Genomic DNA, 57322 nt, shown 5'->3' with positions numbered 1-57322 from the left:
AAACGCAGACACCAACTTGACAAAGCACACGGCGTTCAGGTTGACGGACAGCCGGTCCTCGCCCAGCGGGGCGGCATAGCAGATGCCGTTGCCCCATATCAGCCAGTCGTTTCCCTCCTCGTCCGTGTACACGGACGGGTCGATGTGGTATCCGGGAAGATCGTCCCTTGCGACCAGGGGTCGTCCCGTGGATTCGAACGGGCCGTATGGGGAGTCCGCCCATGCCGCCCCGATCTGTCCCTCGCATACGAAGTACAGGTAGTATTTGTCCCCGTGTTTGAGCATCGCGGGTGCCCAGGCGTGCTCGTCGCCCCAGGGCACGTCGTCGAGGGAGAGTATCTGCCCGCCGTCCGTCCAGTCCACGAGATCCGCGGACGTGTACACGCGGAAGGTCCGCGAACCCCAGTCGTCGAATCCGTCCTCGGTCGCGTACAGGAAGTAGCGGGGGCTCCCCGTTTTAGGGTCGTCGAAGACGATCGGGGCCGGGTCCGCCAGATACCTGTGCAATGGGGTGTGGCGCGGGGCCGGCATACTGAGCCTGTCGTTCATGGTGCTCCTCTCTGCATGATGCAGGGCGACGGGAATGCAGGAATGATATCCCCGCCGCCATGGACGGATACGCTACTGACATCGAATGCGCGACCTAAACCAGCGTAGACGGCAGGTCATATGAATACCCGATAATCGCGCCTATGCTGGATTCTCTTGTCTGACGATCAGACATCTGGTTTTGTTCAGGCGGCCGGTCGCTCGACCGTACGTACGATTCCCGATGGAATACGAGCAGCGCGGGTCGAGGAACGAATCCATCACGTCGCTGCCTTCATGCTCCGCCTCGTGTAGGAGCGCTGCGTCCACCGGCTGCTCGTCTTCGATGCGCATCCGTCCGGCGTTCAGTCGCAGGGTCAGGAAGACGGGCCCGTTGTCGTTTTCGGCGTAAACGCGGATGGTTCCGGTGTCGGAGAAGTGGAAGAGGATGCGTCTGATGTCCATGGACTTCGTATCCCCGTCGAGATTATGCCGGTCGGGGCACGCCTTGAGGCGCCCGAACCGGCGCGCACGGATGGCGAGTGGTTTGCTGTAGTCGTGGCTCCGGTCGCTCATCGGTACCAGGATGCCGATGATGGGTGGCAGGATGACAAGACCCAGAACGATGACGGTCGCGTCGATGGGGAACGGTGGGTCTCCGTGGAAAAAGACGTCGGCGAGGGAGCGTTTATTGAGTATCAGGTAGTAGATGAGCAGGAAGACCGCGTTCATAATGGCCGTCATGATAGTGCACCCGATGATGGCGGGCAGGGTGGCGGCGATGCTGTTGCCGGGCGTTTCGGGTATGCCGGAAATCCACTTGCGTTCTGCGGTCCCATCCGTCTGATTCACCATGATGCCCGCCCTCCATCCGACCTTCTGGTCGTTGTCTCCATTATCGTATGGGCGGTGGATGTGACGGAATCGACGCCATAACGCAGGCCATGCGACCCTTCGGAATCGGTCCCCTCATCTTCACTGTCATGTTCGTCCTCCCGCCGCCCGAATGCTCGCCGTGCGCCGAATCGCCGTCCGACCATTCGCCCATGAGCAACGAGATGAGTATCGCCGGGCTTCGTAAACGGTCACGCGCCGCGGAATATGTGGAGGTGCGAGGTCTCGGTCAACGCCAAGCCGAGGTACGGGCGTGGCGGTTCGGGGCCATGTCGTACGATAGGTTGGTACGAATAGGGGGTATGACAGTGGTTTCTGAACGTCATGCATCGCATCGCCGTGAGTCGAGTGGTCCGGTCATGGATCCGGCGGCGCTGGCGGAGTTCGAGCGGCTGAAGGCAGCGGCTGACAACTCGATTGCCGAACTTGATCGCCGGCTCGAGGCGCTCAAACAGGGCGACAACAAGAAACAGCAACACTGACGGATCTGGCCAACGGGCGCAAGCCCTTGGCCGAGTCCGTCGTATCATCCATACCCATCCGCCGGCAGTATCCGGCGGACTCCCCGTCATATCCGATAGGACCGTCGTGCCACCGCAACGACGTGGCTCACCGAAGAGCCTCGAAAATAACCAATCAGGATGATTGGATGCTGTGGCCGTGTGGTTCTGCGGTTCAACCCGTCCGTTTCGAAACCGCGGAACCGCAGAACCGCAGAACGTGGGGGATTGTGCGGGCCTCGCCCCCGCGGAACAGAGGGTATCGGCGCATCGGATCGGCGTATCAGGCCAATACAACGCATCGGCGAATCACGTCGGCGACTTCAGGCCTCACACCCCGGCATCCGGCATGGCGGACCAGTCGAGGTCGCCGTTCTGCTCGACCAGATAGTAGACGGTCGCGTCGCTTGGCGCGGGCTTCATCGTGACCATCTTGTTCGTGTAGCCGTTCAGTCTGGAATTGGTGGGCACGAATGGATCGACGGTCGAAAAGTCGTCGGCCGAGACCTCGGTCTTGTCGTACTGGCTCGTGTCCCGCATGAGGATGAACGGGCGGCTCGTGTCCACCGCCTTCTGTTTCCGGGCCTTCGCCAGAGCATCGGCGTCGAAGTAGCCGGAATCCTCCAACGATTGCACGTCGGCGCCTACCGGGAAGTACACCAGAAAGTCCTTCATGCGGAAGGTGGTGCCGGTGGGAGACTGGCCGGCGTCCACGCCGGCGGGCAAGTCAGGACCTTGGGTGTCCTCGTTGTAAGTGGCCTGATAGTACTCCCCGTCGACGCAGTATTCCCCGACCGAGGCTGCCATGACCGTGCCGCCGCAGTCGCGCAGATCCATACCGGCGTACAGTTCGAACATCCCCCAATCCTTGAGCAGCAGATGGTTCCTCATCGGCAGCTCATGCTCGGACATGATGCCGTACGGCTTGACCAGCACGCCGCTGATGTCCTGCGAGAAGTTCGTCAGACCGAGCACGTCGAACCGGTCCGCCGGTTCACGTCCCTTGATTTGCAGGTAGGAGTCGGCCTCGGTACCGCCGCCGAACGGGCCGTTCGCCTGCTCAAGGGTGATGCAATCCTTGGAGGTATCCACCACACGGCTCTTGCAGTACATGCCAATCATCGGGATGGCATTCATATCGGCCACGGTGTATCCGCCGGTGGTCTTGGTCAGTATGTCTATATTGCTGGACTTATCCACGCCGTAGTACAGCGTCACCTTCTCGCCGGAATCGAGCGTGGAACCGGGGCCCGGGTAGGAGCCGGAGATCTTGCCCACGTACTGCTTGGACGAGTAGTGCGGTTCCAGATCCACGTCGTAGCCCTGCGATTCCAGACTGCCCACGGCCTTGTCCTTGTCCATGCCGAGCACGTCCACGGGGATGCCCTCGCCCTTGGATGCCACGCCGATGTAGATGCCGTCGTCCTTGTCATCGTCGGTCAGTCCCGTGCCCGGCGCCGGATGGGTCACCGCGACCTGGCCCTCCGGAATCGTGCTGTCGTCCGAAATCACGACGTTCTTGTAATGGACCGGCACGCCCATGCCCGCGAACGTGTCCGTGACATCGGTGACCGGCTTGCCGATGGTGTCTTCCGGCACGCCCGGCCCGGCCGATTCACGCACCTTGACCGTGGAGCCCGCGGCCACGCGCTGACCTTGCGTCATGTCGTCGTAGCCGAGGAAGACGCCGCGTTCCTCGCCGGAGAACACCGGCACGGTTTCGGCGTTGAGTCCCTTGATTTTGAGCGCTGCGGTGACGTCCTTCGCCTGGACCTTGCCGCCCGCGCCGCCGCCGGTCCGGGAGGCGACCTGCCTGGCGATGGCGTCGGGGGAGGGCAGCGTCTTGCCGCCCCAGATCTCGAGTCGGTAGGTGGCGAATAGGGTGATGGCGGCGGCGATGAGCACCGCCAACAGCGAGGCCAGCGCGACGATGAGCCTGTTCGGACCAGGCCTGGCGGGGACCGGTATCGTCGTGTCGGAGGCGCCCGGGGCCGCGTTCATTCGCGGCCGGCCGGTCGTGGTCAGTGCCGTGCCGCATCGGGTGCAGAAGCGATTGCGGTCCGGCATCGCCGCGTGACAATTCGGACAGATCATGGTTTCCTCTTCCGCTCTTTTTCGCTTTTCCTATGCCGTCGCTGGCCAAGACATCTCTCTGTCTGACAAGCATAGTCCGTTATGCACTCCGTATAAATGATTCCTATGACCGCTGGCCGCCAGAACCCTTCCATCATGACTACGATGGGCTGATGTATGCAGTGACCCACGTAGAAAGGGAATGGACATGGCAGACGAGACGACCGCCGCGCAGCCGACCGCGCAAACCACCGAGAAGCCCGTGGTCGAAAGCTTCCAGCTCGATCACACCAAGGTCAAGGCGCCGTACGTGCGCTACATCGACACCGAGAAGGGCCCGCACGGCGACGTGATCTCCAATTACGACCTGCGACTGACGCAGCCGAACAAACAGGCCATTCCCACCGGTGGTCTGCACACCATCGAGCACACCATCGCAGTGCTGCTACGCGAACGCATCCCGGGCTACATCGACTGCTCGCCGTTCGGCTGCCGCACCGGATTCCACCTGCTCACCTGGGGCGAGCACTCCACCGAGGACGTGGCGCGCGCGCTCAAGGAGTCGCTGGAGTTCATCGCTTATAAGGCCACATGGGACGACGTGCCCGCCACCACCGAGAAGAGCTGCGGCAACTACCGCGACCACAGCCTGTTCACCGCCAAGGAATGGGCCAAGCAGATTCTCGAGGAGGGCATCAGCTCCGACCCGTTCGAGCGCAAGGTCGTCTGACCGCGGCGCCGATTCCTGCGGCGTTGATTTCCGCGGCGTTGATTTCCGAGTTGGGCGCAGCCTCGATTCCCGGGAACGACGACCCAGCTCTCACGCCCCTCTCGCGGCGCATGTCCGGCATGCAACGCGAGAGGGGTTTCTTGTGCCCGCGGCATGGTAGGTTTACCGTCGGTTGGTTGTCGGTTATCATGTCGTCAACCTGCGTATCGGAGAGGTAGGGCATGACTCAGTCGATTCAGTCGAACACGGTGGATAAGGCGGCGCGCCGGTTCCGTCACGCCACGATGCGTGATTTCGCGCAGATGCAGAAGATCTACGCTCATGCCCGCACGCTGATGGCGGCCAGCGGCAACCCCACCCAGTGGGGTACCGCGTTCCCGCGCGAATCCGTGATTCTTGACGACATCGCCAACCAGCGTGCCATGCTGTTGGTGGACGAGGTGGGCGGCCGCGAGCGCATCCTCGCCCAGTTCGCGCTGTGCCCGGGCGAGGACCCGACCTACGCCAGAATCGACGGTGCCTGGCTGGACAACGACAGCTACGTGACCATCCACCGCATCGCGGCCTCCGGACTGGTCAGGCACGCCGCCCGCGACTGCATCCGCTGGGCGCTGAAGCATTACGGCAATGTGCGCGCCGACACCCATCCCAACAACAAAATCATGCAGCATGTGCTGGAAAGCTCCGGTTTCGCCCGCTGCGGCCTCATCCAGCTGCTGGACCGTCCAACCGACACCACGCGGATCGCCTACCAGCGCCACGAGTGGTGAGGCGCGTCTATCGCAGGATGGATTTGCGTCTACCTAGAGATGCTGAGTGAATGATGGTGGACTTCCCCTATGTGGGGAATCTGTTGTGCCGCGGTGTACGGTACGGGTCGTGTCCCGCGCTCGCTATGCCCCGCTGCATACTGAAACCGGTTTCTCGATGAATGGCGGTAAATTTCGTTGTCCCCATTTCTGAAATTCATCGATATTGTCGGATGGTGGCAAGAAGGATTGTCCCCATCCGTTTTTTGAAGGTTCCAAACAAGAATTGTCCCGACAGGCTGAATCTCAGAAACGTTGAAATTCAGCCGTTTCTCCGCTGCGGGCTTCAAACTGGAGGGTGTCATCCTGCTCGGTTGGTTGTCCCCATTTGCCGGAAAGGCCTGAATGTCGAAATCGTGGTACGATTCTTCCGTAGAATCCCACGATGTGGACGAATCCATTCCACAATAATCAGTCCATCGCATCAATCCAAACAAAAAGGGGTTTCTCATGAACCAACATGAGAAACCCCTATCAGGACGATGCGTCGGGGGCTGTTCCCGAATCGGTGTCAGGCCTTGTCCGTCGTGGCCGTGACCTTGGCCTCGACGGCCTTCGCGCCGGCCGCGCCACCAAGCTTGGAGCGCTTGCGGCTGTAGGCGAAGTAGACGATCAGGCCGAGGCCGAACCACACCGCGAACCGCACCCAGGTCTCCCAGTTGAGGCCTGCGATGAGCACGAAGCAGAACACGATGGAGATGATCGGCGTGAACGGCACGAGCGGGGCCTTGAAGCCGCGGTGCGCGTCCGGCTGCGTCTTGCGCATCCACAGGATACCGGCGGAGACGATGATGAACGCGGTCAGGGTGCCGATGTTCACCAGCTCGAACAGCACGTTGATGTTGATGAAGCCGCCGGCGATCGCGGTCAGGATACCGAAGAACCACGTACCCTTGAACGGCGTGCGGTACTTCTCGTGCACATGGCCGAAGAACTCCGGGAACAGGCCGTCACGGCTCATCGCGTAGCAGATGCGGGACTGGCCGTAGAGCTGCACGAGCATCACCGTGGTCATGCCGATCAGGGCGCCGAGGTTGACGATCACGGCAAGCCAGTTGAGGCCGGTCGCCAGAATCACGCCGGCCACCGGGGCGTCGATGAACTTGGCGAACTCCTGATACGGCACCACGCCGGTCATGATGAACGTCATCACGATGTACAGCACGGTGGAGATAGCCAGCGAAAGCAGGATGCCGCGCGGCAGCGTCTTGTTCGGGTTCACGGTCTCCTCGGCCGAGGACGACACGGCGTCGAAGCCGATGAAGCTGAAGAACACGATCGAGGCGGCCGGCACGATGCCGTACGGCTGGGTGGAGCCGGGCTGGAAGGTGTAGATGCCGTACGGGGAGAACGGGTGCCAGTTCTCCGGGTTCACGAACCACACGGTGCACACGATGAACAGCACGATGATGATGAGCTTGATCATCACCATGATGTCGTTGGTGCGCTTGGTCTGGTTGATACCGATGGACAGCACCCAGGTGATGAGTAGCACGATCACGAAACCGGGCAGGTTGAAGTACGTGGTCACGCCCGGCGTGGTGCCGTACGCGGCCGTGAGCTCGACCGGCAGATGCAGGCCGAAGCCCTCAAGCAGCTTGTTGAAATAGCCCGACCATCCGGCGGACACGGTGGCCGCCTGCAGGGCGTACTCCAGAATCAAATCCCAGCCGATGATGAAGGCGATGAGTTCGCCGAACGCCAGATAGGCGTAGGAGTAGGCCGAACCGGAGACCGGGGCCATCGAAGCGAATTCGGCGTAGCACAGGCCGGCGAAACCACAGCAGATGGCGGCCAGCAGGAAGGAGACGGACAATGCCGGGCCGGCGGTCAGCGCGCCCTTGCCGGTGAGCACGAAGATACCGGTGCCGATGATCGCGCCGATGCCGAGCATCGTCAGATCGAACGTGTGCATGGTTCGTTTCAGCGGAGTGGATTCAGATACCAGCTGATCCACGCTTTTCTTACGGAAGAGATCCATGTTCTTCTCTCATGAACTTGGGTTATGGGGCTGAACCGGACGGATTTCCGGGATCCCGGCACGCCTCAACGCCGGGAATCAGAACGGTTCGCATCAGTATGCGGAGGACCGTATAGTCCGCACAGTGTACGCCGATGGCGGGGACAATGCGCGTCCCGTCCCAGAATCAAGGACATCCCTGTGTAACTTTTGCGTTACTTTTCGGCCCTCTTCCGGCGGTTATGGACGCACGTCACATTCCCGCGCAACAATAGGGACTCATGAGCATGAACGCAGCACCAGAAATCGCATTCTCGTCCGAGCAGGGCAGGGCCAACTACGCGGCCGCCCGCCGTCAATACCCCGCACAGGCCATCGTGGACCTCAAGGCCATGCGGGACAACATGGCCCATCTGGTCTCCGTGGTGGGCGGGCCGGACTCCGGCACCGCGGTCATGGGCGTGGTCAAAGCGGACGCCTACGGCCATGGACTGCTGCCCGCCGCCCTCGCCGCGCTCGCCGGCGGCGCCACCTGGCTCGGCACCGCGCAATCGCACGAGGCGCTGCTGCTGCGCAAACTCGGCATCGGCCCTGATCGCTGCCACATTCTCACTTGGGTCTACAACGGCACCGAAGTGCCGTTCGACGAACTCATCTCAGCCGATATCGACGTGTCCGTCGGCTCCCTGCCCGGCATCGACGCGGTGGCGGAGGCGGCCCGCCGGCTCGGCAAGCCCGCCCGCGTGCATGTGAAGGTCGATTCCGGCTTCGGCCGCAACGGCTTCACCCCTGCGGGATTCGACGCGGCGCTCGCCAAACTGGTGCCGCTCGCGCATGAAGGCGTGATTCAGGTGATCGGCCAGTGGAGCCATCTGGCCGTGGCCGATTCGCCGGACGTGCCGGAGTTCGTGGCCTCCACCGACCGGCAGATCGAGGCGTTCAAGGACTTCACCCGTCGCATGGAGGCAGCCGGCCTTCCGCCGCAGATCCGCCATCTGGCCAACACCGCGGCCACGCTGGACCGTCCGGAGATCCATTTCGAGCTCACGCGTCCCGGCATCGGCCTGTACGGCTACGAGCCCGATCCGGCCATGGGCACCCCGCGCGACTGGCATCTGACGCCGGCCATGCGCCTGCAGGCCCAGCTCGGCACGGTCAAGGACGTCGAGGCCGGGCACGGCATCTCCTACGGCCGCACATATCTGACGCCGGACAACACCTCCACCGCCATCGTGCCGCTCGGCTACGCGGACGGCATCCACCGCTCCGCCTCCGGTTTCGATATGGAGGGTGCCAAGCACGTCGAAAAGCCCGGCGGTCCGGTGCGTATCATGACCGCCGCCGGTCCGCGCCTCTACCGTGTGTGCGGCCGCGTGTGCATGGACCAGTTCATCGTGGACCTGCACGGTTCGGCCGCCGAACTCGGCGTGCACGAAGGCGATACGGTCGAGCTGTTCGGCCCCGGCCGCGGCGAGGAGTACGCCGAGCCGACCGCCGACGATTGGGCCCGCGCCGCCGACACCATCAGCTACGAGATCTTCACCTGCCTGAGAAACCGCATCCCGCGCCTGTACGAGCACGCCGCCGAGGTGCTGCCCGCAACCGACCTCGCCAAGCTCGACCCGGCGTCGCTGCTGTAGCGTGCGGCGCTGGCTGTGCGGTGCGGTTTGCTGAGGTTTGGTGCGGGGACGGGCGTTGGGGAACATCCGCATGTAGTGGTGCAGGTCGCGTCGGCGTGTAATCGTGCGGTGCGGCAGCCTTATCGCTGGGGTTGCCCTATGCTGGAGCCATGGAGACGACGCGGGATGGGGAACCGGTGCTGAGCGACGAGGGCTACGACGCCTTCGATGAGGAACGCTGGGCCCCCGAACCGCCCAAATCCAAATCCCGTACCGCCTTCGAGCGTGACCGGGCCCGTCTCATCCATTCCTCGGCACTGCGCAGGCTCGGCGCGAAAAGTCAGATTCTGGTGGCTGGCACCGATGATTTCGCCCGTACCCGGCTCACACATACGCTGGAGGTCGCCCAGATCGGCCGGCAGATCGGCGCGATGCTCGGCTGCGACCCGGACGTGGTGGACTGCGCCTGCCTCGCCCACGATCTGGGCCATCCGCCGTTCGGACACAACGGCGAGCGGGCGCTTGCGAACATCGCCCGCAATATCGGCGGTTTCGAGGGCAATGCGCAGACCATGCGCATCCTGACCCGCCTTGAACCCAAGATCTTCCATCCCGACGGTCGTTCGGCCGGCGTGAATCTCACCCGTGCGGCGCTTGACGCGGCCGTCAAATACCCGTGGACGCTGGCCGAGGCTGACCAGCATCCCAAGGGCGAGCGCTCCAAGAAGTTCTGCGTCTACCCGGATGACGAACCCGTGTTCCGGTGGCTCAAGATCAACGCCCCTGCGGCCACCAAGCCGATGGAATGCCAGATTATGGACCTGTCGGACGACATCGCCTACTCCGTGCACGACGTGGAGGACTCCATCGCCACCGGCGCGTTCGATCCGATTGTGCTCACCGACCCTCGCATGATGGATCGTATCGTCGAGGCCACCCGGGCATGGTACGGCGCGAAATGGGACCCGGACAAACTGCTCGCCGCCTACCGCCGGTTGCGCCGCGAACAGCTGTTCCCCTCACATTTCAACGGGTCTCGCCGGGCGCTCGCGGAACTCAAGAACATCACCTCCGACCTGATTGGACGGTTCTGCTGGTCCGTGGAGACCGCCACCCGCGACACCTATGGTCCCGGCCCGCTGACCCGGTATTCCGCGAACATCGTGATTCCCGAGGAGACGAATTACGAGATCGTGGCGTTGAAGGGCATCGCCGTGTATTTCGTGATGGCGCCGCGCGAACGCGAGCCGTTCCATCAGGAGGAGCTCAAGATCGTCGAGGACCTGATCGACGTGCTCATGGCTGACTCGCCGCGCCCGTCGGATGCTTTGGAGGATCAGTTCCTGGACGACTGGGACGAATCGACCAACGACGACGAGCGGCTGCGTGTGGCCATCGATCAGGTGGCTTCGCTCACGGACGGGTCGGCCCTGGCGTTGCACTCGATTCTGTGCTGAACTGTGGCGGGTCGCCAGTGTCTGGTTGCCTGTGCTTGGTTGCCCATGCCGGGAACGGCTTTCCGCCGTCGCTTTCGGTAAAATTTTACCGTGTCCCGGCTCTGGCGGTACTCTTGTGACCTATGGTCGGGATGATTAAGAAGGAAGACATCGAAAAGGTTCGCGCCGCGGCGGACCTGTACGACATCGTGTCCGCGACCGTGACGCTCAAGCCTTCCGGCACCGGCACGTTCGTGGGGCTGTGCCCGTTCCACGACGAGAAGACCGGCAGCTTCAACGTACGCCCCTCTCTCGGCGTATGGCACTGCTTCGGCTGCGGTCTGGGCGGCGACGTGTTCAAATACGTCGAGCAGGTCGAGAACATCGACTTCCGTGAGGCCGTGGAGCTGCTCGCCGACCGATACCACATCGAGTTGCATTACGAGAACTCCGGCACGGGGGAGGGACGTCCCGAAGGGGGCGGTTCCAAGCGGACCCGGTTGCTCGAGGCATGCGAGGAGGCCCAGCGGTTCTTCGTGTCCCAGATCCTCACCAAGGAGGCGCTGGCGGCACGCAAGCTGCTCGGCGGCCGCAACTTCTCCCAGGCCGATTGCGAGCGGTTCGGCTGCGGCTACGCGCCGCAGGGGTGGGACAATCTCGTGCGGCATCTGGCCTCGAAGGGCTTCACGCAGAAGGAGATGCTGGACGCCGGACTCGCCCGTCAGGGCCAGCGGGGCATCTACGACTACTTCCGTGGGCGCGTGACCTGGCCCATTCGCGATTCGACCGGTCGCACGCTCGGCTTCGGCGCGCGCAAGCTGTATGAGGACGACCAGATCGCCGCCAAATACATCAACACCCCGGACACCCAGCTCTACCGGAAAACCCAGGTGCTGTACGGCATCGATCTGGCCAAATCCGCCATCGTCAAGAAGCGGCAGGCGGTGATCGTCGAGGGATACACCGATGTGATGGCCATGCATCTGGCCGGCGTCGACACGGCCATCGCCACCTGCGGCACGGCGTTCGGCGCCGAACACGCCAAGATCGTGCGCCGGCTCATCGCCGACGATTCGTTGGGCGCCGTGCAGCTCATCGGACCGCTGAAGGTCAAGGACCAGCCGCTGAGTTCGCGTATCGTGTTCACGTTCGATGGCGACGCCGCCGGGCAGAAGGCCGCGCTGCACGCCTTCGGGCTGGATTCCGCGTTTCTCTCCCAGACATTCGTGGCCGTGGCGGACGACAATCTCGACCCGTGCGATTTGAGGATCGAACGCGGCAACGAGGCGGTGCGCTCGCTGATCGCCAATGCCAAGCCGCTCTATGATTTCGTGATCGACGCCGCCATCGGCCGCTTCGACCTGACCTACACGCCCGGGCAGGTGGGGGCGATGAAGGCTGTGGCGCCGCTGGTGGCGCAGATTCGCGACCGCTCGCTGTGGGATGCCTATGCGCGCAAGGCCGCCGGCCGCATCGGCGTGGACCTTGAGGTGATGCGGCGTGAGGTGCTTGCGGCGCGCAACCGGTTGCATGTGCGTGACGAGGACGCCTATGCTCCGCGTCGGCGGTTCCAGCGTGAGGAGGAGCCGTATCAGGAGCCGGGCTCCAACCCGTATGCGAATCCGGCCGCGCGCAAGGCGTTGGAACGGCATGATGCCTCGGAGCAGACGTATTTCAAGATCGACGACGCCGTGTTCATCGCCGAACAGCAGTTCATGGCCACGCTGATTCAGGTGCCGCGCGCCATCGACCGCGCCATGTTCGGCCAGCTCACGCTCGACCATTTCATGACTCCGGTGTTCCGCACGCTCTTCCAGGCCATCGTGGCGGCCGGCGGACTGCCTCCGGACGACACTCCGCAGGGCCTGTGGATGCACAATCTCACCAAGGCCGGCGGGCCCATGCTCAATCAGGTCATCAACGAGCTGGCTGTCATGCCGTTGCCGCTGCCCGGGGATGACAAGGGCACGGGGGCTCAGGTGGCGCAGCAGAACACGGCCGGGGGCGGTGCCGCTGCGGGCGGTGCCGCGGCCGTGCAGCTGCGCCAGCCCACCAAGGAGGAGCAGCGCTATGCCTCCGAACTGCTGACCAGATTGGTGGATATGGGCTTCATGCGTCAAATCGGTCTTGCTCGACGTCGCATGGCCCAGTTGCCGGACGGCGAGGAGAAAATCGCGCTGCTCGGCCGCATCGCCCGCATGGAGACCGCCCGCAAGGACCTCCAAGCCCAGGTCTACGGCAACACCGTCGGCTAGTGTCCTACACCAGCAGCTCGTTGATTATGATTTGGCTCTCCTTGTCAGGACGTTACGCGTAGAGCGCGTCCATACTTGCGGGACGAGCTGGTCCGCGAAGCGGGTCTGAGGGATAGTCAATTCACCGGCGACTGTCGACAACCGTACGGTGTGGAATACTGGCAGAGAAGGCCGATTCGCAGCCCATAATGGCTGTCAGCCGGATTGGTTGGGTCGGAAAACATCGAATTGGCCCCATCCAAATTGGACTGGTTTGGTTGCATCCCGTGTGCGTGTTTGATAATGGGCGGGTCGATAACCGCTCAACATCGAACACAAGGGGACGAACAATGACGCAGAATCGTGCGGAACTCAACCGGAATCTGGCCCAGATGCTCAAGGGCGGCGTGATCATGGATGTGACCACGCCCGAACAGGCCAAGATCGCCCAGGACGCCGGTGCCTGCGCCGTGATGGCGCTCGAGCGCATCCCCGCCGACATTCGTGCGGCCGGCGGCGTCTCCCGCATGAGCGACCCCGCCATGATCAAGGGCATCCAGGAGGCCGTCTCCATCCCGGTCATGGCCAAGGTGCGCATCGGCCACATTGCCGAGGCCCGCATCCTGCAGGCCATCGAGATCGACTACATCGACGAATCCGAAGTGCTGTCCCCGGCGGACGACGTATACCACATCGACAAGAACCAGTTCGATGTGCCGTTCGTGTGCGGCGCGAAGAACCTGGGCGAGGCCCTGCGCCGCATCGCCGAGGGTGCGGCCATGATCCGCACCAAGGGCGAGCCCGGCACCGGCGACGTGATCCAGGCCGTGCGCCACATGCGCACGATGAACAAGCAGATTCACGAGCTCGTCTCCCTGCGTGACGACGAGGTCTACGAGGCCGCCAAGCAGCTCGCCGTGCCGTACGACCTGGCCAAGTACGTCCACGACAACGGCCGTCTGCCCGTCGTCAACTTCGCCGCCGGCGGTGTGGCCACCCCGGCCGACGCGGCCCTGATGATGGAACTCGGCGCCGAAGGCGTGTTCGTCGGCTCCGGCATCTTCAAGTCCGGCGACCCGGCCAAGCGCGCCGCCGCCATCGTCAAGGCCACCGCCAACTGGCAGGACGCTGATCTGCTCGCCAAGCTGTCCGAGAACCTCGGCGAGGCCATGGTCGGCATCAACGAGGACGAGATCCAGACCATCATGGCCGCCCGCGGCGAGTGACGGTTCTCGTGCTTCCCCTGGCGGAACTTAGTCAGTGAGGCCGCCGATTATCCGGTCGGCGCGCTTCTTCGCTCAGGCCGGCCTCCCTTGGTCGGTGAGGCCGCTGAAGCCGATGATTCCGCCAATCGAAGAGAGCATCGTGCAAAGAGATGACGATGGTCTTTCCTTTCCGGCTCCCCTCGCGGAGGGGAGCTAATACGATGCGGCAGAACAGGCGGACAATCCCATTTCCGGCTCCCCTCGCCGAGGGGAGCTGTCAGCTCTGCTGACTGAGGGGAGACATCGCAAAAGAGGTAACCATGGTTGTAGCTGTTGAATACATTTCCAAAGAGGAATCGGACGGTGTCGAATCCGCCAAGCACGGCGTGACCGGCATCCTCGCCGTGCAGGGCGCCTTCGCCGAGCATGCGGCCGTGCTGGACAAGCTGGGCGCCCCGTGGAAGCTGCTGCGCGCCGCCGAGGACTTCGATGAATCCATCGATCGCGTGATTCTGCCCGGTGGCGAATCCACCACGCAGGGCAAGCTGTTGCGCTCCACGGGCCTGTTCGAGAAGATCGACGCGCACATCAAGGCCGGCAAGCCGGTGTTCGGCACTTGTGCCGGCATGATTCTGCTCGCCAAGAAGCTCGACAACGATGCGAACGTATACTTCGGTGCACTCGACGCCGTGGTGCGCCGCAACGCCTATGGCCGTCAGCTGGGCAGCTTCGCCGCCACCGCCGACTTCGGCAAGCCCGGCGATGCGGACTACATCGCGGACTTCCCGTTGGTGTTCATCCGCGGACCGTATGTAGTGTCGGTGGGGGATGCTGCTGTGGCCAAGACCGAGGTGGACGGCCATGCGGTCGCGTTGCGGCAGGGCAACATCCTCGCCACCGCGTTCCACCCCGAACTTACGGACGACACGCGCCTGCACGAGCTGTTCCTGTCGCTGTAACGGACGTCCTGTCGCTATAACGAGTGCCTTGTCGCTGTGAATGGACGCCTACGGCCCTTTCCGTGCGGTCCATCGCGTCTTGCGAACCTGTGGCTGCTCATGATGTCCCCGTGAAGGCCCCACGGTGTAGGGATTGCCCCATGATGTAGGGACTTTCCCACCATGTAGGGAAACTCCCACGGTGTAGGGATGAAAAACGGCGGAAAACCGCCATTTCCGAAAAACGGCTCCCTACACCATGGGGAAATCCCTACATGGTGGGAAAGTTCCTACGCCGTGGGGTGATGGGCGTGACAGACAGCACGGTGTGTTGCATTGGCGTCGCGGCGCGCATATGCGGGGTGCCGATATGCTGTACGTGGAAACCGATACGTCCTGCAATGTGCAGGCGTATGGGAAGCATGATACGGAAAACGTCCGATCTGTGGATGCGCCCTGCAATATGCGGCATTCGACGCGAGGAAAGGCGGTGAACATGCAGCTACGGTTGAATCGGCACAGCAGCGTGCCGTTGTATCGGCAGCTGGCCGCCGAGTTGCGTGAGCGAATCGTCTCCGGAGCGCTTGCCGAAGGCTACCGGCTGCCACCCGAGCGCGAACTGGCCGGTCAGCTCGAGGTCAATCGGACCACAGTGCTCCAGGCCTATCAGCAGTTGAAGGATGAAGGGCTCATTGCCTCCAAGGTCGGCAAAGGCACCTTCGTATTACCAGTATTACCCGTAAAACCGGCTGTGGTACCGGCGCGAAGCGATACGCCGACGTCGCCGTCGGAGGTCCGGCATACTGAACTCCATACGATTCGCCAGCAGCATCGCCCATCGGACGCACCTGAGCCGACCATCGTTCGCCCACCATGGTCCGTGCTGTTCAGCGACTATTCCAATCGGTTCACTTATCACGACATCGCCTCCGCCGAACGCGCCCAGCGCGGCGACATGACGATCGACTTCGCCACCGGCTCTCCCAATCCCGCCGACATTCCCGATGACCTGCTGCGCGCGGTCAGCCTTGAAGCGTTCTCCTCGCACGAATTCGATGGCCAGCCCGAGTCACCCATCGAAGGATTCGATGAACTACGCGAACTGCTCGCCCGTCATATGCAAACCCGTGGCGTGCGCTGTGATGTGCGCAATGTGATGGTGCTTTCCGGCTCCGAACAGGGCATCGATCTCATCGTGCGCGCGTTCGTCAATCCCGGGGACTGCGTGCTGGTCGAACAGTCCACGTTCTTCCCGGCCCTGCAGACGTTCCGCTCGGCGGACGCGCGTATCGTCGGCGTGCCCATGGACGAGCACGGCATGCGCACCGATCTGCTTGAGGGGTATTGTGCGCGGTTCCGGCCGAAGCTCATCTACACCGTCCCCACCTTCCAGAACCCCACCGGCACCACCATGCCGCTTGACCGTCGTCGCCGGCTTATCAACGTGGCCCGGCGATACCAGTGCCTCATCGTCGAGGATGATGCCTACGGCGAACTGTGGTACGGACCGGCGCGGAAACCCGAGTCGGGCGACGTGCCGGGATTCGCATCCGCACCGGGCCGCGCGCAGGCGAGCGTGCACGAGTCCGTGCAGGAACAGGAGCTGTCGCGACGCAGGCCAGTGCCGCTGGCCGGCATGGAGAACGAAGGATACGTGATGTATCTCTCCACATTCTCGAAGACCGTGACCTCCGGCCTGCGTACGGGCTGGATCGTGGCCGATCCGCATGTGATCGGCCGGCTTGCGGCGTTGCGGCGGATGGTGGATCAGCACACGAGCACGTCCTCGCAGCGCATCTGTCTGGAGCTGCTCAAAGAGGGGCGCATCGCCGAACACATCCGCACACTGACCGTTTCGTATCGGCATCGTCGTGACACGGCCATTGCAGCGCTGAAAGAGTATGCGCCTGCGGGAATGCACTGGACCACGCCGGAAGGCGGCTACTACATCTGGGTATCGCTGCCGGAGGGCGTGCGCTCGCTGGACGTGCTCGCCGCGTGCCGTGCGCGTGGCGTCACCTTCATGCCGGGAAGCGTTTTCGACGTCGATGAGATGGACGATTCCCACCTCCGCCTCAACTTCGTACGTCCATCCGCCTCCGATATCGACCGCGGTGTCCGTATCATCTGCGACATCATCGGCGAAGCGGCGCGGTGACGGTGGGCGCCATCGCGTTGATTGGTGCGGCTGTCCTGAACATCCTGCATTTTCGGAAGGTTGTCGCAACCGTGGTTACGATGCTGCCGGGTGAAGGTGCGGCCGGGTGAAGGTGCCGCCGGGAGGGGCGGATGGAAAGCCGGTGGAAAATGACTCCGTTGGCGTTACATTGTCGCGAAGATAGCCGGTGTTTCGCGACAATGGCTCACTGACGGTTCCTCAGCGTTACATTGTCGCGAGATATGGGGTATTTCGCGACAATGTAACACTCAGCGGCGCTCAGTGAGCTTTTGTCGCGAAACCCGTTGATTTTTCGCGACAATGTAACGCTGGAGCATTTCGATTGCTGGATAGTGGCCGACAATTCATCAACAGATTCATCAACAGCGTTACGGCACAGGCCACCGGAAACCGATTCCCGTCGGATTTACCGAGTCAGATTCGCCGAGTCCGGTAAGTGCGACGGAATCGACCGAAACCGGCGAATCCAACGGAATCAGGCGATTTGGGCGAGGAGCGTCGGCAGCTCCGCCATCGTGTCGATGACGGCGTCGGCTCCGGCGTTGACGAACGCGTCACGGGCGGCCGAACGGGCGGCGGCCTTGTCTCCCTCGGACAGGGCGTTGAACTCGGCCTCGGACAGCGCCATCTGGGAGCTGCCTTCGGTGACGCCCACCGTGAACACGCCGGCGTTCTTGCCCTCGCGGATGTCGGAGAGGGTGTCACCCACCTTGACGGCCTTGCGCACGTCGGTGACGCCGAGCTTCTCAAGGTTCCTGAACACCATGTACGGGTAGGGGCGGCCAAAGCCGTTCGTGCCGTCCGGGCTGATCCAGAAGTCCGGTGCGTAGCCGTTTTCGGCGGCCTTCGGCACCACGATCTCCATCATCTTGTCGGTGTAGCCGGTGGTGGAGCCGATCTTGAGACCCATTGCGCGCAGGGCGGCCACGGCGTCAATCACGCACGGCTTCGGGTCGGCGAAACCGTCCAGGATCGAGAGCAGTTTGGGCTCGAAGTGGCTGTAGACGGCGTCCACGTCCGCGTCGGTGGGGGCGGCGCCGTGGGCGTCCTCCCATGCGCGGGCGATGCGGTTCATGTGCAGCATGGTGTTGATATGGTCATGCTTGAGCATGCCCATCGGCTTGCGGGTCTCATCCATGGTGGGCTCAATGCCGAACTCCTTGAACGCCTCCTGGAAGGCGCGCACCGGGGCGAAGCATCCGTAGTCCACGGTGGTGCCGGCCCAGTCGAAGATGACGGCTTCAAAACGGTTGGTCATGATGGTTCCTTCATTGGGTTGTATCGGGGGGGGAGCTTCGGAATGTGTTACTCGACACGCTCAAGGCCGTTCGGCCAAGCCTACGGTCGAGCAACACATGCCGAACGCCCCATCATCCGTATTGCTGTAAATATGTGCTAAGGGAGGTTTTTGGTGGTGTGGTGAGTGTTTCCCGACTGTAAGCAGCGCAGGCGTGTGCTAAGTTTTGCGAGCACGCGCCGGAGCGAGGCCAAACGGCTTTGAGTGTGTCGAGTGTGTCGGGAAGCACGCGCCCCACCACCAAAACGGCGGAGCTCAGGCGACGAGCTTGACGCCGGCGGGGGCGGCGGCAAGGATCGGCGCGCCGGCGGCGTCCATGGCGGCGATGGCGGCCGGCACGGAATCAAGGCCGGTTGCGGGGGCCAGCAGGCCGCGCTCGCCCATGTACAGGGCCAGCAGCTCGGTGACCTTCTCGATGTCGTCGGTGTAGATCTCGCCGATGTTGCCGAGACGGAAGGTCTCCTCGTCGGTGAGCTTGCCCGGGTAGATGGCGTAGCCGCGTTCCTTGATGAACTCGTACATGTCGTGGAAGTCGAACTGGGTGCCTTCAGGGTAGAGGAACGTGGTGATGATCGGGCCCTGGTGGTCCGCGAGGAACACGCGGAAGCCGAGCGTCTTCATGCGGGCGATGAGCAGGTGGTTGTTCAGGGCGTAACGAGCGGAACGGGCCGGGATGCCGCCTTCGGCGAACATTTCGTCAAGCGCCTTGGAGAAGGCGAGCACCACATGGGTGGGGGAGGTGTAGCGCCACTTGCCGTTGGCCTTCTCGAGGGTGTTCCACTGGTCCCACAGGTCGAGGGAGAGCGAGCGGGCCTTGCCCTTGGAGGCCTCGAGCTTGGCCTTGTTGCAGATGATGAAGCTGAAGCCGGGCACGCCCTGGATGCACTTGTTGGCGGAGGAGACGAGGAAGTCGATGCCCCAGTCGGCGACCGGGATGTCCACGCCGCCGAAGGAGCTCATGGCGTCCACCATGAAGGTGCAGCCGTGCTTCTTGGCCACGGCCGCAACCGCCTGGATGTCGTTGAGCAGGCCGGAGGTGGTCTCGGAGTGGATCATCGAGACGTGGGTGATGGACGGGTCGGCGTCCAGGTACTCGGCCACGCGCTCGGCGCTCGGGATGCGGTCGTACGGCTCGGCGTACTGGGTGTACGCGATGCCCGCGTGCTCGCAGATCTTGACCTGGCGGTCGCCATAGGCGCCGTTGGTGCACAGCAGCACCTTCTCGTCCTTGCCGATCACGGAAGTCAGCACGCTCTCGACGCCGAAGGTGCCGGAACCCTGCATGAGCACGACGGTGTAGTCGTCGGCGTTGCAGTGGGCCAGCTCAAGCAGCTGGCGACGGATCTTCTGCGTGATCTGCTGGTAGTCCTCGTCCCAGGTGCAGTGGTCGAAGAGCATCTCCTCCTTGACGGTGCGGGTGGTGGTCAGCGGGCCGGGGGTCAGCAGCTTGTATTCGTTCGCCATGATGGGTTCCTTTCTGTTCATCTGTTCAATTCCGCGATTCGCGGCGTATGCCTTATTCGGTTGCCGACTCTAGTCGCGGATGTAATTTCTGTAATCTTCTACGTAGTCTGTGTGATAAGAACGGCGTGTTGCCTGTAATTAACTACAGGCAACACGCCTGTGGATTAAGGGGTGGGTTATATGGGATGTGGGAGGGCGTCAAGTCCGGGACTGGTGATGAACAGTCATGGTGGACTGTCCATCACGCTCTCCGGTTTGTGGGTCTCGTCTGTTGGCGAGTCTGTGTTTCTGCCCTCGTTCGGCTATCGCCTCACTTGGGGCTCGGCTATGGACAGTCCACTGGACTGTCCATTTACGCCTCGCCCTGTGCGATGCGCTTGCATTCGGACGAGAAGTCCTGATGCTGCTGGAGCAGGTCCACGGTCAGGGGCTTGGGGAAGGACTTCGAACGCTTGGAGGCGTTCGACGGTGCCTCTTCGCCCTCGTACAGCGGGGTCGGGTAGGTCTGCAGCAGCTCCTGGCGGCCCTTGTCGATGATGACGCCGGCCATCTTCTGCGCCTTCGGGTTGGTGTTCGCGCCCTTATCGAGCACGGCCACCGACTCGGTCAGCGAGTAGTTGCCCTCGGTCGGATCGACGTAATCGATCGGCAGACCCTTCTTCTTGTCCGCGACGGCCTGGTGACGCAGACCGAAGCCAATCGCCACCTCCTTGGCGCGCACGGCCTTGAGTGGGCCGGAGCCGGACTGCTCAAGGTGGGGGCCGGCGTTGCGGTAGATGTCCGTCAGAATCTGCTTGCCCTTGTCGCCGGTGCCATAGGCATCGACGATGGCCTGGACCATCAGCCAGCCGGTGGAGGAACCCTCCATGTCCGGCACGGAGATCAGGTCCTTGTACTCGGGCTTGGCCAGATCGGCGTAACTCTTCGGCGCCTCGACGCCCGCGGCCTTCAGGGCCTCGGTGTTGATGATGATGGCGCCTTCCTGGGCGGTGGTCGGGGAGCGGTAGGCCGGGGCCTTCGAGTTCTCCGTGTTGCCCAGCAGCTTGGACTGCACATCGGTCAGGTCGGCGAACATGTGATTGCGTTCCTGCGCGGAGTCCACATAGTAGGAGCTCATGGTGAGCATGTCGGCCTCAAGCGCCTTGCCTTCGGCCAGCATCTTGCCGCCGAGCTCGGAGGTGCCGAACTCCTGGATGATGTACTGGTCCTTGTAGCCGTTGTTATCCAGCGCGTTCTCGAAGGCGGTGACTGCCTCCTCGTCGGCGTTGGTGTAGATGACCACCTTGCCGCCGTTCGCGGCGGCACCGGTCGAGAAGGCGCCGAAGGCCACGAGCAGCACCACGACCACGGCCGAGACCGCGCTTGTGATCATGTTGCGGGTGTGGCGTCCGTTGTCGTTCGGCAGCTGGAAGGCGGCCGCGGCTGCGGTCAGCTGGCTGCTCGGACGTACGGCGGCGGCCGCGGCGGCCACCTGCGGGGTCTTCACGGCAGCGCGGGCCTTCTTGGCCTCCTTGGCGCGCTCCTTGGAGCGGTCGCGGGTGGCGAGGGCAATCAGGCCCTTGACCACGAGGTTCACCACGAGGATGAGCAGCGAGAGCACGAACACGTCGTCGAACTTGGCGATGTGCTGCAGGGCGGAGATCTTGGTGGTGATCACCTGGGTGCGGGCACCGGTCAGGAAGACCACGGCGGAGATCGTCACCATGGCGTTGACGAAGTAGTAGCCGAAGATCTGCAGCAGCGTGGGCCATGCGTTCGGCGTGACCACGCGCACCAGCGTCTTGATCCAGTTGTCGCCCATGAGCTTGGCGGTGGTCTCCCAACCCGCGTTCATCTTGGTCAGGGAGTCCTTGATCATCTGGTACGGGGTGGCGAAGTAGTGGATGATGTTCGCGATGATTAGAATCCAGAACGTGTTCTGCAGCGGCGAGCCGGAGAACATGAACAGGAAGGCGATACCGAGCACCATGCCAGGCACGGTGTTGATGATCGCGGAGATCGCGTCCACCGAACGGCGGGCCCATGCGGGCAGCTTGGAGCGGGAAGTCACCAGACCTGCGGCGTAGACGAACAGGCATCCGAAGATGGCGGTCATCACGGCCACGTACAGCGAGTTGGTGAACACCTGCGTCAGCTGGGAGTCGGTGAACAGGTTGGCGATGTGGCTGAAGGTGAAGCCGAGGTGGTCGGGCCATTCCTGAACGAACGGGATGAGCAGGATCACCAGGAACACGGAGAGCACGCACACCAGCGTCACCGTGGAGAGGATGCCGCAGATCCAGTCGCGCTTCTTGCCCTTGGGCAGGTCAACCTGGCTGATCTGCTTGTAGCGGATAGCGAAGCGCTCGAGCACGGTCATCAGGATGATCGAGATGATCGAGGGGATGAGCATGAACACGGCGATCACGGCACCACGGTTGAAGTTCGGGATGGAACCGAGCATCTGGTTGAACAGGGTCATGGCCAGCACGTCGTATTCGCCGCCCACCGAGGTCGGGATGCCGTAGTCGGTGAACGCCAGGAAGAACGACTGGATGAAGGCCACGGCCATCGTGCCAATGAGCGGGCGCAGCACGGTGTTGAGGAACGTGGTGAGCGGCTTGTCGCCCATGATGTGGGAGACGATGATGAACTTCTTGTCCACGAACTGGAAGCTGTTGTTGATCAGCAGGAAGCAGGTGGGCAGCGTGTAGATCACGTAGCCGATGAGCAGGCCGTTGAAGCCGTAGATGTCGAACAGCGGGTGGCCGATGAGCTGCGTGATCAAACCGTTCTTGCCGAACGAGTAGATGATGGCGAAGCCGTAGGTGATGGTCGGCAGCAGCATCGGCAGCTGCGCGAGCAGGGCCACGGCCTTTTTGAAGCCGGCCGGCACGTTCGTGCAGTTGATGGTGTAGCTCAGCAGGAACGCGAGGACCACGGCCACCAGCGCGGAGACCGAGGCCACGGTCAGCGAGTTGGTGATCGAGCGTGCGAACTCGGGGCGCGACAGGATCGTCGTGTAGTTCTCGAGGGTGGCGGCGCCGCCCGGGGTGGTGAACGAACGGATGATCACGAGGATCATCGGCAGTACGAGGAAGCCGATGAAGCATACCGCCACGATTACCAGCAGCGTCCACAGCTCGGTCTGCTTGGGCTTGGACGGCCGAGATTCGTAATTGTGGATCTCGGGGCGGATGTTGGGCAGTTGGTTGCCTGCCTGGATGGATTCGACCGACATCGCTCAGGCCTCCTGCGCGGTGGCGGCCAGCTGGGCGTTGGCCTTGGCGGCGTCGGCATCGCCCTCGTTGAACAGGGTGTAGATGTTGTTGCGCTTGACTTCGAGCTGGTGGAGGATGAACTTCTTGACGAAGTCGGACGCCGGGTGCTCGATGATGTTCTCCGGGGTATCGAACTGCGCGACCTTGCCGTGGTTGATGATGAGCACCTTGTCGCTCATCGTGCAGGCCTCCTCCGGATCGTGGGTGACCATGATGGTGGTGAGCTTGTACTGGTCCACGATCTGCTTGATCTTGGCCTTGATGGACTCCTTGATCACGCCGTCGAGGGCGGACAGCGGCTCGTCGAGCAGCAGCAGCTTCGGCTTCATCACGAGCGTGCGGGCCAGGGCCACACGCTGCTTCTGGCCGCCGGACAGCTCGTCGATGTGCTTGTTGAGGTGTTCCTCAAGGCCAAGCAGGCTGATGAGCTCCTTGATCTCGGCCTCGGAGGAGATGCCCGGGTTGTTGCGCAGGCCGTAGGTGATGTTCTGGTACGCGGTGAGGTTGGGGAACAGCGCGTAGTCCTGGAACACGATGTTGAAGCCGCGCTTCTCCATCGGCACATGGGTCAGGTCCTCGCCGTTGTACAGCAGCTGGCCGCTGGTGGCGTCGGTGATGCCGAGGATGATGTTGAGCAGCGTGGTCTTGCCGCCGCCGGAAGGGCCGAGGATGGACATGATCTGGCCCTCGTCGAGCGTGATGGTGATGCCGTTCAGGACATGAGTGTCACCGAATGATTTGGTGATGTTCTTCAGTTCGAGCATATTTCTTCAACTTGCCTTCTCTTGGGCGGCCCGTGGGGCGGCCCGTTTGTGGTGGTGCCGTTGTTGCGTTGCTGTTGTTGCGTTGCCAGCACCGGGATCGGTGTTCAGTTGTGTTCAGTTATCGATGTTGAGTTATCGCGGCTGAACCTCATGCCGTTACTTCCATGGTCGGTCAGGGGTGCGTTGCCTGAGTCTTACATTGGAGAAAGTTGAGAGAAAGAAAATTGAATAGCAAGTGAAATTACGAATCGGCGACGTAGTTTGCGTAGCTGCCGCGAATCGGGTGGTGAGGTTATGGCGGGAATGTGGGGAAGGTCACTGTTTTTTGATTGATAGCGCTACGTATTTTTCGGGGGAGGTCGCGTAGCCGGCGCCGGGCCCGGTCGTAGTGCCTTGGGCCGGGTCAAAGCTGGGCCCGGGGATGGGGCGCAGGGTCTTCGTTCGGGGACGTCGGCCGCGGTTGTGTCGGTGGAACGCGGGACTGCGTCGCCAAGTCATAGCATCGGCGATTGATTCGCGTTCATTATGATATAAAATGGTATCAAACAGTGTTAGGAGGATAACATGAGTATGCAAATTGCCACTCGTGTCGACGATGATCAGGCCATGCTCTTTCGGGAGACGACCAAGCGTCTCGGCATCACCCCGGCGGATGCGCTGCGTATGTTCATCAGCGCGTTCAACGATTACCGGGGGTTTCCCTATGCGGTGCGTGTGCCGCGTGAGGAGGCCGAGCCGTTCACGTCCGAGCGCGAGGCCACGGATTACGCAAGCCGCCTTGCGCTGAGGATGTCTGATGAGACGCGGTGAGATCTGGACGCTTCAGGCGGACGGGTATGCAAGCAAACCGAGACCGGTCGTCATCGTGCAGAACGATGCCGTCGATAGGTTCGATTCCGTGATTACCTGTCTGCTGACCTCGTATGATTCATCCGATATCGAGACGAGGGTGCGGCTTGAACCGAATGCGGGAAACGGTCTCAACAAGACCAGCTATGTGATGACGGACAAAATCGTCACCGTGGACCGCAATCTGCTCGGATATCGGGTTGGCGTCGTGGATGGTGCATCCATGGATGAGATCGGCCGTCAGCTGGCGGTGGTGCTGGGGCTGTCGTAGCGCCGTATCGGCACATCGTCGTGGAAGGATTGCGCGGAGGGCACGACGCGGAGGACGACACACCGGTCGTGGCGTACGCAGACGTGCGCAGCCGCACGGCCGGACACCATGTGAACCCGTAACAAACCCGGCAACATGAGGCGGGCACCATGGCACCTATGGGTTTGAACGTTGATCTGAACGACGAGCTGTGCGTCTGTGCGAAGGGGCCGCGCAACCTCATCACCGATGTGCCCGGCGTGCGCGTGGGACATGTGACGTTGGAGGGGGATTCGCCGGCCGGCCCGCTGCACACCGGCGTGACCGCGATTGTGCCGCCCGGCGACTGCTTCACGGACAAGCTGCCGGCCGCCGCATATGTATCCAACGGATTCGGCAAGTCGATGGGACTGGTGCAGGTCGAGGAACTTGGCAGCCTCGAGACGCCGATTCTCATGACCAACACGCTCTCCTGTGGTGCCTGCTTCGACGCGCTTGTACGGTATTCGCTGGATCGTCACACTGAAATCGGCGTCGAGACCGGCACCGTGAACCCGGTGATCATGGAATGCAACGACGGGCCGATCAACACGATCCGTGCAATGGCGGTGACTGCGGACCACGGGCTGGAAGCCATCGACGCCGCGACCGGGGACTTCGCCGAAGGCGTGGTCGGCGCGGGTGCGGGCATGACCTGCTTCGGGCTCAAGGGCGGCATCGGGTCGGCGTCGCGCGTGCTCACGTTCGACGGCAGGGATTTCACGGTCGGCGTGCTGGTGCTGACGAACTTCGGTTCGTTGCCCTGTCTGCGCATCGGCGGGCGCGCGATAGGCCGCGAACTGGCCCGCGTGGGATTGCCGGAGGACGTGCCAGGGGAGAAGCCGGTTGGTGATGTGCCGGATATGACTGGTATACCGGATACGACCCGCGCAGCGGATGTGACCCGTGCGGCGGATGCGCCGGATAAGGGCAGCATCGTGGCCGTCATCGCCACCGATTTGCCTGTCGATTCCCGGCAGCTCAAGCGCATGGCCAAGCGCGTCACCGTGGGCATCGCCCGATGCGGCGGGTACATCGGCAACGGCAGCGGCGAGATCGTCGTGGCGTTCAGCACCGCGAACCGCATCCCGCACTGGGCCGGCGAGATGCACGTCGGCGAGGCGAACAGCAGCGAAAAGGGTGGGGCGTTGCCGATGATCGACCGTGTCGAACGGCTGAGCGACAACGCGATGGACGCCTGCTTCCGCGCGGTCGCGTCGGCCAGCGAAGAGGCCATCGTGAGCTCCCTGTGGCACGCGCACAGCGTCGTCGGGCGCGACGGCCGCACCACATGGTCCCTGCGTGACGCGGCATCCCACGCCGGAATCCCGCTCGAATCCATCAGCTAGCGGTCTCGCTTCAGCAACGCGCAGCAATTCGTTGATAGTATTTCCGGCTTCCCGTCCAGCGGAGATGGCCTGCGAATCGGGTCTGAGGGGGATAGTGAATTCGTCAACGAATGAACGACGCGACATACCAGACCATCATCCGAGCACAACACTTCGAACAGCACCATCCAGAAAAGAGGACACCATGACCAACCCCATCATCCCGGTATTCGACGGCCACAACGACCTGCCGTGGGAGGCGCGCGAGAACCGCGGCTACAGCGTCGAGGGCATCGATCAGGAGCTGCCGCAGACCCTGCACACCGACATACCCAAGCTACGCCGCGGCGGCTATCTCGCCCAGTACTGGTCCGGCTACGTGCACAGCGACTACGCGGGCGGCGATGCGGTGGTCGCCACGCTCGAACAGATCGACTTCGTACACCGCATGTGCGCGCGCTACCCGGAAACCTTCAAACTTGCCACCACCGCCGACGACGTGCGCGCCGCACAGACGGAAGGCCGGATCGCCTCGCTCATCGGCATCGAGGGCGGCCATCAGATCGCCAACAACCTGGCCGTGCTGCGCGAATACGCGCGCCTCGGCGTGCGCTACATGACGCTCACCTGGAACAACACCAACGAATTCGCCGACGCGGCCGCCGGCGAGCACAAGTGGCACGGGCTCAACGACCGGGGCCGTGAGGTGGTCGCGGAGATGAACCGCATCGGCATGATTGTGGACCTCTCCCACGTCTCCGCGGATACCATGCGCGACGCGCTCGCCGCGTCGAAGTTCCCGGTGATGTTCAGCCATTCGTCCTGCTTCTCGGTCAACCCGCACCCGCGCAACGTCCCCGAGGACGTACAGCGCATGCTCGCGGACAACGGCGGCGTGCAGATGATCACCGCCGTACCCGGATTCGTCTCCGCGGCCGTGCACGAGTGGGTCGCGTCCGGCGAGCATGGCCCGCGTCCCGCCGTCGGCGTCAAGGACGTGGCCGACCATGTGGAGGCCGCCCGCGATGTGATGGGCGTGGATCACATCGGCGTCGGTGGCGACTACGACGGCACCGGCGCGATGCCCACTGGCATGGAGGACGTCGGCCGCTACCAGAACCTGTTCGAGGAGCTGCGCTCGCGCGGCTGGAGCAAGGCAGACCTCAACAAGCTCGGCTGGCAGAACGCGCTGCGCGTGCTCGAAGCCAACGACGCCGCGTACAAAGCGTTCATGGCTGCTGGGGAGTGAGGTTATGAATGATGAGTCTCAGTAGCGCGGAACGATTGGATGCCCTTACCGTGGCGGATAGGATTCAAATGCCGGCTCCAATGAAGTCGATGCTGGAACGGTTCCGACCATGGTATGAATCTCACAACTCGGTACAGGATTCCGTCGCGCAGCTGACGAATCCCCACGGTTGGAAGGCAGCCAAGGATGAGCTGAATGCCGTGCTGCCGGGCGGCGACGTGAAGGCCGGGTATGGCGTTGGCATGCTGTACTGCATGCTGTCGGCCGCCGGCATCGTGCATGAGCGGTACCGGAGCATGGGCATCGGGGAGGATGCGTTCGATGCGACGATGGGGTGCTTTACGCGATTCGTGGGCGAGCATCATCGTTGGTATGGCACATGGGGTTTCGACCGTGCGTTTTGGACCGGGCGGGAGACTTCCATGTTGCTGTTTCGTATTGGGACCTTGGAATATGAAATGATCGACGGGCCGTCTGTCACGCCGGATGCGTTGACGGGGCGGTTGCCCGAGGCTGCCGGGGGCTTGTCAATCAGCATGCACATCCCATCGGACGCCGATTTGCGCGTCGAACGATGCATGGAATCCATACAGCGGGCGAGGTCGTTCTTCGGCCGGTATTTCCCCGCATACGCCGACGCGCCGTACTGGTGCGAATCGTGGCTGCTGAGTTCACAGCTTGATGGGCTGTTGGGAAGAGCGTCGCATATCCTCGCGTTTCAGCGTTTGTTCGACATAGTGGGTGCACAACAGTCGGAGGACTACAGGGTGTGGGTGTATGACAACAATCAGGCTCCTGCGGCACGACTTCCCGAGCGCACATCGCTGCAAAGGTCGATGAAGGACCATCTTGTGGCAGGCGGGCGCATAGACAACGGCATTGGATTGCTGCGTGAATCTTGGCCGGGTGCCGTACGCTGATAGTGCTGATGGCAAGAAGACGATGACGGAACGACTCTGATGGATGTGCGCCGTGTTGTCTACAGTCGTGTTGTCTGCTGCAAGGAGTGCAACTATGACAAACAACGTTGAAGATGCGTCCACGGTGACAGTGTTGCCGGCTCCGCGCCATATGGTCGTTGGAAGCGGAAGCGTGGTGATGCCGCTTGCCGGCCGGATTCTCGAGTCTACATCGGTCGGCGATGACGCCTGCGTGCTGGCCGGGCAGCTCACCGACGACATCGAACGGGCGACTGGTGTGCGTTGGGATATTGGCTGGGGAGACAACCGAGGAGCCCACTGGAGCGGATTCATCACCCTCGGCCGCGACGACAGCATGGCGTTGGGCTCATACTCCCTGACCATCGCCGAGGATGGCGTCGTCGTGGTCGGCGGCGGCTTCGAGGGCACGCGCAACGGCGTGCAGACGCTACGGCAGATCATCCGCCAATGTGCCCCCGCACTGCCGTCGCTCACCATCGAGGACACGCCGGACTATGCGGTGCGCGGCTATTATCTGGATGTCACGCGCGGCCGGGTGCCTACGCTCGACTGGCTGAAGCGTTGGGCCGACGAGCTGTGTCTGTACAAATACAACCAATTGCAGCTGTACGTGGAGCACACGTTCCGGTTCGACGGGCTCAGCGGCACATGGCGGGGCATGGATGCGCTCGAGCCCCGCGACATCATCGAGTTCGACCGGTACTGCGCCGAGCGGGGCATCGAACTGGTGCCCTCGGTCTCTACGTTCGGCCATCTGTACACGGCGTTGCGAAGCCTGGACCTGCGCGATCTGGGCGAATTCCCGGAGGACGCCGACCGGCCGTTCAGCTTCATCGAACGCATGGCCCATCACACGCTGAACATCGCCGATGAACGGGCACTGAAGCTCTCATATACGCTCATTGATTCGTATCTGGAGCTGTTCCGCACGAAGAAGTTCAACATTTGCGCCGACGAGACGTTCGATTTGGGCAAAGGTCGCTCGCGCCGGTACACCGAACGGGTGGGCGTGGCCGCCATGTACGCCGACTACGTTTCGGCGCTGTGCCGTCACCTTTCCGAACAGGGCCATGAACCGATGATGTGGGGTGACATCGCGCTGGAAATGCCGGAGATACTGGGCCGGTTGCCTAAGGACGTGGTCATGCTGAACTGGGAGTATTCCCCGAACGTCACTGACGGGAAGGTTCGGCAGGTGAGCGAGGCCGGCATCCGGCAGTACGTGTGCCCGGCCGTATGGGGCTGGAGCAATCTCGCGCCGCGAACGCGGGACGCGTGGAGCAACATATCCCGCATGGCGCGGTACGGTCTGAGGTACGGCGCCGAGGGAATCCTCGTCACCGATTGGGGCGATTTCGGGCATGTGAACGATCCGAGACTGGTGGTGCCTGGCATGATGTACGGCGCGGCGATGTCATGGAACGCCGTGGCATACGGCGACGAGGATGATACGGACCGGGCCATCGACGTCGTGCAATATGACGGCGGGGCCTGGACCGCCGCGCTGCACCGTGTGGACGAGGACTCGAGCTTCCGCTGGTACGACCTTGTGCAGTATGTCGAACTCGACGATGGCGAGGGCCGGCTCAACCGCGGTGTCGCCGAACTGCTCTATATCGGGAATGCCGAGCAAAGCGCTTGGGTGCGGTCAAGCACAAGCCTTGAAGAGGCTCGCACACGGTTGATGACGGTGCTTCGCGATCGCGTCGCCGCAGGGCACCATGCGAACGACGATCTGCGTGATCTGCTGCGTCACCTGCCCCGCGCGGTATCGGAGGAGAGCCGCACGATGATCATGCAGCCGCTGCTCGTCGCCATCCACGGGCAGATGCTGCTCAACACCGTCGGATGGATTTTCGCCGTCCGCGCCGGCGCCGTCGAGGGGTCGGAACTAGGGCTGGAGTCGGGTTCTGAGTTGAGCGCGAGGCTGGGGGATCTGGCCTTGGAAACCGCCCAAGCATTGGAACGTTGGGCTGAGACCTATGCCCAGACGTGGCGCGAAATCAGCCGCGAATCGGAACTACGCCGGATTCTAGAGCTCGTCTGGCGCTGTAGCGATGAGCTGCGGAAGTGAGGCCTCTTTCCCGCGGAATCGGCCAAGAGATGTTCATAGCGCGAGATGAGCGAGAGGTCGTTGCACTACGCTGTGAAATCTCCTTCGGTTGACTGAGTCACATGTGCCAGTGGGGCTGACTGAGAGGATGCTGTTCCGCCGTGTTTGTTGCCGGCAGGTTTCGTGGCGTAACGCAATGATGCTCATTGCGGCATCTGACGGTAATACGCGAGGTCTTCAATGCACAGATATGAACGGGTTGCCCGTCATTCCTAGACCGATGGAACCAGCCTGAGGTCCACGGACCTGAAGGAGGAAGACTATGAACGCGAATCGTCGGATATTCGGCAAATTCATGCGGACCGTTGTTGCCGCCTGTGCCGCTGGTGCCATGGCACTGTCCTTGGCTGCGTGCGGTGGGGCGGAGGGCTCGAAGAACGCCCAAGCGTCCTCCGCCGGCGATAGTGGCTCGCTGGTGGTGGATAGCGATTTCGATCTGATCACCATGGATCCGGCCCGTAGCTTCGAGACCGCGACCGTCTCCATCCTGCGTGCTACCTATCAATCCGCCTTGAAGTATGTGGACAACAACATGTCCGAGCCGCAGCCTGAGGTGTGTTCGTATGAGATTTCGGATGATAATCGGGTTGTGACGTTGACGTTGAATGGTGATCATTATTTTGCGGATGGTAAGAAGGTCACTGTTGATGACATTGTGTATTCGTATCAGCGTGTGCAGGGGATTAAGGGTAATCCGTCGTTTTATTTGGATGGTGTGACGGTTGCGAAGAAGGATGATAGGAGTCTGACGTTGACCAGTGAGTCTCCGAATCCTGCTATTCCGTATATTTTGCCGAGTGTGAATCTGGGTATTGTGGAGAAGAGCGTGGTTGAGGCCAATGGTGGTACGACGGATGAGAAGGATGGTGCGGAGAAGTATTTGAACCAGCACTCCGCAGGCTCCGGACCATACCAGTTCGACACGGTCGCCATGGATTCCAAGGTGACGCTCAAGCGCAACGACAAGTTTAAGGGCGACAAGCCGAAGTACGACAAGATCATCATCAACAATGTGGACAGCGCTACTGAGCTGACCAACATCAAGGCCGGCACCACCGACATCGCCCTCGACCTCAACTCCGATGAGGCCGCGAAGCTTTCCAGCAGCGAGGCCGAGGTTTCCGCCGGTCCGTCGGGCTCCACCACGTTCCTGTGGTTCAACGCCGACTCGCAGTACGGCAACATCGCGTCCAACGTCGATTTCGTAAACGCCGTACGTCACGCCATCAACTATCCGAAGTACGTGAGCGTCTATGGCAAGGGCTCCGAACAGGCCTATGGCGTGGTGCCGAACCAGTTCCTTGGTGCGTTGAAGAGCTCGGACGACAACAAGTACGACCTTGACAAGGCCAAGGAGCTGCTCAAGCAGTCCGGCTACAACAATGAGGAGATTCAATTCCTTTATTCTTCGGACGATGATTCCGCCACACAGATTGCCCAGCTATTCCAGGCGGACATGAAGGCCCTCGGCGTCAATATCAAGCTCGTCGGCCAGCCCACCACCACCCGACTTGACACGTTCCGCTCCGGCAAGTTCCAGTCCGGTCTGAGTACGTGGGGCGCCGATTACCCCGACCCGTCCGACTACTTCGTGTTCACCCCTGACCAGAACATCTCCAAGCGCGCCGGCTGGTACACCACCGAAGGCGCCCAGAGCTCCAATGGCTGGAACGGTTCCGAATCCGCCGACAAGATTCAGTCGCTGGTCGAGGCGGCCCGCAAGGCCACCAGCGAAGAAGACCGTGCCAAGACCTGGCAGGACCTGCAGGAAGGTCTCAACCAGAGCAGCCCGTTCATCCCGCTGGTCGTGCAGGGCGCCAACATTGCATCCCGTCCGGGCATCGGTGCCAAGTACGACATGCTTAACAACATCGACTACACCGTGCTGAAGTAGATTCGGCCCGTTATTCGCCGCCGTCCGTGCCGTTTGGTGGGCGAACCCGTTGCGATTCGCCCACCTTCTGGCGGATACGGTTCGATGATTCACGGCTTTCCGACTGTATGTACGCGTCTGAACGAATAGGCCGCGTACATACAGTCCGTTTTCGTGCTTTTACAGACTGTAAGTACGCGTGACCATCGTCATGCCGCGTACTTACAGTCTCTCGTCGGCCTCAGCGCCGGTTCCATTTGCTGGCGAGAGAGAAAGCGTAAGTTGATGGTGCGTTTTTGAGGGGAGATGGGGCATCATCGGCTTTGTTGAATGTCCTGGGGCTTATCGTAGAAGCGCGTGGGTCAGGGCCCGTATGATCCCATGCGCTTGTTCTTCCCCGTATCCGCTAGTGCAGACCGCCAATACCCGCATATCGTCGCTGTCCGGGTCGCCGATGAATGCCACATCGTGATTGATGCCATCCACCCAGCCCGATTTTGAGCCCCAAACCACATCGTCGCCCAATTGCGGTCCGATGACAGCGTATTGCTGATTCATCAACGCATTTCTGAGTGCGGAAGTGGCCATTCCGCTGGTATGCGTCCCACGAACTATCTGACGCATGATTTCGCTGAGATCGTCGGTGGTGACTTCATTGCTTATTCCCGTTTGCTCGGCGGCGGCAACATCTCCGATGAGACGATCGACATGCATGTCATGCAATCCGCATAATCGGCAAGCATCTTCGGCTGCTGTGACTCCGATGCGTTCCAACAGCATATTGGTGGCCTCGTTGCATGATCGGTCAATCATGCATGTGACAAGTTCCCGGATGCTGATCGGTGCTCCATCGGCGGGAAAGAGCGGGTCAATGTCGTCTGGATCGAAGGTGAAGACGCCGCCCACCGCTGAATGATAGGTGTGAGAGGCCGGCAGTTGGTCGGTCCAGGAGAGTGTTCCAGTATCGATAAGTCGTGCAGTGGCCAAGGCTACGGCAAGCTTCATGGTGGAAGCCGCGTAATACTGTGTTCTTCCTTGATATGCGGCTATGACATCGCCGTTGGCGGTACGTAGCGTGTAGCTGATGCTGATAGGCCTCATATGCAACTCCTTCGCCGTAAACATCGCTGTAAGCAATACGGATACAGTCTAGATTCATATGAAGTGTGGAACTGTGCCTCCGATTAATTCCGTAACATTCGGGAAACCCCGATAAAACTCCACAGGAATATCGCGGGTCTTATATTGCCTGATGGCGGATGCGGATGCGTCTTCCTGCGACGGATGAATCTGTGATGGGTTTTCCGTTGGGGAAGGAGATCGACAGTGTGAACCCGTCTGGCACCGTAGCGACGGTGCAAGCAGTGCAAGGAGGATCATGGCAATGGTACAGACGACGAGTGGTCGTGGATTCCATATCGGGAAAATGATTGGCGCGGTGACCACGGCTGCGGCCATGGTGATATCCATGTCGGCGTGCGGCGCGGCTGAGGGATCGAAGGCTGCGGCTTCCGGCGGCAATACTTCGAATAGCGGGACCCTTGTCGTTAACAATTCACTGAATGTCATTACGCTGGATCCAGCGCGTAGTTTCGAGACCGCGACCGTCTCCATCCTGCGCGGCGTATATCAGACCGCATTGAAATTCGTCGATAATGATTTGACGAAGCCGCAGCCTGAGGTGTGTTCGTATGAGATTTCGGATGATAATCGGGTTGTGACGTTGACGTTGAATGGTGATCATTATTTTGCGGATGGTAAGAAGGTCACTGTTGATGACATTGTGTATTCGTATCAGCGTGTGCAGGGGATTAAGGGTAATCCGTCGTTTTATTTGGATGGTGTGACGGTTGCGAAGAAGGATGATAGGAGTCTGACGTTGACCAGTGAGTCTCCGAATCCTGCTATTCCGTATATTTTGCCGAGTGTGAATCTGGGTATTGTGGAGAAGAGCGTGGTTGAGGCCAATGGTGGTACGACGGATGAGAAGGATGGTGCGGAGAAGTATTTGAACCAGCACTCCGCAGGCTCCGGACCATACCAACTGGATTCCGTTGCCATGGACTCGCAGATTACGTTGAAGGAAAATCCGAAGTTCAAAGGCAAGAAGCCGGGCTTTGATGCGGTGAAATTCGTCAATGTTGATTCCACTACCGCGCTGACCAACGTGAAGTCGGGCACCGCTGATGTGGCATTGGATGTCAATCTCGATGAGGCGGCGCAGGTTTCCAAGGATGAGGCGCAGGTGCTGTCCGGCCCGTCCGGCAACACCCGTTTCCTGTATTTCAACGCCAATCCGACGTATGGCAAGAGCGCCGCCGACCCCAACTTCTGGCTGGCCGTGCGTCATGCGCTGAACTACAAGAAGTACGCCACCGTGTATGGAGGTGACTCCAAGCAGGCATTTGGCGTGGTCCCGTCCGCATTCCTTGGTTCGCTGAAGTCCTCTGAGGAAAACACGTACGACGTAGCCAAGGCCAAGGAGTATCTTGCCAAATCCGGTTATGACGGATCTGAGATAGATTTCGTATACGCATCCGATCAGGACACGGCCGCGCAGGTTGCTCAATTGTTCCAAGCCGATATGAAGGCCATCGGCGTCAATGTGAAACTTGAGGGTAAGGCCGGCACTGCGCGTCTTGACACGGAACGCTCCGGCAAGTCGCAGTCGGGCCTGAGCATGTGGGGCGCCGACTACCCCGACCCGTCCGACTACTTCGTGTTCGCTCCTGACGGCACTATGGCTCAGCGCTTCGGATGGCTGACTGATGCCGGTGTTGCGGAAGCGAAGGTCGAGGGGGCTGTTGCATCTCCGTCCGCCGAAAAGGTGGTGCCGTATGTCGAGGCTGCGCAGTCCGCTTCCGGCGATGATGCGCGCAAGAAGGCCTGGGAGGACTTGCAGACGGCCATGAACCAGAACAGCCCCATCATTCCGATCGTCAACGATGCCGGTACCATCGTGGCGCGTAATGGGCTCGAAGGTGCCTACTACGACACGTTGAATACGTTCGATATCACCGAGTTGGACTGACCGTCCGGCCGGCAGTCGGGAGGGCCGCCATTCGCTGATTGCGGCAGAAGCGGCCCTGTCGTCTCCGTTTTTGATTTTTGAAATCGTCCATCTTGATATATGGACGGACATCTTGGTGTGAAACACGCCATTCCTACATTGACCCACTATGTACCACAGGTAAAATCCGGGGAGCAGAAGCATATGACAGCAAGTACGGCCGCGGCGCAAACCGTGCGGCCTCGGCGGCGTCCGAGCGATTCGGGCGCAATCGCGTGGCTGCACGTTCATCATCCATTGGCGCTGTATATCTTTAAGCGATTCCTGATCAGTGTGTTTCTGGTCTTCGGTGTCACACTGATCACCTTCATCCTGACCAATCTGGTGCCGGCCAACCCGGTGAACTCGATTCTGGGCGAGCAGGAGGCCAACGATCCCGAGGCGGTGGCCCGTATGGAGGCCAAGCTCGGACTTGACAAGCCGCTCTACGAGCAATACTGGCTGTACCTTGTACGTCTGGTCCATGGCGATCTGGGCGAATCGTTCCTGACCAAGCAGCCGGTGGCGGACGATCTCAGGCGTGTGTTCCCCGCCACGCTCGAACTGGGTGGATTCGTGTTCATCTTCACCATCCTGTTCGGCGTGCTGCTCGGCCTGTACGCGGCCCTGCACCACCGCAGGTTCGGTGACCAGCTCATCCGTGTGCTGTCGCTGGGCGGCGTGTCCATCCCGACCTTCTGGCTGGGCGCCATGTGCTACTACTTCCTGTTCTACGAGCTCGGACTGTTCCCCGGCTCCGGACGCCTCGACTCGCGTATCACGCCGCCGCCGCATGTGACCGGCATGTACACGGTCGACTCAATCATTGCCGGTGACTGGGCCACCTTCGGCAATGCTGTCTGGCATCTGTGCCTGCCCGCGTTGGTGCTGGCCACCGCGAACCTGAGCAGTCTCATGCGTTTCGTGCGTTCAGCCGTGCTGGAATCCATGAATCAGGATTACGTGCTGGCGGCCAAAGCTAAGGGACTGCCGTCTCACAAGGTCGTCTTCGGCTACATCCTGCGCGGTGCGGCTGTGCCCATCCTCAACCGCATGGGCCTGTTGTTCGCCGGCCTGATCACCGGTTCGGTGCTCACCGAGTCCATCTTCGCGTGGAACGGCCTTGGCCAGTACGCCTTCAAGGCCACTATGGCCCTTGACCTGCAAGGCATCATGGGTGTCGGCATCATCATCGGCGTGATCTACATCTTCGTCAACTTCATCGTAGACATCATCACCGGTTTCGTGGACCAGAGGGTGAGGATTCAATGAGCGAGAACACCATTGCCGCCAAAGCCACCACGGCAACAGCCGATACGGCCAAGGCATCCGTATCATCCCCCAACGCCGGAGTGCCCGACAAGGTCATGCGAAAAATGACCAAGCGCCGCTTCCGCGTGCCGTCCGCGTTGCGCACGCCGCTCGCCATCATCGGCCTGATCGTGCTCGCCCTGTGGGTGCTGGTCATCATCTTCGCGCCGCTGCTCGAACCTCACGACCCGCTCGACCAGCTCGGCACCAGACTATCGGCGCCGAGCGCGGAATACTGGTTCGGCACCGATACGCTCGGCCGTGACATTTTCTCCCGCGTGGTGGCCGCATCCCGCATCTCGATCCCCTCGTCCATAGTGCTCGTGATTTTCTCGTCCGTGATCGGCAGCCTGATTGGCGCCATGGCCGGCTACTTCGGCGGATGGGCGGATGAGGTGTTCATGCGCATCACCGATCTGGTGTTCGCGTTCCCCTCGACCATCCTCGCCATGGTCATCTCCGCGGCGCTCGGTCCGAGCATCCAGAACGCGATCATCGCCGTCGTGCTCGTCAGTTGGCCGACCTATGCACGACTGGTGCGTTCGCTGGTATTGGGTTTGCGTAGCAGCGAGTTCGTCATCGTCGGCCGGTTGCTGGGCCGTAGCTCGTTCGCCTCGTTGTTCAAGGACATCCTGCCCAACATCCTGCCGCACATCTTCGTGCTCATGTTCGTGGATTTGGGCGATTGCCTGCTCACCCTCTCCGGCCTGTCCTTCCTCGGTCTGGGTGCCACGCCGCCCATGCCGGAATGGGGCCAGATGGTCTCCGAAGGCGTGACCCGCATGACTTCATGGTGGCTTGCGTTCTTCCCCGGCCTCGCCATCTTCACCGTGGTGATTGCGGAGAACTTCGTCGGCGACGCAGTGCGCGATTGGTTTGACCGCAGCTACATTTCCGGCAATCAGGAGGGCCGCTGACATGACTGACGCAACGCAAACGGCTTCGGTGAAGGCTGACCGGAACGCGCAGGAAAACGAACTGTTCACCAATCAGGGCGCACCCGTGGGCATCACCGTGCGCGGACTGACCATGGATCTGTACGGCAAACGCCTGCTGGACCATGTCGATCTCGACATCGCGCCCGGCAAGATCAACGGTCTGGCCGGCGAATCCGGCTCCGGCAAATCTCTGACAAGCATGACCGTCCTCGGTCTGCCTCCGGAAGGCGCGCAGATCACTGGGTCGATTCTCTATGACGGCAAAACCGAGTTGCTCGGCATGAAGGAACACGAGCGCAACACATACCGAGGCCGACGCATCTCCATGGTGTTCCAGGACCCGACCTCCAGCATGCATCCGATGCTCTCCATCGAGCGACAGCTGACCGACGGCATGCGCTACCACCTGCATTTGAACCGCAAGCAGGCGCGCAAACGTGCCATCGAGCTGCTGAAGCTGGTGCAGGTGCCCGATCCGGAGAATGCGCTGGAGCGCTTCCCCCATCAGTTTTCGGGCGGCCAATTGCAGCGTATCGCCATCGCCACCGCGCTGAGCTGCGACTCGCGTGTGCTCATCGCCGATGAGCCGACCACTGCATTGGATGTGACCGTGCAGGCCGGTATCCTGCATCTGCTCAAGGATCTGAACGAGCGGCTCGGCCTGACCATCGTGCTGGTCACCCATGATTTGGGTGTGATGAGCGCGCTCGCCGACACCATCGCTGTGATGCGCAGCGGCCGAATCGTCGAGGTTGGGTCGCGTTACGACATCACCAACCATCCGAAGCACCCGTACACCATCGATCTCATCAACTCGTTGCCGACACGTATCGAACAGCGCCTTGAATCCGAAGGCAAGACCATGGCTTCGGCCGAGGAGGACCTGTGATGGAAGACAAGCCACTTGATTTTCGCACTGCTGCGGACATCCGTTCCGGTCTGCATCTGAAGGACATCGTCGTGGATTACACGATGGGTGGCAGAACCGTGCATGCGGTGCGCGGCGTCGATCTGGATGTGGCTCCCGGCGAGGTCGTGGGGCTGGTCGGTGAGTCCGGATGCGGCAAATCCACCCTTGCCAAGGTGATTTGCGGTCTGGTCGCTCCGACGGAGGGCACCGCAATTTACGATGACACACCCATCACGCCATTGAAGTTCCGTAGCAGGCCGATGGAGCTTCGCCGAATCCAAATGGTGTTCCAGAACCCGTATGCCTCTCTTAATCCTCGACGCACGGTCCGTTCTCAGATCGAAGAGGCTCGGGCCGTCAGCCCGGTGCCTGTGCCCAGTGTCGAGGAGCTGCTCGCATCGGTGGAATTGGAGGCATCCGACGCCGATAAGCTGCCCCACCAGTTCTCCGGCGGCCAGCGGCAGCGCATCGCCATCGCCCGTGCCATGGCCACCACGCCCACGCTGCTCATCGGTGATGAGCCGATCGCCTCGCTGGATGCCTCGTTGCAGGCAAAGACCGCCATTCTGATGAAAAAGGCGGCGGCGCGTTCCGATGCGTCACTGCTGTTCATCAGCCATGACCTATCCATCGTGCGACTGATCGCCACGCGCATCGTGGTCATGAACAAGGGCCTGATTGTGGAATCGGGTCCGACCGAGGAGATTTGGAACCATCCGCAGGAGGACTATACGAGGAACCTGCTCGCCGCGATTCCGGTTCCCGATGGACTGGGGCACCTGCCCGCCTACCACGGCGAGGAATAAGGGTGAGTCACCGCGAAAACCGGAATCCCGGTTGACGCGGGACGGGCAAATAATGGATGGTTTGGGACAATCCAACAGGATGCGGCCTGAAGTGAGAGGCGGAAGATGACGGAATTGCTGAAACATGGCGAAACGACGCTTATCGGTCATGACGATTTACAGAAGCTACTGGACCAGGCGCTCGCCGAGTACGGCGTTCCGGGGGCGCAGGTCGGAGTGATTGCCCCGGACGGTGATGGGCTAAGCGCTGACACGGTCTGGGCCGGCATCGTCAATAAGACCACCGGTTATCCGGTGTTCAAGGACACGCTCTTCCAAATCGGATCGATCAGCAAGATTTGGACGACCGTGCTCGCCATGCAGCTCATCGACGAAGGCCGTCTCAGCTTGGACACGCGAGTCAAGGACGTATTGCCGGACTTCCGCGTCATCAATTCGCCGGAAATCACCTACGGTTGCACGATCCGCCACCTCATGTGCCATATCAATGGCATTGAGGGCGACGCCTTCCCCGCAACGCTCGGCCGAGGAGACGACTGTGTGGCCAAATACGTGGATTACATCGGCAAGTTTCCCGCGCGCACGCCGCTGGGTGGGCCGTTGAGCTACTCCAACGGTGCTTTCGTGGTGCTCGGCCGTGTGATTGAAGTATTGCGGGGCGCCAGCTGGGACACAGTGCTGCGCAAGCGGATTGCCGAACCGTGTGGATTTGACCATGTGTGGACGCTTCCGGAGGATGTGCTGCGCTATTCGAGCGCATTTGGTCATTTCCGTGCAGTGGCGCTGGATAAAGAGGTGTTCCCCGCGCCTGTCGAGCCGGCGAAACTGTGGCATTTGCCGCGTTGCACCGGTCCGTGCGGGCAGGTTTCGTCATCGATTGGCGATCTGCTGGACTTCGCCTCCCTGTTCTTCAACGGGGGAGTGGCACCCAATGGTACGCATGTGATGTCTGAACGAGCCGTAAAGCTCATGACCACCCAGCAGGTGAGTCTCACTGATCAGGGCATCGAAAACGTCGGCTGGGCGTTGGGCTGGCAGTTGCCGAACTGGGGCAGTGAGCCCGCGTTCGGTCATGGCGGTGCGACCGAAGGCCAGCGCGCGAACATTGTGGTGTTTCCGAAGCATCGTATCGCCATCGCCGTGCTCACCAACGCCGATGCGGGCACGCAGATGGCGGCGGCGCTCACCCGTGACATCGCGTCGCGTGCCGGCATTGCCGCACCTCCCAAGGTCACGCTGTCCGACCGTCATCTGAGCGACGATGAAATCGTGAACATCGTCGGCGTCTACGAACGTCACGGCGAGCATCAGGAATACCGTGCGGGCGGCCCTACCGGCGTCGAAGGTGTATTCGAGCCGGATGAGGATGACGGCCCGTGCGGCGTACGGCTCACCTTGCCTCTCCACGCCACGGAACAGGGTCATTACGGCGTGCAACGGCCTGACCGCCACGAGCCGACGGAAATCGAGTTCGTCAGCGCGTCCGATGGTACGAAGTACGTGGCTTACGGGCATCGCGTCACGCCGAAAATCGCGTAGGCCTGTGCTCCTCTTGGCGGCGGATTGCGGGTGGAATGCCGGCGGTTTCGACCGGGAGGACAGGCGCGTGTGGAAGCTGGGCCATGGAATGGTTCGGACTACTCGGCGGACGGTGGCACCGGCTGACGGAGGCGCCAGGGTTTGTGAATGTGATGACGGATGAGCGGAAGGAACGAGATGACACAGCAACAGGAACTCGTCGGCGATGATGATCGGGTTGGCGCCGATACCGGCGGACGATCCGCCGCTTTGGACGGCATAGCGCTCGACCCGCGCATCGACTGGTCCATTATGATTCGCGACGCGGCCACCGGCGAAACCCTCTATGGGCGCACGCCGGACGCGGTGCTTAAGACGGCGAGCATCGGCAAACTGTTCCTGCTCATCGAGGTCATGCATCAGATCGAGACCGGCGAACTGGGCCTGCACGAGATCATCGACCGCCGCGCAATGTCGTCGGACGACTTCTGCGAGGACTCCGGCCTGCTGTACCTGCTCGACCAGCAGACGCTCAGCGTGCATGACCTGGGCTTTCTCGTCGGCTCGTTCTCCGACAACTACGCCACCAATCTGCTCATCGAACGGGTCGGATTGGACCGGGTGCAATCGTTTGCCAAGGCGCAGGGATTCGAACGGTCGGCTTTGCTGGACTACGTACGCATGGAACTGCGGCCCGACGGCCCGGACGACATGTCATGCGGCTGCGCCCGCGAACTGTGCGACTATATGCTCCGTCTCAACGCCGGCACGCTCGTCTCGCCGGCCGCGTCCGCCCAGATTGAACGATGGCTCGGCGCCGACACCGACACGTCGATGGCTTCCGGAGTCTTCAACGTGGACCCGCTCGCGCATTGGGAGGCGGGCGATCCGTTCCAGCTGCGGCACAAAACCGGCACCGAATCGGATGTACGCTGCGACGTCGGTTTCGTGCGGTGCGACCCGACCGGCCGCACCGTCGCCTACGCGATCCTCGCCAACTGGGACAAGACGCGATACGGTCGTCTGCGTGACGTGGCGCTCGCCGACATGCGACGCCTTGGTGCCGCAATCCGCGCGTATATCGAGGCGTAGGCGCGGGACTGGATAGGACGTTAAGCGACTTGGGACAGTTCGGGCCGGGGCGACTATCCCTTAGGACTGCCGCACATCCCAGCTCGTCCTGCAAGTACGGACTCGCTGGGATGACTGGTCTCTCGAGGCCACGCAGCGCATCAATCCGACGCGCCGACCGCCTATCGCGCCTGAAGCACGATGTCGGCGAATCGGCGGGCGAATGCCTCGGCCAGCTTCGTGTTCTCGGCGTCATAGACGGCGTTGCGACGCAGCACTTCCTCCCAGTCGAATCCGTCATGCTCGACGTCGCGGATGTCGTCCGCATCCCACGTGGTGATGTTCGCGGCCGACACCTCGGGATGGAACTGCAATCCCCACGCGCGATCGCCCAGACGGAATCCCTGCACCGGCGAACGGTCAGAATGGGCGAGCAGCACCGCTTCGGCAGGCAGCGACGTGATATGGTCCACATGGTTTTCGGTCATCGGGAAGGACTCCGGCAGCACCGAGAACAGGGGATCGTCGGCCGCCGCCGCATCCAGCGTGATCGGCGTGATGCCGTGTTCCGGCTGCAATTTGCGATGCTCCACCGTGCCGCCGCCCACGTAGGCGAGCAGCTGGCCGCCCAGACAGATGCCGAGCATCGGAATCTGCCCGTCAATCGCCTGACGGGTCAGCGCGCGCGTGGCCGGCAACCACGGGAACCGGTCGTCCTCATACGGCAGGGGAGCGCCGCCCAGCACGATAAGCGCCGCGTATCCATCCAGCGACTCCGGTAGCCCATCGCCGCCGAATTTCACTTCATAATCGAGTCCCTGCTCGTTGAACCAAGGGCCAAGGCGGCGCAAACCTGCCGTTTTCGAATGCCCAATGACCAGTGCGGTTGGCATATGTCGTCCTTTCGATGATTGATGATTGGTAATTGATGTCGCTGTGATATGCCGCAGATGGCGTGGGCACCGCAGATTCGCGTGTGCGCCCCTACCGCAGAATCCGGGTGCCGGGCGTGACGGTGACGATGTCGTCGGTGCGGGGCGCGTCGGCCCGTGCGAACTCCAACGTCTGCACCTGCGGGTGTTCCAGCGAGTTGAGCTGGATGGTGCAGCGCAACGGATGCCGTTCGCAGGGAACAGTCCACGACAGTTGCGCCGGTGAATCCGCGTGCTCGTCCGTTGCCGTGAGGTGGACGGTCGTGAGAGAAGTCGTGCAGTGGGCGGACGTAAGGCGATCGGAGACAAGATAATCGGCTCCTCCATCGGCCTTCTCCACGGCTTCGTCACCCTTGACTTTGTCATTATCGTTGGTGCTGGCGGCTGGAACGTTGGAAACCGGCAGACCGGTGTCCTTCAGCAGCCGGGCGAGCTGTGCCCCACGCTCCTCGAACGTCCAATCCATCGTGACGTTCATCGCCAGGATGTCGGACAGCGAAGCGATGGCGCGGGCACATGTTTCGGCGTCCGCAGCATCCGCCGCGATGGCGTGCTCGTCGGCGGTATCCCGGGCATCCGCGTGATCGTTCGCACATTCGCCGCCGCGTTCGCCCGCGTGGCCGTCCGCACCCGCCGTCGCCGCATCTTCAACCAATCCACCCAGCATCGCGTTCACACGCCGTTGCGCCTCGCGGGTCTCCGCCCACAGCGGGAAGCTCCAGCCGGCCACCAATTCCTTGCGCGACGCCTCCTCCAACAGCAGCGACAGCACGCGAATGGCCAGCACGCTCGGCGTGGCATAGCGTCCGTTTGCCAGCACCACCACGCCGAGACCGGAGTCGAGATGCCACCTCATGTTCGACCCGTAGCCTGGATATCCGTCCGAATGGTAGGCGATGTCGCCGAACCGCTCGTCATGCTTAATGATGAGCCCGTATCCGTACGCCTCGATTTCGTTGAAATCGCGTTTCGTGAGCCAACCGCGGCTCGAGCCGGAACGCAGCACAGGCGGCATCGGCGTGTGGGGCATCTGCATCAGGTGACGGTAGCGCTTCGGCAGTACCTCGTCATCGGTCGACGGCTCATCCTCGAATCCGCGCGCCAGCCACGCATCCCACGCGGCCACATCATGCACGGAACTGATCACCCCGCCGATCACGCTGAACGCGCCCGGATCGGCGAACGGCTCCGCCGCCCAAGTCTTGGTTTCCGGGTCGAAATGGTAGCCGCAGACCAGCGCGGATGGGCTGACTTCACGCCAGTCATAGGTCGTCTCATGCAATCCCAAAGGCTCCAGCAGATGCGTGCGCACATAATCCGGCACATCCATGCCGCTGACGTTGCGAATCAGCTCGCCGACCGCTGCATATCCGATATTCGAGTATTCGTAGCGCTCGCCGGGCGCATAGATGGACCTGAGCCGCTGGGCCAGCAGCGACCGTAGTTCATCCCTGCTGATTGATTCCTGCCGGTCCGCCCATGCGTCGTCGGTGGCCAGCCCGCAGCTCATCGCCAGCAGGTCATGCACGGTGATGGGGAAGGAGTCCTCGCGATATGGCTGCACACGGCGCAGTTCCGGTACATAACCCGAGGCCGGCGCGTGCAGGTCGACCAGTCCTTGCCAGGCCAACTGCATGACGGCCGCCGCCGCAAAGCTCTTCGACATGGAGGCGATGCGAAACCGCGTGTGCTCGTTGAGCGCAACCGTCGCCCCATCGGCACCGCCGCCATCCGTCGCATCTCCAGCATCGACGGCACCGGTGGAATCGAGCGCGTCCATACGGTTGGAATGATTCGCGCCGGCGGTCTGCGCTCCATGGTCCGGGCGCGGCACCGACCCGCCATGCCCGCAGTGTAGCAGCCCATGGCGGTCGAAAATCCCATAGACATACGCGGGGGCTTTGTCTTCGGCGATCAGCCCGTGGAAGATTCGGTCCACCTCGGCGATCGTCGCCTCATCGGGGATATAGCTGTGCCGCACCGTCACCGTTCGCTCCAATCCGCTCATGTTGCAATCCAACGAGGCACCAACCTAGTCCGTCCCTGTTATCCCTCGCGGCCAAGGCGATATATGCCGGTAACACGACCGATATAAACGGGTCCGACGTAGGAGGAACAGAAGACGTCGTGGGACTCACCGTGAGGTGACCAGCGTGACGCTGTACGGCGGAATCTTCATCGCCAGTAGCGACGACGGGGACGGCAGTGTGTACGTCCGTCGGGCGCGGTCGATGGCCTCCGTCGCCTCGCCGCGATAGCCGATGACGGTTTTCGCATCCGGCTCGGCCGTGAGCGTCTCCACCTCGAGCCGGACGGGCCCGTGGGATGCCGTCGCGCCCAGTCCAGCCAATCCCCGGGCGATTTCCAGCGTCACATCCACCGGCCGTTCGGCGGTGTTGACGATCTTGATGTACCGGTAGGGGGCGGTGTCGTCCGCCCCGGTGACGCTCACGTACAGGTGCTTGGCGTTCGGATTCGACTCGATGGCCGCGTCGTAGGTCCACGGTCCCAGATGCGTGGAGAACAAGCGCTCCACCTCGTAGTTCACCGTCGGATTCACATGCGCCGGATTGAACTCGATGAGATTCTGCGCCCAGCCCTTCGCGGGGATGTGCGCGAGCAGCGGCGCGTAGGAGGTCATGCGCACCACGTCAGAATTGCGCTCGCAGCCGGTCAGGAACGCGGCCTCGCCAAGCGCGGAACGCCATGTGTTCGCGCCCTGCTCGGTCTGCGGCTGGCCCGCGAAATAGCCATTGGCCGAGTATTCGCCGAAATACACGCCGGCGCCGCAACGTGGATAGTCGTCGAAACGATGGGCCTGTGACTCGAACCAGGCGGGGGAATGGTAGGAATGCTCATCCACGACGATCGCGTCGCCGGTGGCCGAGCCGACGGCGGCCAAGGGGCCGTGGAACGTTGCTCCGGTGCTGGTGTCGGTGCTGGTGCGGGTACCGGTGCCAGCACCGGTGACGCCGTTCGCAATCGCTCGCGCGTGATGCCATGTGCGCGCCATCGCCGGGCGGAACGGGAACAAACCGGCGCTCATCACACACAGCATGTCCGGATACCGCTCATGGATGGCGGCGGCAATGCGGTCGAATTTGTCCACATAGTCGGCGCCGAAGTTCTCGTTGCCCACGCCGATCATATCCAATCCGAACGGTTCGGGGTGGCCCATGTCCCGTCGCACCGCCGCCCACGGGCTGGTGTTCGGGTCGCCGTTGGCGAATTCGATGAGATCGAGATAGTCCTGGATCACGTTGCGGCGGAACGGCTCGGAATCGGTGTCCATGTGCCTCGGGTCGCGGCCCGGCGACTGGCATGCGATGCCGGCGAACAACGTGGGCAACGGCTTGGCGCCCAGATCCTCGCACAGGCAGAAGTACTCGTAGAAACCGATTTGGTAGCTCTGGCAGTAGCTGGACCCGTCGGGCATCTTGAATGACCACATCGAATACTGGGCCCGACGGGCCGGCAGCGCGCCCACGGTGTCCTTCCACCGATATTCGTTGCCGGGCGTCACGCCTTCCACGATGCAGCCGCCGGGGAACCGCACGAACGCGGGGTGCAGTGCCGCGACGGCCTCCACGAGGTCGCGCCGCAGTTTGCCGTACCGCCACTTCGGGTCGCCGGCGCCCCAGTAATCCGCATCCATGAACTGCACGAGGTCCAAGTCGAAGACGACGGGGGCGGTGGGGTCGTCAAGTCCATCGGCGGTATTGGGGCGGCTGGGCCCATTGAGGTTGTCGGGGTGGCTGGGCCCATCGGCATCGGGGACATCGCCAAGCTCGGTACCGATGCCGATTCCGGTTTCAATGCGGATGCGCAACTTGCCGTAATCGGTGGCCAAGCCGTTCACCTGCGCCGAAACGCGCACCCACCCGTCACTCAGCTGTTCGATGGTCGCGGGTGAGACGTCGGCGGAAACCGGCGAGTCTGACGGGCTTCCGGCGGGCGTCCGGCCCGCCGTGCCGTCGTCATGCGGAGAGGATGGGTCGGCGACCACGCGGACGGACGATGCAGTGCAATCACTGGTGCAATCACTGGCGCAATCCCCAGTGCAATCCCCAGCACAATCCCCGGCGTTTGCGCCCGGCGTGCGCCCGGCCTCGCAGATGAGCCGAGCGCTCCCGGTCAGCGGCGAACCGTCCCCGCCAATTACGCAGACGGACAGTCGCGACGCGCCGGATACCGCGCGGATGCACAGGCTCACGTCATAGGTATGCCCGGCGGTGATGGCGAAGGCGGGCTCGTCGGCGTTCGTGCCGCCGCCGTTGTACCCGAGGTTCTCGATGGCGGCGGCACGGTTTGCCGTTGCGGGACCGTCCGTGGTGACGACCCCTGTTATGCCATCGGTTGCGGCATCGTCGAGCTGGACGTTGGCGTCGCCGGCTCCCGCGTTTTCGCGCACGTTCCCGACTGTAATCCTCGCGTACCGGCTGTGCGCATGAATCGGCGGCGCCGGGCAGTCGGCGGACGTATCGATCGTCTGCCCATGCGTGCCGCGTATCTCGGTGCCGCAGCTGACAGCCGAGCAGCCGTCAAACCGCCAGAATCGTAAGGGGTCGGCCTGCGTGCGCCATCGGTCCGCGCCGGACAGGCGCCAGGTGTGATGGTCCAGATAGACGCCGTCGAAGCTGTAGTTGTTCACCATGTTGGCGTTCAGGCCGCCGTCCGCACTGTGATTGATGTCCTCGAAGAACGCGCCGTACAGTCTGCCGCTTGTTTGATGGGTGGGCGCACCCACGCTGATCCGCACCATGTCATCATTCTATAGTGGCGGGGAGGCGGATGCCATGCATGCGGCGGAGCCGGGGAACACCGACTTTGGGAAAGTTCAGTCACAGTTCACATTGCGGTTAATCCAATTCGGGCCAGCGGCCGGTCGCAACCGGTACGCTCGGAATCGTAAGGTTGAACGGAATGACGTCAGGAGCGTATTGTGCAGTCCTCGGTGGGAATCCGCGAGCGCATCGACCACGTGTATCCGACGCTTCGCCCGGCGGAGCGGTCCGTGGCCCAGTATATCCGGGACCATATCGAGGAGGCTGCGGATCTGACCGTCGGCCAGATGGCGGATATCGCGCACGTCAGCCAGCCCACGGTGATTCGTTTTTCGCGCAAGCTCGGATTCGGCGGCTACCGTGAGCTGCGCTATGTGCTGCGCCACCCGGACGCCGAGCACAAGGTGACGTTCAATCCGCTCGCGGGCTTCGACCTGAACCCGTGGGACAGCGCGGACGACATTCCGGCCAAGGCCGTGGACAGTGCGAAATCGCTCATGGACGAGCTGTACAGCGCGCTTGACGGCAAAGCCTACCGCAAGGCGATCGCACTCATCGCCGAGGCGCGGTTCATCGATATTTTCGGCGTGGAGAACTCCCTGACGCCGGCCATGGATCTGTTCACCAAGCTCGAGTATCTGGGGCTCATGTGTCGCCTCAATACCGATGCGTACCTGCAGCAGATCAGCGCCGGACACCTCACACATGGCGATGTCGCCATCGCGTTCTCCCACTCAGGCAGCTCGGCCGATACGGTCAAGGCGCTGCGGTTGGCGAAGTCGCGGGGAGCCAAAACCATCGCGATCACCAACGCCGTGGGCGCGCCCTTGGCCGGCTGGGCTGATGTAGTGCTTCTCACCGGCCGCGACTCGCATACCATCTACGGCAATGCGATCTTCTCGCGCGTGGCCGATACCGCATTGGTGGACATGCTCTACATGGGCGTGATTCTGTCCGACTACGGCCGGTTCTCGACCGCGTTGGACGAATCCGGCCGCATGATTCGCGACCGCGTCTTCGAGGGCTGAGCCGCGGGGGCGGACGGTGCCTATGGGCCGTCCGCAAGGTGTGCGTTGCGGGGGAGCCGCGCGAATGCTGCCGTGCCGGCTTGTGGCTGCTGACGGGGTACGGGAATAACCGGTTTCTCGGCCGACTGGCGTGTCCGCATCGCATGACCGAACGTCGAACGTCGCGGTCATTGCGCGCAGCGGAATCAGACGATGGAGTACGTGGTGGCCCGCGAGCGGCCGTGCTTTGTGATTTTGCCGTCCAACGTCAGCTGGCGCAGCAGCTTGCCGGCCTGATCGCGGCTCAATCCCAGTTGCTCCTGAATCATTCTGCGGCTCAGGTTCACTCCGCTCGACGCCAGCAGATTCAATGTCGTCTGTTCCAACGTCTCGTTCGACTGGCGCAGCGTCGTCATGTCCAGAGCCGGTGAGACCGGGCCGGCGCTGCCGGATGCCGCTCCGGCGGCTAGGGAGGCTAGGACAATGGTGCTTTGCGCGGGCTCGGCGTGGGTGTTGGTGATGCCGTTGGATGAGCCATTGGGTGAGCCGGTGGATGGGACTGCGGCTGGGGCTGCAGTCGGGATGGTGGTCGGGATGGTGATCGGGATGGTGGTTGCAACGCCGCCATGGCCGTCGGCCAAGATGTGTGACTCCCAATCAAACCCCCGGCCGAGAACCAGCGTCTGCAGCGGTGAGCACCCGATGACGCGGGCCCCGGCCAGCGCCTCGGCCGCCTGATCGGTCACACGTTGGAACGTGGGGAAGTGGTAGACGTTGTCATGCCCGGTGCCGTCGGTTCTGCCGGACGAAGCCGCGGCGGCATTGGCGCCGGAACTGGCGGAACCGCGATTGCGTGGATTGGGGGAGTTGGTCACCTCGACCAGCACGGGCAACACCAATGCCACGGATGACGGTCCGACGCGCAACTGTGGGCTGACCGGATTGCCTGCGTAGGCGTCCATGATGCGTTGCACGCCGGTGCCGCAGTCCTCGCACAGGCCCAGATTGGCCAGCAACTGGGCCAGCATCGGGTCGCGAGGCTGGCAGATTCCGTTTAGCAGGTCGTTGATGGCGAAGCCGTCGGTCAGGCCGCCAAGGGAGATGATCTCCAGTCTCGAATCGAACACATTGATGAGTGTGGGGCCGGAGTAGGAGTAGTCGCGGTGCTCCAGCGCATTGACCAGCGCCTCGCGCAGGGCTGCGGCAGGGTATCGACCGGATTCGTTGATGCGGTTGAGCAACATGCCGGCCTCGTCCAGCTGACTGAGCAGCGAGCCGGTGAACGTGTATCGCTCGCGGATGCTGTGCTTGCTGTCGCCGTCAAAGATGATGGCCTTGGTCGCATACGGGCACTGGTCTGAAAGCAGTGTGGCGAGCAGCGGGTTGGCCGATGCGGGGGTGATGGGTGGATGTATCGTGCCGGCGGTTGTGGCAGTGGCGGCGGTTGTGGTAGTGGTGGTGTTGGCAGCAGTGGTGTCGGTGGGGGTGGCGGCAGCATCGGCGGTGGCAGTGGTGTCAACGGTCGCGGTGCTGGCAGCGGTGGTGGCAGAAGAGGCGGCAAAGGTGTTCATGCGGGCCGGATCGTTCGTGTAGGTGGAGACGATGGCGTCGGCGGTGTTGGCTGGGCCGGCTGCACTGGCTGTGCCAATCGTGTCTGTCGTGTCGGTGGGTGCAACGTTGCCGCCTGCGGAGGTCGCACCTGCTGTAGTGGTCATGTTGTTTGCGTCTACCGTGCCGGCCTCGTTTGCTGTGCCGGCGTTGCCGGTGGGTGCGACACTGCCACTTGCGGAGGTTGCGTCTGTTGTAGCGGTTGTGTCGGTGGCGGCGGGCGTCCCGATCGACAATGATTCGGCTATGTTTCCCCAGTCGAGGCCGGCGGCCGCGAAGCTATGCTTAGCGTAGACATGCGTGAGATTCGATGCGCCGGAATATCCGGCATCGATGTCCGCTGAAATATGTGCCGCTGTCCCCATGCCTCGATGGTACGTACTTTCCTATGCCAGACACGCGCAACAGCGAGCAAATGCGAGCAAATATGATGAGTGCGGTTTGTCCTGCTCTCCTTCGGTTTGACATGCAGGGCCTTGCGCCGTGCCCCGTAGCGCCCGCAGGATGGCAGGTTGGTCCGGGTAGGCGTTTGAGTCCTTTGCTCTTGGTCCATCCCGCAATTGTTTGAGTGGTATCGGTCCTTCCTGACGAGGGACCGTCAGGAAGCTGACTGGGGCTCGAGAAAAAGCTGAAGCCCTCAATTATTTAAGAGACGGACCACTCTGAGCCCCCGTAGCGCTTACTGCCCGGATTTCGAGCTTCCGTGGCGCACAACTGTGCCCCCGGAGACGTTTCAAGCGTCAAATTGGGCTGCGGGGGCACAGCCCGCGCCCCGGCAGCTACTTTATGGACGTTTTTCGGCTGCGGGGGCACGCTGTTGCAGACCAGAAACCGCATGATTCCGCCATTTTCGCTAAACCACACGATTTCGCACAGAATCTGGGTGTGCCCCGCAGCTCGAATTAAGCCGTTTTTCGGCTGCGGGGGCGCACCGCCGAGGCGCACCGCCGAGGCACACCAGCAAGCGCCGCTTCCGATTTCGGGCGTCATAATCCGCGCGACCGTAACCTAACGCGCGTGGTTAAGACCCACGCATCACCCACGCTTTCTGCATAAACATAACCCCACGTTCGGCATTACTCCATGACGGCATGGGTCGACACGGGAAGGACTCGATTCAGATGACGGCGTGCCGATTCTGGTGCGTCATGCCTGCCAATTACTCGTCAATTACTCGCCAATGCTCGCCAGCGCCGGTTGAACGGTACCCAAAGCCAAAAGCAAAAGGCACCGACCCAAACAGAGCCGGTGCCTCATCGTGCCCCCGACCCGACTCGAACGGGCAACCGACGGATTAGAAGGCCGTGGCTCTATCCATTGAGCTACAGGGGCATCAGCGGATAAACATACTAGTCGGTCGCGACTCGGAAATTGAGGCCGGTCCGGAATCTCTGGAATCCCCGGAATCTTTGGCTCACGGGCGTGTTATGATATGCCTCGTTGTACAGGGCAGTGATCCGTTATCAGCGGGGAGCCTTCGGAAGAACGGCGAGTCATCGCCCAGTAGACCCGACGGGATCGGCCCGAAACAGCCGAACGCAAGCGGTCGCGCTTGAACGGGCTCCGGTCCGGTCGAGCGGCGGCAAGCGAGGTGGTACCGCGGTGGCGGGTGCGACGGAAGTCGTCCGGCATCGTCCTCGTAGCAGGGGCGACGAGATGGTCGCTCCGGACGGAACGCAAGGTTCCGGCTGCGGGACGGACGGTCGGTGGTATCACGAACACCTCAGGCCGGCGGAGTTCACGGCCGAATCACCACGTAACGCCCGTCCGGCGCAATCATCGCAACCAATCGTCCCTGTGGACCGAACCAGACCCACGAGGAGATTTACGGTGAGCGAAAACGTATATCCCAAGGCGAACGAGGGCGGCGAGACCGCGCACGTAGCGCCGAACCCCAGCTTCCCCCAGATGGAGGAGACCGTCCTGGACTACTGGGACAAGGACGACACCTTCCAGAAGTCCGTCGAACGCAACCCTTCCGGCGACCACAGCCAGAACGAGTTCGTGTTCTTCGACGGCCCGCCCTTCGCCAACGGCCTGCCGCACTACGGCCACCTGCTGACCGGTTATGCGAAGGACGTCATCCCGCGTTACCAGACCATGAAGGGCCGCAAGGTCAACCGTGTGTTCGGCTGGGACACGCACGGCCTGCCCGCCGAGCTTGAGGCGCAGAAGGAGCTCGGCATCGACTCGGTCGACCAGATCGAGAAGATGGGCATCGACAAGTTCAACGACGCCTGCCGCGCCTCCGTGCTCAAGTACACGCACGAATGGCAGGACTACGTGCATCGTCAGGCCCGCTGGGTGGACTTCGAGCACGGCTACAAGACCCTGAACATCCCGTACATGGAGTCCGTGATGTGGGCCTTCAAGCAGCTGTACGACAAGGGCCTCGCCTACCAGGGCTACCGCGTGCTGCCGTACTGCCCGAAGGACCGTACGCCGCTTTCGGCCCATGAGCTCAGGATGGACGCCGACGTGTACCAGGACCGTCAGGACACCACCGTGTCCGTGGCCGTCAAGATGCGCGACGAGGATGCCTACGCCGTCTTCTGGACCACCACGCCGTGGACCGTGCCCACCAACTTCGCCATCGTGGTCGGCGCCGACATCGACTATGTCGAGGTCAAGCCCACCGAAGGCAAGTTCGCCGGCAAGAAGTTCTACCTCGGCAAGGACCTGCTGCCGCACTACACCAAGGAGCTCGGCGAGAACTACGAGGTCGTGCGCGAGCTCAAGGGCTCCGAGCTCGAGGGACGCCGCTACTGGCCGGTCTTCCCCTACTTCGCGGGTGAGAAGGCCGAGACTGAGGGCAACGTGCCCGGTCCGAACGGCTACACCATCTTCACCGCCGACTACGTCGACACCGTCGAAGGTACCGGACTGGTCCACCAGGCCCCCTACGGCGAGGACGATATGAACACGCTCAACGCCAAGGGCATCAAGAGCACCGACGTGCTCGACGCCGGCTGCCGCTTCACCGCGCAGTGCCCGGAGTATGAGGGCATGTTCGTGTTCGACGCCAACCTGCCGATCCTGCGTAACCTGCGCGCCGGCGACGGTCCGCTCGCGTCCATCCCCGAGGAGCACCGCGCGATCCTCTTCCAGGAGAAGAGCTACGTGCACTCCTACCCGCACTGCTGGCGCTGCGCCACGCCGCTGATCTACAAGCCGGTCTCCTCCTGGTTCGTCTCCGTGACCAAGATCAAGCCGCGTCTGCTGGAGCTCAACCAGCAGATCAACTGGATTCCGGAGAACGTCAAGGACGGCCAGTTCGGCAAGTGGCTCGCCAACGCGCGTGACTGGTCCATCTCCCGCAACCGCTTCTGGGGTTCGCCGATTCCGGTGTGGGTGTCCGACGACCCGAAGTACCCGCGCGTGGACGTGTACGGCTCGCTCGACGAACTCAAGGCCGACTTCGGCGACTACCCGCGCGACCGTGACGGCAACATCAACATGCACCGTCCGTGGATCGACAACCTGACCCGTCCGAACCCGGACGACCCGACCGGCAAGTCCACCATGCGCCGCATTCCCGACGTGCTCGACTGCTGGTTCGAGTCCGGTTCGATGTCGTTCGCGCAGTTCCACTACCCGTTCGAGAACAAGGAGAAGTTCGAGCAGCACTTCCCGGCCGACTACATCGTCGAATACATCGGTCAGACCCGCGGCTGGTTCTACCTGCTGCATGTGATGGCCACCGCCCTGTTCGACCGTCCGGCGTTCAAGAACGTGATCTGCCACGGCATCGTGCTCGGCTCCGACGGTCAGAAGATGTCGAAGCACCTGCGCAACTACCCGGACGTCAACGGCGTGTTCGACAAGTACGGTTCCGACGCCATGCGCTGGTTCCTCATGAGCTCGCCGATTCTGCGCGGCGGCAATCTGATCGTCACCGCCGAGGGCATTCGCGACACCGTGCGCCAGGTCATGCTGCCGGTGTGGAGCTCGTACTACTTCTTCACGCTGTACGCCAACGCGGCCAACGGCGGCAAGGGCTTCGACGCGCGCCAGCTGCGCCCCGACGAGGTCGCCGCCCTGCCGGAAATGGACCGCTACCTGCTGGCTCGCACCCGCCGACTCGTGGAGCGTGTGGAGAAGGCGCTGGACGAGTTCGCGATCTCCGATGCCTGCGACGCCGCGTCCGACTTCATCGACGTGCTCACCAACTGGTACATCCGCAACACCCGTGACCGCTTCTGGAACGAGGACGCCAACGCGTTCAACACCTTGTACACCGTGCTTGAGGTGTTCATGCGCGTGCTCGCGCCGCTGGCCCCGATGGAGGCCGAGTCCGTGTGGCGCGGTCTGACCGGTGGTGAATCCGTGCATCTGGCCGACTGGCCGTTCGTCGTCTCCGAGGAGACCGGCGAGGCCACCGAGCTCGGCCGCGTGCTCGTCGACGATCCGAAGTTGGTCAATGCGATGGAGAAGGTGCGCGAGGTCGTCTCCGGCACCCTGTCCCTGCGCAAGGCCTCGCAGATCCGCGTGCGCCAGCCGCTGTCCAAGCTCACCGTGGTGGTCGAGGATGTGGACGACGTGCGCGCCTACACGGAGGTGCTTAAGTCCGAGCTCAACGTGAAGGACATCGAGTTCTGCACGATGGAGGACGCCGGCTCCCAGGGTCTCAAGATCGTCCACCAGCTCAAGGTCAATGCCCGTGCGGCCGGTCCGCGCCTTGGCAAGCAGGTGCAGTTCGCCATCAAGGCGTCCAAGACCGGTGCGTGGCGCGTGGATGCCTCCGGTGCCCCCGTGGTCGAGACGCCGAACGGCGAGATTGCGCTGGTCGAAGGCGAGTACGAGCTGATCAACCGCGTGGAGGAGGAGAACGCGGCCGAGGCGGCGGCCTCCGTGTCCGCCGCGCTGCCGACTGGTGGCTTCGTGATCCTCGACACCGCGCTGACCGACGACCTGGTGGCCGAAGGCTACGCCCGCGACGCTATCCGCGCCGTGCAGGACGCCCGTAAGGACGCCGGCCTCGATATCGCCGATCGCATCGCGCTGACGCTGACCGTGCCGGCTGCCGATGCGGCGAAGGTCGAGCAGTTCCGTGACCTCATCGCCCGTGAGACGCTGGCCACCTCGCTGGAGGTCAAGGCTGACGAGGACGCCAAGGAACTGGCCGTGGAGGTCGCCAAGGCGTGATGACGTCGTCATTGACGGTCTGATTAGCTGGCGATTGGCTGGCGATTGGCTGGCGATTAGCCAGACGCCTGGCCGTTTTCTGACGGCGGCTTCGCCAAGAGTCGCCACATAAGGTGGGCTGAACCAAACGGTTCAGCCCACCTTTCTTTTTGGCTATGTTCGATCAAAGTGCTGCTATTCGCAGGACACTCGTGCTGATTTCCCGCTGTTCCGGCTTGATTGGGAATGCTTGGAGAACAGTAATCGCAGCATTCCAGCGGTTAACAGCACTTTGTGATAACAAATCCATTCCTTCCTTTCCATTTCCTTCCATTCAGTTCTGGCCATGTCTCATCAGTTGGCATAGGCTGGGTCTTCTCCTCGGACTCGGATTGAAGGTATCGGCTGAAATGTGTGTATGGCGACCCTAGTGGTCTATCTCGTAATTGTCTGAGTGGTGTTGGCCCCCTCTGACGAGGAGCTGGCAGCGAAGCTGACTGGGGAAGAGGCAGGAGATACAGTGCTCAATTATTTGTGAGACGGACCACTAGTAATCGGATGGTTATTTGCCCGGGGAGTGAAAACTGTTCCAGTCAATGCTGGTGTCGTATTGATTGGTGATCTCCTGTCTCCACGGACTGCTTTCCGCGGAGTTATCCACAACACGCCGGATTGCTGAAGCTGTATCCACATAGGTCGGTTCGGCTGGACAACGACGGCGAGCGGCCGTTAGCGTCGTCCGCATGAAAACTCATCACACCATCACGGACAAACTCATGCGGGCGCAGCAGCAACGAAGCTGTGTGTTCGCGGCAAACGACGCCGAAGGCAAGGCGCTCCGGCGGCGGACGCGCGACGGCGAACTGGTCAGTCCGCATCGTGGCCTGTTCATTGACGCCCGATACTGGGACACGCTGAACGGTTCCGAAAAGGCGTTGCATATCGCCCGTACCCTGCAGGAACGGCATCCCACATGGGTGTTCGCCGGTCCTACGGCCGCAGCCATACACGGTTTCGACCATCAATGGTCGATTCATCAATCCGTATATATCGCGGTCACGTCGAATTCGGGTCGTTGCGCCGGCAGCGTACGCCGCATCTTCATGCCTTCACTAGTGGCTGTCACGGTGCAGGGCCTCCGTGTAACGCCGTCGGCCAGAACGTTGGTGGATTGCGCGCTGATGCTCTCGTTCGCCAAAGCGTTGCCTATTTTCGATTCGGCATTGAGAAAGGAATGCTGCACGGCGTCGGACATACGTTCCATATGTGCATCGCTGCACCGTGGAACCGATGCGGTGGAGCGTCTGCTGACGTACGCTGATCCAATGAGCGAGAACGGCGGCGAATCGTTGGCGCGGGCCGTCATGATCGAAGCGGGGTTCGAAGTACCGCAGTTGCAGCGTGTGTTCGTCGATCCGCGGAATCCTAGGGAGTGGTACAGAGTCGACTTCGTGTGGGCTTTCCCCGGTGGATATACGGTTGTAGCCGAATACGACGGTATGGCGAAATACGTCAATCCCACAATGACGGGGCGTAGAACAATCCAAGCCGTGGTGAATCAGCAGAGCGAGCGCGAGCGCAAACTATACGCATGGGGTGTGAGCAAGATAGTTCGCATTGGATACGATGACGTCGTCCGACGGCAGCCGTTGATCGACAAGCTGGACGACGCCGGGATTCCGAGGGCCGTCTGACGTAAGGTCGACGCCGTCTCCGAGACGGCTGGCTGCTT

At 62.1% G+C, this 57322-nt stretch carries 39 protein-coding genes and 1 tRNA gene; 26 read left to right on the top strand and 14 right to left on the bottom strand.

What is annotated here, in order from left to right:
- Both BG22_RS03760 and BG22_RS03755 read right to left on the bottom strand, forming a co-directional pair.
- A partial coding sequence (locus tag BG22_RS03760) for a family 43 glycosylhydrolase (protein ID WP_181163357.1) occupies positions 1-549 on the bottom strand: 549 nt, incomplete at its 3' end.
- A gap of 141 nt (positions 550-690) precedes the next feature.
- Entirely contained in the window at positions 691-1383 is a 693-nt protein-coding gene (locus tag BG22_RS03755) for a hypothetical protein (RefSeq protein ID WP_140493358.1), read from the bottom strand.
- Between the two features lie 191 nt (positions 1384-1574).
- Here BG22_RS03755 and BG22_RS03750 point away from each other — a divergent pair, with 191 nt between their 5' ends.
- Positions 1575-1904: a hypothetical protein gene (locus tag BG22_RS03750; RefSeq protein ID WP_140493355.1), complete on the top strand. Its 330-nt coding sequence runs from the start codon at positions 1575-1577 to the stop codon at positions 1902-1904.
- A gap of 348 nt (positions 1905-2252) precedes the next feature.
- Here the strand turns inward: BG22_RS03750 and BG22_RS03745 are convergent, their stop codons facing one another.
- Positions 2253-4016, bottom strand: coding sequence for a PASTA domain-containing protein (locus BG22_RS03745; protein WP_140493371.1), 1764 nt, complete (start codon positions 4014-4016; stop codon positions 2253-2255).
- Positions 4017-4203: 187 nt separating this feature from the next.
- On the opposite strand from BG22_RS03745, the gene BG22_RS03740 reads away from it, so the two are divergent.
- Both BG22_RS03740 and BG22_RS03735 read left to right on the top strand, forming a co-directional pair.
- On the top strand, positions 4204-4725 hold the full coding sequence (locus BG22_RS03740; protein ID WP_094667391.1) for an S-ribosylhomocysteine lyase: 522 nt from the start codon (positions 4204-4206) through the stop codon (positions 4723-4725).
- 221 nt (positions 4726-4946) lie between these two features.
- Positions 4947-5495, top strand: coding sequence for an N-acetyltransferase (locus BG22_RS03735; RefSeq protein WP_094667390.1), 549 nt, complete (start codon positions 4947-4949; stop codon positions 5493-5495).
- Positions 5496-6045: 550 nt separating this feature from the next.
- On the opposite strand, the gene BG22_RS03730 is transcribed toward BG22_RS03735, so the two are convergent.
- The gene (locus BG22_RS03730; protein ID WP_140493352.1) at positions 6046-7515 is read right to left on the bottom strand and encodes an APC family permease; all 1470 of its coding nucleotides are present in this window, start codon (positions 7513-7515) and stop codon (positions 6046-6048) included.
- A 260-nt stretch (positions 7516-7775) separates the two neighbouring features.
- Here BG22_RS03730 and alr point away from each other — a divergent pair, with 260 nt between their 5' ends.
- The 6 genes from alr (at position 7776) to BG22_RS03700 (ending at position 17084) form a co-directional block, all read left to right on the top strand.
- A complete protein-coding gene (alr, locus tag BG22_RS03725; RefSeq protein ID WP_140493349.1) occupies positions 7776-9134 on the top strand; it encodes an alanine racemase in 1359 nt (452 codons plus the stop codon).
- A 149-nt stretch (positions 9135-9283) separates the two neighbouring features.
- The gene (locus tag BG22_RS03720; protein ID WP_094667387.1) at positions 9284-10570 is read left to right on the top strand and encodes a deoxyguanosinetriphosphate triphosphohydrolase; all 1287 of its coding nucleotides are present in this window, start codon (positions 9284-9286) and stop codon (positions 10568-10570) included.
- A 122-nt stretch (positions 10571-10692) separates the two neighbouring features.
- A complete protein-coding gene (dnaG, locus tag BG22_RS03715) occupies positions 10693-12804 on the top strand; it encodes a DNA primase (RefSeq protein ID WP_140493346.1) in 2112 nt (703 codons plus the stop codon).
- Between the two features lie 329 nt (positions 12805-13133).
- Complete coding sequence (gene pdxS, locus BG22_RS03710; protein ID WP_094667385.1) at positions 13134-14009, top strand: pyridoxal 5'-phosphate synthase lyase subunit PdxS; 876 nt, start codon at positions 13134-13136, stop codon at positions 14007-14009.
- A 299-nt stretch (positions 14010-14308) separates the two neighbouring features.
- Positions 14309-14947: a pyridoxal 5'-phosphate synthase glutaminase subunit PdxT gene (gene pdxT, locus BG22_RS03705; protein WP_140493343.1), complete on the top strand. Its 639-nt coding sequence runs from the start codon at positions 14309-14311 to the stop codon at positions 14945-14947.
- 475 nt (positions 14948-15422) lie between these two features.
- Positions 15423-17084 carry a PLP-dependent aminotransferase family protein gene (locus BG22_RS03700; RefSeq protein WP_140493368.1) on the top strand — a complete coding sequence of 554 codons (1662 nt, stop codon included), beginning with the start codon at positions 15423-15425 and terminating at the stop codon, positions 17082-17084.
- Positions 17085-17580: 496 nt separating this feature from the next.
- On the opposite strand, the gene phnX is transcribed toward BG22_RS03700, so the two are convergent.
- From phnX to BG22_RS03675, 4 genes are all read right to left on the bottom strand, one after another.
- Positions 17581-18363 carry a phosphonoacetaldehyde hydrolase gene (gene phnX, locus BG22_RS03695; protein ID WP_140493340.1) on the bottom strand — a complete coding sequence of 261 codons (783 nt, stop codon included), beginning with the start codon at positions 18361-18363 and terminating at the stop codon, positions 17581-17583.
- Between the two features lie 294 nt (positions 18364-18657).
- On the bottom strand, positions 18658-19866 hold the full coding sequence (locus BG22_RS03690) for a 2-aminoethylphosphonate--pyruvate transaminase (protein ID WP_140493337.1): 1209 nt from the start codon (positions 19864-19866) through the stop codon (positions 18658-18660).
- Between the two features lie 352 nt (positions 19867-20218).
- Entirely contained in the window at positions 20219-23086 is a 2868-nt protein-coding gene (locus tag BG22_RS10940; protein ID WP_219846928.1) for an ABC transporter permease subunit, read from the bottom strand.
- Between the two features lie 3 nt (positions 23087-23089).
- Positions 23090-23890, bottom strand: a complete 801-nt coding sequence (locus tag BG22_RS03675) for an ABC transporter ATP-binding protein (protein WP_094667381.1) — start codon at positions 23888-23890, stop codon at positions 23090-23092.
- 564 nt (positions 23891-24454) lie between these two features.
- Here BG22_RS03675 and BG22_RS03670 point away from each other — a divergent pair.
- The 7 genes from BG22_RS03670 to BG22_RS03640 all read left to right on the top strand — a co-directional run bounded on the left by BG22_RS03670 (position 24455) and on the right by BG22_RS03640 (position 32553).
- The gene (locus BG22_RS03670; RefSeq protein ID WP_140493334.1) at positions 24455-24700 is read left to right on the top strand and encodes a type II toxin-antitoxin system RelB/DinJ family antitoxin; all 246 of its coding nucleotides are present in this window, start codon (positions 24455-24457) and stop codon (positions 24698-24700) included.
- Positions 24687-25010 carry a type II toxin-antitoxin system PemK/MazF family toxin gene (locus BG22_RS03665; RefSeq protein ID WP_140493331.1) on the top strand — a complete coding sequence of 108 codons (324 nt, stop codon included), beginning with the start codon at positions 24687-24689 and terminating at the stop codon, positions 25008-25010. The genes BG22_RS03670 and BG22_RS03665 overlap by 14 nt, the downstream gene beginning before the upstream one ends.
- 158 nt (positions 25011-25168) lie before the next feature.
- Positions 25169-26377, top strand: coding sequence for a P1 family peptidase (locus BG22_RS03660; RefSeq protein WP_140493329.1), 1209 nt, complete (start codon positions 25169-25171; stop codon positions 26375-26377).
- 184 nt (positions 26378-26561) lie between these two features.
- Positions 26562-27605, top strand: coding sequence for a dipeptidase (locus tag BG22_RS03655; RefSeq protein ID WP_140493326.1), 1044 nt, complete (start codon positions 26562-26564; stop codon positions 27603-27605).
- Between the two features lie 8 nt (positions 27606-27613).
- Entirely contained in the window at positions 27614-28525 is a 912-nt protein-coding gene (locus BG22_RS03650) for an acyltransferase domain-containing protein (RefSeq protein ID WP_308810455.1), read from the top strand.
- Between the two features lie 94 nt (positions 28526-28619).
- Complete coding sequence (locus BG22_RS03645; protein ID WP_140493320.1) at positions 28620-30620, top strand: glycoside hydrolase family 20 zincin-like fold domain-containing protein; 2001 nt, start codon at positions 28620-28622, stop codon at positions 30618-30620.
- A gap of 301 nt (positions 30621-30921) precedes the next feature.
- Positions 30922-32553: an ABC transporter substrate-binding protein gene (locus tag BG22_RS03640; protein WP_140493317.1), complete on the top strand. Its 1632-nt coding sequence runs from the start codon at positions 30922-30924 to the stop codon at positions 32551-32553.
- A gap of 321 nt (positions 32554-32874) precedes the next feature.
- Here BG22_RS03640 and BG22_RS03635 read toward each other — a convergent pair whose 3' ends face one another.
- The gene (locus BG22_RS03635) at positions 32875-33633 is read right to left on the bottom strand and encodes a serine hydrolase (protein ID WP_181163356.1); all 759 of its coding nucleotides are present in this window, start codon (positions 33631-33633) and stop codon (positions 32875-32877) included.
- Positions 33634-33910: 277 nt separating this feature from the next.
- On the opposite strand from BG22_RS03635, the gene BG22_RS03630 reads away from it, so the two are divergent.
- The 7 genes from BG22_RS03630 to BG22_RS03600 all read left to right on the top strand — a co-directional run bounded on the left by BG22_RS03630 (position 33911) and on the right by BG22_RS03600 (position 42156).
- Positions 33911-35563, top strand: coding sequence for an ABC transporter substrate-binding protein (locus BG22_RS03630; RefSeq protein ID WP_140493311.1), 1653 nt, complete (start codon positions 33911-33913; stop codon positions 35561-35563).
- Positions 35564-35746: 183 nt separating this feature from the next.
- Complete coding sequence (locus tag BG22_RS03625) at positions 35747-36853, top strand: ABC transporter permease (protein ID WP_140493308.1); 1107 nt, start codon at positions 35747-35749, stop codon at positions 36851-36853.
- Complete coding sequence (locus BG22_RS03620; RefSeq protein WP_211276826.1) at positions 36850-37809, top strand: ABC transporter permease; 960 nt, start codon at positions 36850-36852, stop codon at positions 37807-37809. The genes BG22_RS03625 and BG22_RS03620 overlap by 4 nt, the downstream gene beginning before the upstream one ends.
- Position 37810: 1 nt before the next feature.
- Complete coding sequence (locus BG22_RS03615) at positions 37811-38719, top strand: ABC transporter ATP-binding protein (RefSeq protein ID WP_140493305.1); 909 nt, start codon at positions 37811-37813, stop codon at positions 38717-38719.
- Complete coding sequence (locus tag BG22_RS03610) at positions 38719-39546, top strand: ABC transporter ATP-binding protein (RefSeq protein WP_094667370.1); 828 nt, start codon at positions 38719-38721, stop codon at positions 39544-39546. The genes BG22_RS03615 and BG22_RS03610 overlap by 1 nt, the downstream gene beginning before the upstream one ends.
- Before the next feature lie 105 nt (positions 39547-39651).
- Entirely contained in the window at positions 39652-41085 is a 1434-nt protein-coding gene (locus BG22_RS03605; RefSeq protein ID WP_140493302.1) for a serine hydrolase, read from the top strand.
- 177 nt (positions 41086-41262) lie between these two features.
- Positions 41263-42156: a serine hydrolase gene (locus tag BG22_RS03600; protein ID WP_181163355.1), complete on the top strand. Its 894-nt coding sequence runs from the start codon at positions 41263-41265 to the stop codon at positions 42154-42156.
- Between the two features lie 161 nt (positions 42157-42317).
- Here BG22_RS03600 and BG22_RS03595 read toward each other — a convergent pair whose 3' ends face one another.
- From BG22_RS03595 to BG22_RS11090, 3 genes are all read right to left on the bottom strand, one after another.
- Entirely contained in the window at positions 42318-43028 is a 711-nt protein-coding gene (locus tag BG22_RS03595; protein WP_140493295.1) for a type 1 glutamine amidotransferase, read from the bottom strand.
- A 91-nt stretch (positions 43029-43119) separates the two neighbouring features.
- On the bottom strand, positions 43120-45075 hold the full coding sequence (locus tag BG22_RS03590) for a serine hydrolase (RefSeq protein WP_140493292.1): 1956 nt from the start codon (positions 45073-45075) through the stop codon (positions 43120-43122).
- Positions 45076-45201: 126 nt separating this feature from the next.
- Complete coding sequence (locus BG22_RS11090; protein ID WP_258186190.1) at positions 45202-47829, bottom strand: alpha-L-arabinofuranosidase C-terminal domain-containing protein; 2628 nt, start codon at positions 47827-47829, stop codon at positions 45202-45204.
- A 180-nt stretch (positions 47830-48009) separates the two neighbouring features.
- On the opposite strand from BG22_RS11090, the gene BG22_RS03575 reads away from it, so the two are divergent.
- Complete coding sequence (locus BG22_RS03575) at positions 48010-48879, top strand: MurR/RpiR family transcriptional regulator (protein WP_094667364.1); 870 nt, start codon at positions 48010-48012, stop codon at positions 48877-48879.
- Between the two features lie 185 nt (positions 48880-49064).
- Here BG22_RS03575 and BG22_RS03570 read toward each other — a convergent pair whose 3' ends face one another.
- Together BG22_RS03570 and BG22_RS03565 are read right to left on the bottom strand one after the other, a co-directional pair.
- Complete coding sequence (locus BG22_RS03570; RefSeq protein WP_258186189.1) at positions 49065-50573, bottom strand: ATP-binding protein; 1509 nt, start codon at positions 50571-50573, stop codon at positions 49065-49067.
- A 1152-nt stretch (positions 50574-51725) separates the two neighbouring features.
- A tRNA-Arg gene (locus BG22_RS03565) sits at positions 51726-51798 on the bottom strand.
- A 498-nt stretch (positions 51799-52296) separates the two neighbouring features.
- On the opposite strand from BG22_RS03565, the gene ileS reads away from it, so the two are divergent.
- Together ileS and BG22_RS03555 are read left to right on the top strand one after the other, a co-directional pair.
- The gene (gene ileS, locus BG22_RS03560) at positions 52297-55611 is read left to right on the top strand and encodes a mupirocin-resistant isoleucine--tRNA ligase (protein WP_140493289.1); all 3315 of its coding nucleotides are present in this window, start codon (positions 52297-52299) and stop codon (positions 55609-55611) included.
- A gap of 722 nt (positions 55612-56333) precedes the next feature.
- Entirely contained in the window at positions 56334-57284 is a 951-nt protein-coding gene (locus tag BG22_RS03555; RefSeq protein ID WP_140493286.1) for a CTP synthase, read from the top strand.
- The last annotated feature ends 38 nt before the right edge of the window (positions 57285-57322 follow it).

This window comes from Bifidobacterium sp. UTBIF-78, assembly GCF_006408945.1.
Taxonomy (GTDB): domain Bacteria; phylum Actinomycetota; class Actinomycetes; order Actinomycetales; family Bifidobacteriaceae; genus Bifidobacterium; species Bifidobacterium myosotis.
This window is presented reverse-complemented; position numbering and strand designations above follow the sequence as displayed.

Bases quoted from the DNA above. Each gene is read 5' to 3' on its own strand.
- BG22_RS03755 (WP_140493358.1), bottom strand. From the start codon at position 1,383: ATGGTGAATCAGACGGATGGGACCGCAGAACGCAAGTGGATTTCCGGC.
- BG22_RS03750 (WP_140493355.1), top strand. From the start codon at position 1,575: ATGAGCAACGAGATGAGTATCGCCGGGCTTCGTAAACGGTCACGCGCC.
- BG22_RS03745 (WP_140493371.1), bottom strand. From the start codon at position 4,016: ATGATCTGTCCGAATTGTCACGCGGCGATGCCGGACCGCAATCGCTTC.
- BG22_RS03740 (WP_094667391.1), top strand. From the start codon at position 4,204: ATGGCAGACGAGACGACCGCCGCGCAGCCGACCGCGCAAACCACCGAG.
- BG22_RS03735 (WP_094667390.1), top strand. From the start codon at position 4,947: ATGACTCAGTCGATTCAGTCGAACACGGTGGATAAGGCGGCGCGCCGG.
- BG22_RS03730 (WP_140493352.1), bottom strand. From the start codon at position 7,515: ATGGATCTCTTCCGTAAGAAAAGCGTGGATCAGCTGGTATCTGAATCC.
- alr (WP_140493349.1), top strand. From the start codon at position 7,776: ATGAGCATGAACGCAGCACCAGAAATCGCATTCTCGTCCGAGCAGGGC.
- BG22_RS03720 (WP_094667387.1), top strand. From the start codon at position 9,284: ATGGAGACGACGCGGGATGGGGAACCGGTGCTGAGCGACGAGGGCTAC.
- dnaG (WP_140493346.1), top strand. From the start codon at position 10,693: ATGGTCGGGATGATTAAGAAGGAAGACATCGAAAAGGTTCGCGCCGCG.
- pdxS (WP_094667385.1), top strand. From the start codon at position 13,134: ATGACGCAGAATCGTGCGGAACTCAACCGGAATCTGGCCCAGATGCTC.
- pdxT (WP_140493343.1), top strand. From the start codon at position 14,309: ATGGTTGTAGCTGTTGAATACATTTCCAAAGAGGAATCGGACGGTGTC.
- BG22_RS03700 (WP_140493368.1), top strand. From the start codon at position 15,423: ATGCAGCTACGGTTGAATCGGCACAGCAGCGTGCCGTTGTATCGGCAG.
- phnX (WP_140493340.1), bottom strand. From the start codon at position 18,363: ATGACCAACCGTTTTGAAGCCGTCATCTTCGACTGGGCCGGCACCACC.
- BG22_RS03690 (WP_140493337.1), bottom strand. From the start codon at position 19,866: ATGGCGAACGAATACAAGCTGCTGACCCCCGGCCCGCTGACCACCACC.
- BG22_RS10940 (WP_219846928.1), bottom strand. From the start codon at position 23,086: ATGTCGGTCGAATCCATCCAGGCAGGCAACCAACTGCCCAACATCCGC.
- BG22_RS03675 (WP_094667381.1), bottom strand. From the start codon at position 23,890: ATGCTCGAACTGAAGAACATCACCAAATCATTCGGTGACACTCATGTC.
- BG22_RS03670 (WP_140493334.1), top strand. From the start codon at position 24,455: ATGAGTATGCAAATTGCCACTCGTGTCGACGATGATCAGGCCATGCTC.
- BG22_RS03665 (WP_140493331.1), top strand. From the start codon at position 24,687: ATGAGACGCGGTGAGATCTGGACGCTTCAGGCGGACGGGTATGCAAGC.
- BG22_RS03660 (WP_140493329.1), top strand. From the start codon at position 25,169: ATGGGTTTGAACGTTGATCTGAACGACGAGCTGTGCGTCTGTGCGAAG.
- BG22_RS03655 (WP_140493326.1), top strand. From the start codon at position 26,562: ATGACCAACCCCATCATCCCGGTATTCGACGGCCACAACGACCTGCCG.
- BG22_RS03650 (WP_308810455.1), top strand. From the start codon at position 27,614: ATGATGAGTCTCAGTAGCGCGGAACGATTGGATGCCCTTACCGTGGCG.
- BG22_RS03645 (WP_140493320.1), top strand. From the start codon at position 28,620: ATGACAAACAACGTTGAAGATGCGTCCACGGTGACAGTGTTGCCGGCT.
- BG22_RS03640 (WP_140493317.1), top strand. From the start codon at position 30,922: ATGAACGCGAATCGTCGGATATTCGGCAAATTCATGCGGACCGTTGTT.
- BG22_RS03635 (WP_181163356.1), bottom strand. From the start codon at position 33,633: ATGAGGCCTATCAGCATCAGCTACACGCTACGTACCGCCAACGGCGAT.
- BG22_RS03630 (WP_140493311.1), top strand. From the start codon at position 33,911: ATGGCAATGGTACAGACGACGAGTGGTCGTGGATTCCATATCGGGAAA.
- BG22_RS03625 (WP_140493308.1), top strand. From the start codon at position 35,747: ATGACAGCAAGTACGGCCGCGGCGCAAACCGTGCGGCCTCGGCGGCGT.
- BG22_RS03620 (WP_211276826.1), top strand. From the start codon at position 36,850: ATGAGCGAGAACACCATTGCCGCCAAAGCCACCACGGCAACAGCCGAT.
- BG22_RS03615 (WP_140493305.1), top strand. From the start codon at position 37,811: ATGACTGACGCAACGCAAACGGCTTCGGTGAAGGCTGACCGGAACGCG.
- BG22_RS03610 (WP_094667370.1), top strand. From the start codon at position 38,719: ATGGAAGACAAGCCACTTGATTTTCGCACTGCTGCGGACATCCGTTCC.
- BG22_RS03605 (WP_140493302.1), top strand. From the start codon at position 39,652: ATGACGGAATTGCTGAAACATGGCGAAACGACGCTTATCGGTCATGAC.
- BG22_RS03600 (WP_181163355.1), top strand. From the start codon at position 41,263: ATGACACAGCAACAGGAACTCGTCGGCGATGATGATCGGGTTGGCGCC.
- BG22_RS03595 (WP_140493295.1), bottom strand. From the start codon at position 43,028: ATGCCAACCGCACTGGTCATTGGGCATTCGAAAACGGCAGGTTTGCGC.
- BG22_RS03590 (WP_140493292.1), bottom strand. From the start codon at position 45,075: ATGAGCGGATTGGAGCGAACGGTGACGGTGCGGCACAGCTATATCCCC.
- BG22_RS11090 (WP_258186190.1), bottom strand. From the start codon at position 47,829: ATGGTGCGGATCAGCGTGGGTGCGCCCACCCATCAAACAAGCGGCAGA.
- BG22_RS03570 (WP_258186189.1), bottom strand. From the start codon at position 50,573: ATGACCACTACAGCAGGTGCGACCTCCGCAGGCGGCAACGTTGCACCC.
- BG22_RS03555 (WP_140493286.1), top strand. From the start codon at position 56,334: ATGAAAACTCATCACACCATCACGGACAAACTCATGCGGGCGCAGCAG.